The organism is Pseudomonas sp. FW215-R2, from assembly GCF_058789255.1.
On sequence record NZ_JBYTBO010000028.1, the window covers coordinates 1 to 57671 of the forward strand.

Sequence of the window (57671 nt, forward strand, 5' to 3'; positions counted from 1 at the left end):
GCTTCCTCCACCCCCACTGCCACCTTCCTTGGCCTGAACGCTGGACACCCCGGACAGGTTGTCCGGGATCAATACGGTAGACGCCGACAGGACTGCGCTGATGGCCATTGCGAGCATGAGCTTTTGAATGTGCATATCGTTCTCCGTCTTTGTTGTCTTGATTGGGAACCTGGATGTGCAGTGTTGCGCTTGAGTCGACCCGTTCCCGGGGTCAGTGAATGCTTGAAGCGAGTTCGAAGATCGGGATGTACATCAGGATCACGATCACCCCGATCAACAGGCCGATGAAGGTCATGAGCAGCGGTTCGAACAGCCGCACGAACCACTCGATCCAGCGGCTGATTTCCTCGTCATAGAAATCGGCGCTGCGTTCCATCATTTGCCCGAGGTTGCCGGACTGCTCGCCGGCGCGCAGCAGGCGCAGGGACACGGGCGTCACCAGCCGATTGAGCTCCAGCGCGGTGGACAATGACTGTCCTTCGCGCACTCGTTCGCAGGCCTGGTCGAGTCGCGCCCGCGAGGCTACGGTAAGCAGGCCGCGCACCATGCCCATGGCGGTCACCAGCGGAATCCCGCCTTGCAGCAGAATCCCCAGTGATCGGTAAAACCGCGCCAGCTCATACATGAAGATCCGCTGGTGCACGGCGGGGAGTTTTTCCACCAGCCGATCCAGCCCACGGCGAAACGCCGGTTGTTTCTGCAACACGGCGAGGGCGGTGATGATCGCCGCCAGAATCCCGAAAAACTCACCCTGATGTGCGTGCAAAAACATCCCGCTGCTCATCAGAATCTGCGACAGCCACGGCAGGTTCGAGCCCAGTCCTTCGAACACCAGACTGAAGCGCGGCACCACGTAGCCCATCAAAAACAGCACCACGCCACCGCCGACCACCAGCAACAGCAGCGGGTAGATCGAGGCGCTGACGATCTTCTGCCGCACCTCGTCCATGCGTTGGCGATAGCTGACATAACGACCCAGCGCATCGCCGACCGCGCCGGTCTTCTCGCTGGACTGCACCAGCGCCACGTACAGCGGCGGGAAAACCGCCGATAGCTGGGCCAACGCCTGGGAGAACGATTTGCCTTCGTACAGCAGCCGCACCAGCTCAGTCAGGGTTTTTCGGGCGGCGGGCGCGGTTTCTTTTTCCGCCAGGCTTTCCAGTGCATCGATCAGCGGCAGGCCGGCGTTGAGCAACGTGGTCAGCTCCTGGCTGAACAGCACCAGGTTGAAGGTTTCACGCTGGCTCAGGCGCAGCGAACGCCAGTGCCGTTCGGCGTGCAGGCTGACCACGCGCAAGCCCTGATCCTCGGCGATGCGCCGCGCTTCGCTGTGACCGGGCGCCTCGATGTTCAGCGACACCACGCCGGCCTTGCCCACTGCCTTCAGATGAAAACGCATGCCCTGTGCTCCGCTCATTGCCAGTTGGTGACTTCGGCGTTTTCGCCTTCGCCGCCGGGCTGGCCGTCCTTGCCCATTGACAGCAAGTCGTACTCGGCGTTTTCACCGGGGTAGCGGTAGGTGTAGTTACGGCCCCACGGGTCCTGCGGCAGTTTTTTCTGCAAGTACGGGCCGGTCCATTTCGCCTCGTCGCTCGGCGCGGTCACCAGCGCCTGCAAGCCCTGTTCGGTGGACGGGTAGTGGCCGACTTCCAGCCGATACAAGTCCAGTGCCTTGCCCAGGCCTTCGATCTGCGCCTTGGCGACTTTCACTTCGGAGCGCCCCAACTGGGCGAAATATTTGGGCGCGACGATCCCGGCCAGCAGGCCGAGCACTACCAGCACCACGAGCAATTCGAGCAGGGTGAAACCCTGTTGGGCGCGCGGACGAACATGCAGCTTCATGATGACCTCCGGTGAGTGGCAGCCGAGTCGCCTGAGGGCTTATGCAATTGCCATGCTCAGCCCCCGATAAATCCTGCGTGCGGGCTGAAGCCCTTGAAATACGGGCTTCTCGAGAGTCGGCACAGTGCTTGCGTACGGCTGATTCACGACAGGTCAGTGGGGCATTTCCCCCAATTTTTCGGGGCCTGTCAGGGGAGGCCCAATGCTCAATCCAATCTGCGCAGGACTGCTTGGCTGCATGCTGTTGACCGGCATCGCCGAGGCCGATGTGTTTGTCTCCGTGGACGCCAAGGGCAGCTACGTGCTGTCCAACGTCCACCGCCCCGGACGCACCTACGAACGGGTGATTCACGAGGCACAAATGCCCGTGGTCAGCCTTGACCGGCAACCGCAATTGATCGCCAACCAGCCCTACGCGGAACTGGTGTCGGCGGCGGCCACGGCCAATCACTTGCCCGAAGCCTTGCTGCACGCGGTGATCAACGCCGAGTCGAACTACAACCCCGGCGCCACCTCGCCCAAAGGCGCCGGCGGGCTGATGCAACTGATGCCCGACACCGCCCGGGAACTGGGGGTGACCGACGTCTACGACCCCAGGGCCAACATCCAGGGTGGGGCCCGGTATCTCAAGCGCCTGATGACCCTGTTCGACAACGATATCGCGCTCGCCGTGGCGGCCTACAACGCCGGCCCCGACGCGGTGCTCAGCCGTGGCCGGGTGATCCCGCCGTTTGCCGAAACCCAGCGTTATGTCCCCAGCGTCCTGCGCCAGTACCGGCGTTTGCAGGGGCTGGCGGCGGACGCGCCGTTGTAAAGCTTCAACCCGGTTTTCCCCACTTTCGGGGCAAATCCGCCGGGTCGGAAAAACGGGGAAACGGGTGGGGAATTTCCCCCGGATTCTCAAATGATTTCTGTAACTGATTGAACAGCAACACGATTTTTTGTGGCATGCGGATTGCTCTGAGGGCTTTGTCGAGAATCATTCCCTGTGAGCACCCACTACGAGGTTTCCGATCATGGTTGGCATTCACCACGCACCGTCCCTGTTGAACTGGCTGCTGTTGCTGGCCTCGATGCTCAGCGTCGAACTGGCCAGTGCCGCCGTGCGCTGCGAACGCAATCTGGTGGCCAACGTCGTGGCCTTCGATCAGCCGCTGATGTTCAACCGCCTCGGTGCGCAGAACGTCAACGGCATGATGTTCGCCTTGCGCCGCGACGTGGTCGATGACCACGACCGGTCACTGGCACAGGGCGGTTCGGCGGTGCCGGGCAAAGTGTCGCTGCGCCCGGACAAGCGTCCACGGCCGCTGGTGCTGCGCGTGGCGGCGGGGGACTGCCTGACGATCAACCTGCAAAATCTTCTGGCGTATCAGGCCAACCCGAACCATCACTCCGAGCCTGAGGGTGAAGAGGAAAACGCTAACGTCGGCGAAGCCTTCAAGGCCGACGAGCAAGTCGCCGACCGGCATGTCGGTTTCCAGGTCAACGGCCTGCAAGCGGTGAACAGCATCGATGACATCGCCTCGTTCACCGGGCGCAACGCCAACAGTCTGGTCGCCCCCGGTGCCAGCCGTTCCTATCTGTTGTACGCCGAGCGCGAAGGGGCGTTCGATGTCAGCAGCCGTGGCGCGACGTTCGGCGGGGAGGGCGCGGCCGGCAACAATGCCAATGGTCTGTTTGCCCAAGTGGTGGTCGTGCCCAAGGGCGGCCGCACTTACCGCAACACCCTCACTGAAGAAGACATGCGCCTGGCCAGCACTGGCCGCACCCCCGCCGGACATCCCATCGTCGATTACCAGGCCCGCTACCCGCAACGCGAGCCGTGGCTGCGCGAAGGCAAGGCCGGCACGCCGATCATCAGCATGGTCGACGGCAGCGAAATCATCTCCAGCGAAAGCGATGCCATCGTCATGGGCAGCAACCCCGACGGCAGCTTTCCGCCGATCACCTATCCACTGGAATCGGTGGGCAAACGCAACCCGGCGCTGCCCAACCGGCTGGAGCCGTTCCGCGATTTCGCCGCGCAGTTCCAGGACGAAACCGCCGTCACCCAGGCGTTCCCGGCGTACTTTGCCGACCCGGTGATGGGCCATGTGCTGGAGCCGACCCGCGACTCGTTCATGATCAACTACGGTGCCGGCGGCATGGGCGCCGAAGTGATCGCCAACCGTTTGGGCGTGGGGCCGATGCACGATTGCCTGTCCTGCGCCTACGAAGAATTCTTCCTCAGCTCGCACACCGTCGGCGACGTGGCGATGCTGGTGGACGTGCCGGCCAACACCGGGCTTGAGAACATCGCCCCCGGCCAGACGCCACGTGCCGATCAGGTCGGCGTGAAAGCGACCATGGCCCTGTATCCGTCTGAACCATCGAACGTCGCCCACAGCTACATCGGTGACTTCGTCAAATTCCGCAACACCCATAACGGTTACGAGCACCACATCTTCCACTTGCACGGTCACCAGTGGCTGTTCAATCCCAACGATGACAACTCCGATTACGTCGACGCTCAGGGCATCGGACCGGGGGCTGGCTACACCTATGAAATCGCCAATGGCGGCTCGGGCAATCGCAACCGGGTGGCGGGCGATGCGATTTACCATTGCCACTTCTATCCGCACTTTGCCCAAGGCATGTGGGCCATGTGGCGGGTGCACGATGTGTTTGAAGAGGGCACCCGACTGGAGGTTTCCCAGCAGGGTGCCGATGGTTTCCACAGCGAACCCTATGCGCTGCGCAGTGGTAAACCCGCCGCCGGTGCCCGCGCCTTGCCGGACGGCGAAATCATTGCCGGCACGCCAATCCCCGCCATCGTGCCGCTGCCGGGCAAAGCCATGGCGCCGATGCCGGGCAAGGTTGTGGTGGTGCCGAAAATCGGCGAAACGATGGTTGCCGCCAGCGATGACGACGATGAGGAAGAAGAGGGCGACGATGATCACCACGGCGGCAACGCTGGCGCTCAGGCTGTTGGTTCTCTGGCCCTGGTGGATCGCAGCGAAGCCAACCGCAACGCCGACGGCAGCCTGAAAAATCCCGGCTATCCGTTCTGGATCGGCGGCATGGAAAGTTCGGTCGGGCAACGTCCGCCGACCCCACCGCTGGACATGCTCGACGCCGCCACCGCGCAATCGCTCAAAGCCAGCGGCAAGGCGCTGTGGGCCAACCTCGACCCGACGCAATCCGGCGGTTGGGACGGTGGTTTGCCGCGTCATGCACTGGACGGAAAGTCTGCTGGTGGCGAAGCGCTCACCGTGACCACGTCGCTGGATTTCTCCAAGGAAGTCACCCGCGCCAAACCGATTTATCTGCCCGAAGAGGGCACCGAAGTCGAACAGGCGGCGATGGCTTTCCACGCGAAAAAGGATCACCCAAGCTTCGCCTTGCTGCCAGGCAATCAAGTGGTGGCCAAGGCCTTCCGCACCAATGGTGCCTTGCCGATTGCTGGTGCGCCTTACTACGAACCGTGCATGGATGACCGTCAGAAACGTTTGACCAGCAGCGCCGGTACAGGCGAATTCAACAGCGGCGAGCGTCTCGATGGCATGTCCTTCGTCGGCGCCTCGACCTTCACCGCCGACCGGCCACGGGTCTACAAAGCCGCCAACATCCAGTTCGACGCGGTGTACAACAAGGTCGGTTATCACTTCCCGCAGGCGCGCATCCTGGCGCTGTGGGAAGACGCCTGGCCGGTGATCACCAAGCAGCGTCCGCCAGAGCCGCTGGTGATGCGCATGAACACCTTCGACTGCGTGCAATACCAGCAAACCAACCTGGTGCCGGCCGTCTACGAGATGGACGATTATCAGGTGCGCACCCCGACCGACGTGATCGGCCAGCACATTCACCTGCCGAAGTGGGACCTGACGGCGGCGGACGGTTCCTCCAACGGCTGGAACTACGAGGACGGCGTGCTTTCCCCCGGCGCCGTACAGGAACGTGTGCATGCGATCCGCGAGTTCAACCAGTGCGCCGGCACCGACCCGCGCGACGGCACTCCCGCGTGCCCGAAAGCCAAGGCGCACCCATTCTTCGGTCAGTACGGACGCAGCGACTGGATGGGCGCACGCACGGCGATGCAGCGCTGGTTCGTCGACCCGGTGATCAACAGCAAAGGCGTGGATCGCGGCCTGGGCACCATCTTCACCCACGACCACCTCGGCCCATCGACGCACCAACAAATCGGCCTCTACGCCACCGTATTGGCTGAACCGGCCGGTTCCACCTGGTTCCACGCCGAAACCGGCGAGCCTTTGTACAGCGGCGCCCGGCAGGACGGCGGGCCGACGTCGTGGCAAGCGGTGATCAACACCGGCGACCTCGACGGCGACGGTTTGAACGACAGCTTCCGCGAGTTTTTCCTGGAGTACAGCGACTTCCAGCACGCCTATGAGGCCGGGGTGTATGTGGGCGCCGGGCCGAACGGCATCCCGAATGCGCAGGCGTTCCCGGCCACGGCCGACAGCTTCCGCTTTGCGATCAACCCGCCGGTGCGCAACAACGCCGGCAACCTGCTCGAAGCGGTGGTCGAGGCGCGCGGCGGGATCAAACCGGGTTGCCCGAGCCGGCCATGCCCACAGGCGATTTCCGTGGATGACCCCGGCATGTTCGTCGTCAACTACCGTAACGAACCGCTGGGCCTGCGGGTGTTCGACCCGAACAAGGTCGGCCCGGACGGCAAGCGCGGCATGCAGGCCGACGGCCTCGGCGGTGACCTGGCGTACGCCATGCAGAGCCGCACCGATCGGGCGATCCCGGCGCTGAACCTGGCACCGAACCAGATCAGTTCGGCCACCGGGCCTACTGGCGGCACCACGCTGTTCCCACCGCACATCAACAAGGGTGGCGCCGAACCGGGTGACCCGTTCACGCCGATGCTGCGCACCTACACCGGCGATAACGTGCGGCTGCGGGTGCATGCCGGCGGCCACGAGGAAGAGCACAACGTCACCCTGCACGGCGTGAAATGGCTGCAGAGCGGCTCCGGGTTCGGCAACAGTTCCAACTCCGGGTGGCGCGCTTCGCAGATGGTCGGGATCTCCGAGCAGATGGGCTTCATTGCGCCGGTGTCGATGCTGTCGAGTTCGGCGGCGACCACCGGGGATTATCTGTACTCGATGGACGCCTCGATCGAAGGCTACTGGAACGGCATCTGGGGCGTGATGCGCAACTACACCGCGCAACGCAACGACCTGTTCGCGCTGCCGAACAACCCGAAACCCACCGGCATGCGCAACACCGTGGCATTCGAAGGCACCTGCCCACGGATCAGCGCCAACCCCAACGGCATCGGCACCCGACCCACCGTGCAGCGCAATTATGAAGTGGTCGCGGCGCTGGCCAACGACATCCTGCGCAACCCGCTGGGGCTGACCATCGGCGACTCGGCCGGGCTCGGCCAGCACGTCGGCGGGCCGTTGAATCCGGCCGGCGGCACGCTGGTGTTCAACTCGCGGCCAGTGAGCATTCCGCAGGTGACGGTGACCGATCCAGAGGATGGCGAAACCATCACCATCGGTGGTCAGAGCGGGCCGATCCATGACCCGACCGCCATTCTGTACGTGCGCAAGGCGGATCTCGATCCAGCCACCGGCAAGCTCAAACCCGGCATTCCGGTGGAGCCGCTGGTGCTGCGCGCCGCTGCCGGGGACTGCATCAACATCACCCTGGAAAACCGCCTGCCAAGCGTCATGCCGGACCTGGCGCAGACCGCGATCCTGCAAGGCCTGGTCAAGCGTGATCGCAACGGTGGCGACGGTTCGACCACCTTCAACAACAACCTGCTGCGGCCGTCCAGCCACGTCGGACTGCACGCGCAACTACTGGCCTACGACATCACCAAATCCGACGGTGTGAACGTCGGCGCCAACCCGATCCAGACCGTGCCACCGCGTGTCGGTAGCACCGGTGCGTACCCGACCCGTACCTATCAGTACTACGCCGGGCACCTGGAGCGCGAAGGCAAACCGATCACCCAATTGGGGCGCAGCGTCGACAACATCAACGCCACAGCCGTGGAGTTCGGCGGCCTCAACTTCACCCCGGCGGACGTGATCAAACAACCGCAAAAAGGCCTCGGCGGGGCGATGAGCATCCTGCCGGCGGGCGCCACCTGGGTCGACGATGCACGCAAGGTCAGCGCCACGGTGACGGCGGCGGGGCAAACGGCTTATCGCGATTTTGCGATGGTCTGGCAGCGCGCCCTGAACCTGCGCTGGGCCAATGGCCGGCCGGTGGAGGGCATTGCCTCCGAAGGTATGGGCGTGCCGAACGATCCGAAGGACAACGCCGGCATGGCCATCAACTACAAGGCCGAACCGATGTGGTACCGCTTCGGCCTGGCGCCGGATGCACCGTTCGGCCGTGCCGACGGCCACGGTTACGGCGACGTGCCAAACGCACACATGGCGTACAGCAACGCTCTGGTCGGCGGCGATCCACAGACCCCGGTGTTCTACGCCAGACCGGGGCAGCCGTTCCGCACCCACATCCTGATGCCGACCGGTGGCAGCCGTGGCTCGACCTTCCAGCTCGACGGGCACCTGTGGTCGGTCAATCCGTTCCAGTCGGAAAAGAGCGATGTCGGCGGCTACCCGATGAACACCCCCGGCGTGGGCTCGGTGAAGTTCGGCTACAACCCGATGTCGATGTACATCGGCGCCCGCGAGAGCGTGCTGCCGGCGGCGCACTTCAGCTTCATGTTGCCGAGCGCCGGCGGCGCCAATGCGATAGCGGGGGACTACCTGTTCCGCGACAACGCCTCGTTTGGCAATACGGCGGGGTTGTGGGGGTTGTTGCGGGTGACGAACGAGCCTGAGCCGACACCTCAGGGCCAATAGCGGGAATGCAGTCGGGGATGTCTTGGCAGGGGAGTGCGACATGAACAGGATCATCAACATCATCGGTGTCTGCCTGCTGGCGATGGCCGGGGCGTTGCTCACGCTGAGCGAGATTGCCCTGGCGCAAACCGGGCCCGGGCAGGTGCTGACCCGCGACGGCGTGTCGATTGCATTCAACCTGCAACCGCTGGCTCGCGACGGCAAATTGCGTGAAGGCGAGTTCGCCGACGTGCAGTTTCGCGTCACCGATGGCGCCTCCGGCCAGCCGCTGTCCGGTGTGGCGCCGGGGGCGTGGATCGATCCCGAAACCGTTGCCGCCGACCAGGTCCAGGGCCGCGACAAGAGCTGCAAATCCCGGGTCGGGACGTTCCTCAAATCCAACATCGGCGCGCGGCCGCTACTCGATCTCAACAGCTACTTCCTGCTGGTGATGAACCGCGATGCCAGCGTTTCGGTGATTGATCCGTCGGTGTCGGTCGGCGGCATCACCAGCACGCTTGCGCGGATCGAACTCAAGCAACCGCCGATGGATTGGGTCACGCCCAGGGACAACAAACGGGTGTTCGTGTCGATGCCGACAGCAGGGGAGGTGGCGGTGATCGACAGCGAGCAATTCAAAGTCCTCGACTCGGTGGCCGCCGGCAGCCAACCGGTGCGGGTTGCGCTGCAACCGGACGAACGTCTGCTGTGGGTCGGCAACAACGCGGCGAAGGCCGAAGAGTCCGGCATCACCGTGATTGACGCCCAAAGCCTGAAACCACTTATGCATCTGGCAACCGGTCGCGGGCACCACGAAATCACCTTCAGCAAGGACAGCCGCTTTGCCTTCGTCAGCAACCGCGACGACGGCACGTTGAGCGTCATCGACATCGCCAGCCTGAGTCTGCTGCAACAGGTCAAAACCGGCTCCAGCCCGTTGTCGGTAGCGTATTCGCCGCTGTCCGGCGCGGTGTACGTGGCCGACGGCAAGGACGGCACTGTCACGGTGATCGACAGCAACAGCCGCACCGTGCGGCGGGTGATCAAGCTGCAACAGGGCCTCGGCCCGATGGGGTTCAGCGCCGATGGCCGCTTTGGCGTGGTGCTCAATACGCTGGAAAACCGCGCCACGGTGATCGATGCCGCCAACGACGCGGCGATCCATGATCTGGACGTGTCCGCCGAACCCTATCAAGTGGTGTTCACCAAAGCCTACGCTTACGTGCGCGGCCTGGCCTCGCCGAAAGTCACCATGATCAACCTCGCCTCACTGGGCGAAGGGCGCCAGCCGATCAGCCAGGGTTTCGAGGCCGGGCCGCAGCCGCCACGGCTGGCCGGGGATTTGCCGCTGGCGTCGAGCCTTGCCGTGTCGCGGGATGACAACGCGGTGTTCGTGGTCAACCCGGTGGACAACACCACCTATTTCTACGCCGAAGGCATGAACGCGCCGATGTCCGGTTACCCCAATCGTGGGCAGGTTGCGCGTGCGGCGATGGTTGTCGACCGCAGTCTGCGCGAGGTGTCGCCGGGGCTGTACAGCGCCCGGGTGAAACTGCCGACGGCGGGGCGTTTCGACGTGGCGTTCCTGCTCAATCAACCGAACATCATTCATTGCTTCAGCGCGCAGGTGGAGCCCGACGGCGCGGCTGAAAAACACGTCGGCCCGCCGAAAGTCGAGTTCCTGCCGGGCAAGACCGCCGTGGCGCTGAACGACCCGTACGTGGTGCGGTTCCGCATCGTCGAGGGCAAGCAAAAGGTGCAGCGCAGCGGCGTGAAAGACGTGCAGTTGCGCTACTTCCTCGCGCCGACATCGCGACCCCGAGAGGTGGCGGCGCTGGAAGTCGCCGATGGTGTGTACGAAGCCCCGGTGACCCTCGACCGCAGCGGCGCCTGGTACCTGCATGTGCGCGCGGCATCGCTGGGCGCGGGTTTCGACGACAAGACATTTGCCAGTGTCCGGGTGCTGCCCGGTCAGACTCAGTGACGAGGACAACGCCATGAACCGATTCGCATCATCCGGCCTGCTGACCTTGTGCCTGTTGGCCGCCGGCATCCATCAGGCCCGAGCCCATTCGGCGGACGAACACGCGGGGCACAAGGCACCGGCCGCCAGCACCCAGGAACACACCCAGGTCAAATTCGTCGACGTGCCGCTGCTCGACCAGAACGGCAAGACCGTGCGCCTGGAACAGGATCTGGTGCACAACAAAATCGTCGTCATGAGTTTCATCTACACCAGCTGCACCACGGTTTGCCCGGTGGTCTCGTCGATCATGGGCAAGGTGCAGAAACAGCTGGGTTCGCGGGTCGGCGGCGAAGTGCAACTGGTGTCGATCAGCATCGACCCGCAGCGCGACGACCCGAAACGCCTGCTGGATTACGCCCGCTCTTTCCAGCGTGGGCCGGGCTGGAGCTGGCTGACCGGTTCGCCGCAGTCGATCAACGCCACGCTCAAGGGCCTCGGTAGTTTCAGCGGTGACTTCAAGAACCACCAGCCGCTGATCCTCGTCGGTGACGGCAACAGCCGCCACTGGATGCGCTACTACGGTTTCACCGACCCGGCGTTGCTGGCCAAGGAAGTGGAAAAACTCAGCGGCCTGCGCACCCACGCCAAACACACCGCGATTGCCATGGAGCAACAGCCATGAGAATGCTCGACTGGATCAGCCTGACTGTGTGCTTCTGGATTCTCGGCAACGTGGCCTTTGCCCACGAAGGCCACGCGCCCGAGGCCCCGGCGACGGTGGCCGCCGCGCCGGCCAAAGGTACTCATGACGCGAAAACCTGGTTCACCGACACGCCGTTGCTGGATCAACACGGCGTCACCCAGCGTTTCTACAGTGACGCGCTGCAAAACCGCGTGGTGCTGCTCAACGTGATCTTCACCAGTTGCAACGACGCCTGTCCGCTGATCACCCGCAAGCTCAAGGAAGTCCGCGAGCTGCTGGGCGACAAGGCCGACGGCATCACTTTCATTTCCCTTACCAGTGATCCGCTGCGCGACACGCCGGCGGTGCTCAAGGCTTACACCTTGAAGCAGGGTGCCGATGACCCTCACTGGCTTTTCCTTACCGGCGACAAGGCGCAGATGGATCTGGTGCTCGGTCGCATCGGCCAGATCGTGCCGACGCCGGAGCAGCACTCGACCCAGTTGATCGTCGGCGATGTCGCCAACAAACGCTGGAGCAAGATCCGTCCCGACGCCCCGGCCGCCGCCATTGCCCAGCGCTTGCAACTGCTGACAATGCCCGTGGCCGGCCGCTGAGTCCGCGCCATGAACCTGCGCCGCGTTCTCGCCTTGATCCTGCTCGCTGGCGCCAGCCTCGGCGCGGCCGCGTTGCCGCTGACCGCTGAAGAAAGCGCCGGCAAGCGCCTGTACCGCGAAGGCCTGTCGGCCAGCGGCGAGGCGATCATGGCGCGGGTCGGTGCGGCGGACGTGTTGCTGCCGGCCACTAGCCTGCCGTGCGCCAACTGCCACGGTGCCGATGGTCTCGGCCGACCCGAAGGCGGCGTGCGTCCACCGGAGCTGAACTGGTCGCGGCTGACCAGCCTCCACGGTCAGCAACAGATCAATGGCCGCAACTACCCGGCCTACACCGACAGCAGTCTGGCGCGGGTGATTCAGGAGGGGCGTGACCCCGGCAACAATCGGCTCGATCCGAGCATGCCGCGCTTTCTGCTGTCGATGAAGGATCAGCGCAACCTCACTGCCTATCTCAAACGCCTGGCCGATGATCGCGATCCGGGTCTCGATGACCAGACTTTGCACCTGGGCACTTTGCTGCCGAGCCAGGGGCCGCTGGCCGAGGAGGGCGCCACGGTGGCGGCGGTGCTCAACGGCAGCGTGGCGCGGATCAATCAGGCGGGCGGTATTCATGGCCGGCAACTGCGCCTGACCGTGGTCGATCCCGGTCCGGACCGCGCGAGCGCCGAGCAGGCTCTGCAACGGCTGATCGATGAGGAAAAGGTCTTTGCACTGATCGCCCCGCTGGCCCCGGCGCTGGACAACGAACTGGCGCCACGTCTGGAACACGCCGGTCTGCCCCTGATCGGGCCGCTGTCCTTGATGGGCTCGGTGCAGGCCAGTGCGCAGATTTTCGAACCGCTGCCGGGATTGCGCGAGCAGTTGATCGCCCTGGCCGACTACGCCACCGCCAGCCTGAAAGTGCTGCAAGGGCCGACGCTGATCGCCTATCCCGACGACCCGATCCAGGTGCAGGCTGCGCAGGCGCTGGGGCAATACTTGCAGGATCACGGCTGGAAAAATGTCCGAATGCAGGCCTACGACCCGGCAGCGGATGCCTTGCCGCTGGGCTCACGCTCGGTGTTCTACCTGGGCAGCGGCAGTGGTTTCAGTCGGTTGGCGGCGGGGCTGCAACATGCCGGGCAAGTGCCGTACCTGTTCGCGACGTCGGGCCAGGTGGCGGGCGACCTGCTGCAAGTGCCCGAGGGCTTTTCCCGGCGCGTATTCCTGGCCTATCCCTTTGTGCCCAGCGACTGGACCCAGGCCGGGCGCATGGCCCTGACCCTGCTGCGTGAACATCAGGGCCTCGGCGCGCAGCATGCGGTGCTGCAAGTCGGCGCCTATGCCTCGATGCTGCTGTTCAGCGAAGCCATGAAGCAGGCCGGGCGCGACGCCAGCCGCGAAAAAATGGTGGCGGCCCTCGAAGGCCTGCACGACTTCGACACGGGCCTGACCCCGCGCCTCAGCTTTGGCCCCGGACGACGATCGGGCCTGAGCGGGGCGCATGTGGTCACCGTGGACTTGCCCGATCAGCGCTTCTATCTGGTCGCGCCCTACAAACCGATTCTCGCGAGCCCCTGAACGGAGGCCTTGATCATGAAGCTCAAAAGCGTGTTGTGGCTGCTGGCATGCTGGTTGCCGATCGCGTTCGCCAATACGGAACCGGTGGCGGCGCGGGTCAACGGCGAGGTGATTTCCGAGTATCGTCTGGAACGGTTTTTCGCCGAATACCTGGAAGACCGGGGCCGCGCCGTCGCGAGCATCCGCAGTCCAAAGGCCTATAAACAGCTGCGCCAGGCCGCGCTGGACACGCTGATCGACAAGGAACTGCTGTGGCAGGAGGCGCAAAAACGTGGCCTGAAGGTGGACGATCAAGCGGTGCAGCAACAGGTCGAACAGATTCGCGTCGCCATCGGCGGCAGAGACAACTTCCTGCGGCGCTTGCAAGATGCGGGGTTCGACGAAGCTTCGTTCACCGAGTACACCCGACGTGAACTGGCGGCGCAGCAGATGTTCGCCGCGTTGATCCGCGCCAACACCTTGCAGGCTCGGCATCTGCTGGTTCGGGTAGCACCGGACGCCGATGCCGCCACAGACGCGGCGGCGCGTCTACGCTTGATGCAGATGCGCGCCTCTGTGATTGAGGGAGCAACGTTCGCCAGCGATGCCGTTCGCTCGCCATTCGGCTGGCATTTGATCTATTTGCAGAACCACTTGGAGGCAGCCGATGTCCCACAGATGCAGGGGCTTGCAACAGTCCGGGTACAGCGTGCCCGACAGCAACAGGTCCAGGCTCGTCGCCAGGTGCTCGCGCAATTGCGGGCGCAGAACAGGATCGAACGAATTGACGACGATTGAAGGTTCCCCCCCAATAGTGGGGAATGGCTTCGATGCCCATTCAGGTGCTTCCCCGTTTCTGGGGAACGGGGTACCGGGACGAGCGGGCATTGTCATCAAATTCAAGGACATGAAGACATCAATTTACCGGCACTCGGCCTGGCATGAAGTGTGCGTTACCTCTTGTGAGGCGCACTCCAGCAGGATCGGGCAGTTGATTTGAAAAGGCCGGATCTGTCGCTGCAAGGAGTAGACCTTGGTTAACAAAGTACTGGTTGTCGAAGACGAACAGCTGCTTGCACAGAACCTTCAGGATTATCTGTCGGCGCAAGGGCTGGATGTCCGGATTGCACATGACGGCGCAGACGGAATCGGTCAGGCCGAGACCTTCGCTCCCGACGTGCTGGTGTTCGATTACCGCTTGCCCGATATGGAAGGGTTCGAGGTGCTCGACGCGGTCCGCCAGAACAGGACGTGTCATTTCGTGCTGATAACGGGTCACCCGACCGCTGAAGTCTGTGAGCGGGCGCGGCAACTGGGGGTCAGTCACATCCTGTTCAAACCGTTTCCACTGGCGGAACTGGCCCGAGCTGTCTGCGACCTTCTGGGGATCCAGCGCGAAGCGAAACCCGGTGCGAGCCCGTCCGAAGGGTTCGTCGAACGACGCCAGAGCAGGACCGAGAGCTTCCCGTTGCAGTTGTACGATGGCAGTTGGGTGCTGGCGGACCGCCGACGAAACCGGTCGGAGGCCATGGCACCGGACGACGATCAAATGCTCACCGGGGAGTAATGGCGCGATAGACGTTCCGGCACTCGCCGAACTCGCCTCCCGCGCCGTCAGGGCCTCAAGCCCCGGGTGTTGGAGAGCAAGCCATGGAACGTCTGTCCGTTGTCGTCGAAGCGTTGCAGCCTGCGTGTGCCCCGACACGCTTCTCCAGTGAACAACTGGCCCAGGCCCGGGCGCGGGCCAGCACCTCCGGGGAACGGGTGCTCGACGCACTCAACGTCCTTTGCGAACTGGCGCCGATGCCGTTCATTGCCAGCCTCGGCGCCACCCTGCATTACCCGGTGCTCGACACCGACACCCTGTTTATGGCGACCCCGGTGTTCGACCGGGTCACCCTCGCGCAATGCCTCAAACGTGAATTCATCCTGCTGCGGCACAACGATGAAGTCATCGGTGTGTTCGCTGACCCCTTCGACACTTCGCGCCTGGCCTGGATCGACGAATGCCTGCACGGCGCGCCGCTGTATCTGGTGCACGCCGACGACCTCAAGGCCTATCTGGCCCGCCACGAAGAAAGCTTCCATGCCGTCGAATCGCTCAACGCCCAGGCCGACGCCGGCAGCGAGGTCGACACCCTGCAAAGCCTGTCGCTGACCAGCATCAGCGAAGACTCGAGCGTGGTGGTGAAACTGGTCAACTCGACCCTCTACGACGCGCTGAAAATGCACGCCAGCGACATCCACCTCGGCACCACCGGCAACGGTCTGGTGATCAAGTACCGGATCGACGGCGTGCTCAACAACATCAGCAAGATCCAGGGCAGCGAATTCGCCGAACAGGTGATTTCCCGGGTCAAGGTCATGGCCGAACTGGACATCGGCGAAAAACGCGTGCCCCAGGACGGTCGCTTCAAGATCGGCATCAGCGGCCGGCAGATCGACTTCCGTGTCTCGATCATGCCGAGCATCTTCGGCGAAGACGCGGTGTTGCGGGTACTGGACAAACAGGACCTGGCCGACAAGGTCTGCGGCGTGCAGTTGCAGGCGCTGGGCTTTGAAGACGAAACCCTGCGCCAGCTGCGGCGTCTGGCCGCCGAACCCTACGGCATGGTGCTGGTGACTGGCCCCACCGGCAGCGGCAAGACCACCACGCTGTACGCGATGATCACCGAGATCAACCACGGTGTGGACAAGATCATCACCATCGAAGACCCGGTGGAATATCAGCTGCCCGGCGTGCTGCAAATTCCGGTCAACGAGAAAAAAGGCCTGACCTTTGCCCGTGGCCTGCGCTCGATCCTGCGCCACGACCCGGACAAGATCATGGTCGGCGAGATCCGCGACCCGGACACCGCACAGATCGCCGTGCAATCGGCACTCACCGGGCACCTGGTGTTCACCACCATCCACGCCAACAACGTGTTCGACGTGATCGGTCGTTTCACCCAAATGGAAATCGACCCCTACAGCCTGGTCTCGGCGCTCAACGCGATTCTCGCGCAACGCCTGATCCGTCTGGTGTGCAGCAGTTGCAGCGCACCGGCCACCCCGAGCGATGAAGAACTGCGCGCTTCAGGCCTCGACCCGCACAAGGTCGGCCATTACCACTTCGTCCACGGCAAGGGCTGCGGCCACTGCCGGGGCAGCGGTTATCGCGGGCGCACGGCGATTGCCGAACTGCTGCACCTGGACGACGAACTGCGGCAAATGATTGTCGAGCGCCAACCCATCACCCAGATCAAAGCCCTGGCCTGCGCCCGTGGTTTGCGCCTGTTGCGCGAATCGGCGCTGGAGCTGGTGGAGCACGGTCGGACCACGCTGGAGGAGATCAATCGTGTCACTTTTATCGCGTGATCAATTTATCGCCGTGCTCGGCGCCAGCGGTGTCGGCCTCGGCCAGCGCCGGGGCAGCGACACCCTGTGGCTGGGCAGCGTCGGCTACATCGACGAAGGCTTCCACAGCTACACGGTGGCGCTGGACACCCTCGACCGTCTGCTCGGCGAACATGCTCGCGCAGGTTCCGAGCTGAACGTGGTGATCTCCGGGCACTTCAGCCGTTTCTGCCTGGTGCCGTGGAGCGAGCAGATCAGCAGCCCTGAAGAACTGCGCGGCTTCGCCCAACTGTGTTTCGAAGACCTGTTTGGTGTACCGACGCAACCCTGGAGTCTGGTGCTGTCAGCCGAGCCGGCTGGTCACGACCGGATCGCCAGCGCCTTGCCGCAGGATCTGCTGGAACGCCTGCGCACCCTGGTCAGCGGTCGCAACCTGCGTCTGCGTTCGGTGCAGCCGTACCTGATGAGCGCCTTCAACCGCTTCGACAAAAGCCTCGACGCTGGCGACTTCCTGTTCGTGGTCGCCGAGCCGCAACGCAGCGTGTTGCTGCTGGCAAGGGAAGGGCGCTGGGCGTCGGTGCGCTCGGTGGGCGGCAGCGACAGTGACGTGGCATTGAGTGCCTTGATCGGTCGCGAACGGCAACTGCAAGCCTCCACCAGCGAACGCGCGTTCAACGTTTATCTGCACGCCCCGGCGCGCCTCGATGCGCAACCGGATGTGGCGGGGGTGCACTTGCGCACCCTCGAAGATGACTCGATGACCGTGCGTGACGCCTTGTACGTCATGTCCCGGGCGGTGGCCTGAGATGCGCGCCCTGAACCTCGACTTCCAGCCCCGTCCGCGTTCCGGCCCGTTGGGCTGGAGCCTGCTCGGCGGTGGCGTGATCCTCGCGCTGGTGTGCTTCGGCGTGCAGCAGCACCTCGGCGATCAGGCCGAACAGCAGCAAGGTCACTTGCAGCACACCCAGCGTCAGCTCACTGGGGACAGCGGTGCCAAGACCAGCCTGAGCCCGGCCGAGACCCGCGAGCAGGCGCAGAACCTTGCCGAAATGCGCAAGGTCTCGCAGCAACTGCGTCGCCCCTGGGAACGCCTGTTCGCCATGCTCGAAGCCATGCCGCGCGACGACATCGCGTTGCTGACCCTGACCCCGGATGCGCGCAAGGGGCAGGTACGGATCAGCGCCGAGGCGCGGGATCTGCAAGCGATGCTGGATTTCCACAAACGGCTGGAGGCCAGTGACGAGCTGTCCGACGTGTCGCTGCTGAGCCATGAAATCGTCGTCAAATCGCCGGAGCAACCGGTGCAGTTCAACCTGTCGGCAACCTGGGAGATGGGCGATGCGAATCCCTAGACTGATCGTCCACGAATACCTGCAAGGCCTCGGCGTTCCGGGTCTGGCCGGGCTGGCGCTGCTGCTTGTCACACTTGCCTGGGCACTCGGCGGTTTGCTGCCGGGCTGGCAATCGCTGCAACAGCTCAGCCAGCAAACCCAGGAGGCCACCGAATACCTGGCCAAGGTCGAGGACGGCAGCATTGCGCCGCCGGTGGTGCCGCAGCGTCAGCTCGATGATTTTCGCAACAAGCTGCCGGCCCAGCCGCAAGCCACCGTCGCCATCGACCGCATCTACGCCTTGGCCGCGCAGGAGCACATCACCCTGGCGCGCGGCGAATACGCCCTCGGCGTCGATCCCAAGACCCATCTGGCGCGCTACCAGATCCTGTTGCCGGTGCGTGGCAGCTATCCGCAACTGCGCCGCTTCCTGCATGCCTTGCTCGGCCAGTTGCCGGCGGTGGTGGTGGAAGATGTCGAGTTTCAACGCAAGAAAATCGCCGACACCGACCTCAGCGGCCGGATCCGTATGACCCTTTACCTGTCGAGGTCGTGATGAACACCAAGCGCGTAACAGGGTGGGTGGCGTTCTTCGGCGTGGCGGCGGCGCTGGCCTGGTTGCCCGAATATTTTTCGCCGAGCGACGACGCGGACGCCACTGACGTCGCCGTCTCGACCCCGGCCAAAGCCACCGCCCGTGGCGCTTTACCGGCCAGCAGCGCCAAGGCTGGCGCAGCCCCGATCAAGGACTTGAGCCCGGCCGGCGACCTGTTCGCCGCCAAATCCTGGAAGGCCGCGCCGACTCTGGCCACCGTCACCGAACAACCCGTCAACCTGACCCCGGTGGTGCCAGCCCCGAGCCTGCCACCGGTGCCGTTCCAGTTCGTCGGACGCCTGCATGACCGCAGCGACCTGCAGGTGTTTTTGCAGGACGGCGAAAAAATCTACGTCGTGCGCAACGGGGATGTGATCGACGACACCTGGAAGATCACCGGCATTTCCGATCTGGAATTGAGCCTGGTCTACCTGCCTCTGCATTTGTCGCAGACCTTGTCTGTGGGGAGTACGCAATGAACAGATCCCGTTTGCTGATGAGCCTTGGCCTGTGCGCCGGGCTGGCTGCGTGCAGCACCGCGCAGGTTGCCAATAAGGAAGCCGCTGACCTGATCGAGCAGGGCCAGTACGAGGCGGGCCTGGCCCGGATCCAGGAAGGCTTGCGGGAAAACCCTCGCGACACCGAACTGCACCTGCTGCTCAACAGCAGCCGGGCCAAGGCGATCACCGCGCTGCTGACTTCGGGCGACACCGATCGTGCTCGCCGCGACTTCGCCAACGCACGCCTGGCCTACAGCCGGGTGCTGACCATCGAACCGAACAACCGCCGCGCTCAGGATGCTCTGCGCCAACTCGACTACCTGCGCAGCATGGACGAGAAACTCGAGCTGGCCCGTGGCGACCTGCGTCGGGGCGATATTTACGGCGCCGACCGGCAGGTCAAACAGATCCTCGAACTCGACCCGAAAAACGACGGAGCACTGGAGCTGCAAGGCAACATCCGTCTGGTGCAGAGCCGTAACGTCATCCAGTACCCGCAACTGCGCACCCGGCTCGACCGCCCGGTGACCCTGGAATTTCGCGACGCCAACCTCAAGACCATTTTCGAAGTGCTGTCCCAGGTCGCCGGGCTGAATTTCATTTTCGACAAGGACCTGCGCCCGGACATGAAAGCCACGATCTTCGTGCGTGATGTGCGTATCGAAGACGCGGTGGCCTTGTTGCTGCAACAGAACCAGCTGCACCAGAAAGTGGTGAATGAAAACACCTTGCTGATCTACCCGGACTCGCCGCAGAAGCTCAAGGACTATCAAGAGCTGGTGATGCGCACCTTCTACCTGACCAGCATCGACGCCAACACTGCGCTGAACATGATCAAGACCATGCTCAAGACCCGCGACGTTTTCGTCGATGAACGCCTCAACACCCTGACCATGCGCGACACCGAAGACGCGATCCGCATGGCCGAGAAACTCCTGCAATCCCAGGATCAGTCCAACCCCGAAGTGGTGCTGGAAGTGGAAGTGATGGAGGTCGCCACCCAGCGCATTCTCGATCTGGGCCTGCAATGGCCGAGCACCTTCGGCGTGCTCAACAGTGACGGTTCGCCCGTCACGCTGCTGGGCCAGCTCAAGGGCATCAACTCCGACCGCATCTCGATCGGGCCATCGCCGCAGGCCAAGATCAACGCACAGGACAACGACATCAACACCCTCGCCAGCCCGGTGATCCGCGTCAGTAACCGTGAGCAGGCGCGTATTCACATCGGTCAGCGCGTGCCGATCATCAGCGCCACGTCGGTGCCGTCCACGCAAGGGCCGGTGATCACCGAAAGCGTCACTTATCTGGATGTCGGTCTGAAGCTTGAAGTGACTCCAACGGTGCACCTGAACAACGAAGTGGCGATCAAGATCGCCCTGGAAGTGAGTAACGCCACGCCGCTGGAACCGACCCGCCAGGGCACGATCCCGGTGCAGGTCGATACCCGCAACGCCCAGACCTCACTGCGCCTGCACGACGGCGAAACGCAGATCCTTGCCGGGCTGGTGCGCAACGATCATGGCGCCACCGGCAACAAGATTCCTGGGCTTGGCGACATTCCTGGACTGGGCCGGTTGTTCGGCAGCAACAAGGACACCATCGGCAAATCGGAACTGGTGCTGTCGATCACCCCACGGATCGTGCGCAACCTGCCGTACCAGAGCCCATCGGACATGGAATTCCCGACCGGCACCGAAACCAGCATGCACATCCAGGCACCGGATCGCTCGCAGAACTTCGTGATGCCAACGCCTGCCGCGCAGCCTCGGGCCATCGGTGATGCCGCCGTGGCAACCACTCGTGTCACTGTCGAGAAGCCTTGATCATGAACGCCTCCCAGCGCGGTTTTACCTTGATCGAAGTCGTGGTGACGCTGGCCCTGATCGGCCTGCTGGCCGGCATGGCCGCGCCGCTGACCGAGACCCTGGTTCGGCGTGGCAAGGAGCAGGAACTGCGCACCGCGCTGTATCAGATTCGCGATGGCATTGACGCCTACAAGCGTGCCTTCGATGCCGGCTACATCGAGAAGTCGCTGAACAGCAGCGGTTACCCGCCGAACCTCAAGGTGCTGGTCGAAGGCGTGCGCGATGTGCGCAGTGCCAAGGGTGCCAAGTTCTACTTTCTGCGCCGGATACCCCGCGATCCGCTGGTGCCGGCCAAACGTGACGACAACGGCGGTTGGGGCTTGCGGGCCTACGACAGTTCAGCCCAGAACCCGCGCGATGGTGAAGACGTGTTCGACGTCTACTCCCACGCCAAGGGCCGTGGCCTCAACGGCATCGCTTACCGCGAGTGGTGACTCTCATGCGCCGGGAAAAGGGTTTTACCTTGCTCGAACTGATGGTGGTGATGGCGATCATCGCGACCCTGATGACCATCGCCTTGCCGCGCTACTTCAACAGCCTCGAGGCCTCGAAAGAGACCACGTTGCACCAGAGCCTGTCGGCCATGCGCGAGGCGCTGGATCACTACTACGGCGACACCGGGCGTTATCCCGATTCCATCGAGCAACTGGTCGAACAGCGTTACCTGCGCAACGCGCCACTGGACCCGATCACTGAACGCAATGACCAGTGGGTGCTCGTCGCACCGCCGGAAGGTGTGGCGGGCGGCGTGGCGGATATCAAGAGCGGTGCTACCGGGAGGGCGCGTGATGGCAGCCAGTATTCCGAGTGGTAAGCGCGCGGAGCAGGGTGGGTTCACCTACCTGGGCGTGCTGTTCCTGATCGTGATCATGGGCATGGGCCTGGCCAGTGCCGGCGAGCTGTGGTCGACGGTTTCGCGGCGCGATCGCGAGAAGCAACTGCTGTGGGTCGGCACTCAATACGCCCAGGCGCTGCGCAGCTACTACCGCAGTTCACCGGGGCTGGCGCAGTACCCGAAAGATCTGGCCGACCTGCTACAGGACGAACGTTTTCCTGAGCCACGGCATCACCTGCGCCAGCTCTACCCGGACCCGATTGGCGGCGGTGAATGGGCGCTGCAACGGGGCTTCGACGGGCGCATCACCGGGATCAACAGTCCGTCTACCGAGGTGCCGTTGAAACAGGCGGACTTCCCGTCGCAGTGGTCGGATTTTGAAGGCATGCAGCGTTATTCGGACTGGCAGTTCGTGGCCGAGAAAGCCTTTCTCGATGGCACCGGCCCTGGCAACGGATCCCCGGTCAAAGGCCAGTCGGCCCTGCCGCAGGCATTGCAGCCATGAGCCGTCCGTGGTGGTGCGCGTTGATCCTCGCTGCTGTGGCGTGCTGCGCCAGCGCCGCCGAGGAAGACGAAATGATGGGCTTCATCGTCGACGACACGATCTCGCACATCGGCCACGACTTTTACTACTCGTTCAGCGAACGCCTGCGCGACACCAGCCCGATGGATTTCAACCTGGTGGTGCGCGAGCGCCCCGACGCGCGCTGGGGCAGCCTTGTGACCGTGGAATATCAGCAACGCCTGGTGTATCGGCGCTTCCTGCCGCCGAACACCGTAGAACTGAAGGACGAGGCCTACGAGGCCGCCGACTCGGTTCGACTGGAGGTCGTCCGGCGCAAGCTGGAAGCCTTGTTGCAGGACACCACCGACCTTGAGAAGGACGAACTATGAACACGACAACGTTCTCACGGCGCCGCGGATTCTGGATCTCGGGGTTGTTGATCGGGCTTGCCAGCGCCGCCGCCGTCCAGGCCACCGAGCTGGTCTACACACCGGTCAACCCGTCGTTCGGCGGCAACCCGCTCAACGGCACCTGGCTGCTCAACAACGCCCAGGCGCAAAACGATTACGACGATCCGGACCTCAAGAAACGTACGACGGTGGCCGGCACTTCGGCGCTCGAACGTTTCACCAGTCAATTGCAGTCACGGTTGCTGGGGCAACTGCTGGACAACATCTCCACCGGCAACACGGGGAGCCTGTCCACCGACGCTTTTATCGTCAACGTCGTCGACGACTCCGGGGCACTCACGATTGAAGTGACCGACCGAGCGAGCGGCGAGGTTTCCGAAATTCAGGTAAACGGCCTCAACCCATGACGGGATGACGGTTCCGGGGAGTGATGGACATGAAAAAAATAATAGCGCTAGGGCTGATGTTGGCGGCATTACAAGGGTGTGGTCTGCGTGAGCCGATGTCGGCCGAGCAGGACACCGACACTCCGACCCTGACCCCCAGGGCCTCGACCTACTACGACTTGCTGAAAATGCCGCGACCCAAGGGCCGCTTGATGGCGGTGGTGTACGGCTTCCGTGACCAGACCGGACAGTACAAGCCGACCCCGGCCAGTTCGTTTTCCACCAGCGTCACCCAGGGTGCGGCGTCGATGTTGATGGATGCCTTGCAGGCCAGTGGCTGGTTTGTGGTGCTTGAGCGTGAAGGGCTGCAGAACCTGCTGACCGAACGCAAGATCATTCGTGCGTCGCAGAAAAAGCCCAATACGCCGGTGAACATCCAGGCTGAACTGCCGCCGTTGCAGGCGGCGAACATGATGCTTGAGGGCGGGATCATCGCTTACGACACCAATGTGCGCAGTGGCGGAGAAGGGGCGCGGTATCTGGGGATTGATCTGTCCCGTGAGTACCGGGTGGATCAGGTGACTGTGAATTTGCGCGCGGTGGATGTGCGCAGCGGGCAGGTGTTGGCGAATGTGATGACCAGCAAGACGATTTATTCGGTGGCACGCAGTGCCGGGGTGTTCAAGTTTATCGAGTTCAAGAAGTTGCTTGAGGCTGAGGCGGGGTATACGACGAATGAGCCGGCTCAGTTGTGTGTGTTGTCGGCGATTGAGGCGGCGGTGGGGCATTTGCTGGCGCAGGGGATTGAGCGGCGGTTGTGGCAGGTGGCGGGGGATAATTCTTCGCCTGCGGGGGATGAGACTTTGAATCGGTATTTGACTCAGAACAAGGTGGATCCTGAGTCGGAGTGAACGTGGCGGCCTTTGGGCCGACCAGGTTCTCTGGGTGGTTTGGGTGAATATCCGTTTTTTTGGGTGTTGCCGCTGGCGGTTTCGCCCTTACGGCGAGTCCCTTTGGCAAACGCCCCAAAGGAACCAAAGGTCTGGGCCCCGGCGTTCGGCCCCTCGCTGGGGCTCGGGGTTCCTTCGCTCCGGGATTCATCCGGGGGCATCGCCTCCGGTTTGCTTCGCTGCACCTCCTCTCGATGTGTTCGACTTCGTCGAACGGTCGCTGCGCTCCCACCCCCGGATAAATCCCTCCACTCAGCCTGCCGATGGGGCCGGCACGTCAAAAGCTTTACTCGAGCTAACGCTCATCGTGTTGAGTGGTGAGAGGCGAAAAGCAGAAAGCAGAAAGCAGAAAGCAGAAAGCAGAAAGCAGAAAGCGGACTGCTTTTGCTTTGATCGTTCCCGCGCTCCGCGTGGGAATGCAGCCCGGGACGCTCCGCGTCCCATTCTCGAATGTTTAAAAGTTGTGTCTGTTTTAACGATCCTTCCCACAAGGTTTTCAGGTTGTCCGTCGGACGCGCGGGCTCTAGCCTGTTTCGGTCGCTGCCAATTCAGCGATCGGGTCTGGAAACCCGGATGTGCGAGAAAGCGAAATCGCTTTTCATAACGTATGCTTGCGCACCTTCATTGTGTGCACGCTGTTATGGCGGCTGTGCGCGGGAGACATTTATGTCTGCCGGGTCGCGTTCTCCCCGGATTTCCAGCCCGCGTACTGCTGCCACCCATTCTTCCTGGAAGTCGATTGGGCCGGCTGCAACCATCAATGAGGACGAAATGACCATGAAGAAACCAACACCCAACCCACCCGAAAACCAGGCCAGTCTCGAAACCGACCCAACCTCCCCATACACCTCCATCAACTCGAAAAAACTCCACGAAGCCGCCGAACGCGCACTCGACCATTACCTCTGCCCCGGCGCCCACATCATGGGCAGCGTCAACGAACCCGCCCCTATGTACCTCGCCAACCCGGCCTACAACACCGAATCCCTGCTCGCCAACGCCTGCGAGTCCCTGGGCTCCGCCAGCGAAATGCTCAACAACTTCGCCGCCACCCTCGACCCCGCCCACCGCAAGACCGCGCTGGGAATCGCACAGATCCTCATGTTGAGTGAGCTGGCCGTAAATCAGGCCTTGGATCACGTCGAGCTGAAGGACTGATCCAGCACATTTCCAATAAAAAACGCGGCCCAGCAATGGGTCGCGTTTTTCACATTCAAACTGGAGTCACCATGGATCCCCTGATCTCCCCAATCGTTTCAGACTTTGAAAGCGAAGAGCAGGCCGCCAGTTACGACCGCTGGTTGATTGCCAAAGTACAGGCTTCAATCGATGACCCACGACCCAGCATTCCGAATGCGCAGGTGATGGCTGAAATGTCGGCCCTGATGGAGGACAAACGAAGAAAGCATGAGGCGGGGTGAGTGCTTTGCGTTGGCAATGTGAAAAGTAGAAAAGCGCAATGCCGATTTTGGCTACTCTACTGCTTCCTGACGACTAACTATTTTTGAGGAGCGCATGGACCTTTCACCACTACTGGAAATCGACAGCGCTACCTATGCAGAATTCTTGGGCCTGTGGGAAATGGGTTCCTTTGATAATCAGCGATTGGGACAAGCCTTCTACAACCATTTCCGCCTCCATCGGTTAACCGATCAGGCTTTGTTGCATGGGCTTTACGAGGCAGACGGCAAGAAGGCTCGAGCCGCTATAAGTCGCATATTTAATCTCAATTAGCATCAGCCCTTTTGCGCATTGATTCCATTAAGGCATGTATCTCGGCCATCACCTGGTCATGCGGGATGTTCGGACGCGGATCATCGAGAGAGGCCTGTACTTCGGCCCTAAACCAACGATCATAACTAGCAGACTGTTCCTCAGGATCAATATCCGAAACAACCGGGCACAGTGGGTCGATCATGGAACCTCCGGGTATCGCTGTCGTCGCTGTCTGGATGAATTGCATGTTGGCCAAGCTCCATGGGGATCAAGTTGTCGCGGCAAATCCTAGAGCCTGCACTTCCGACGGCCAACCGCCAGAATTCGTCAGAAAAGTCCCCGATTTTCTGAAAACGCTCCGTTTTCCGTAGGACGCAACTCAAGCTTCAGCGCAAAAAAAACCGCGACCCTCAACAGATCGCGGTTTTCCAACACTCAACCCTTACTGCTGCAAAACCGTCGCCTGGTTAGCCGACCCGAACTGCTGAATATTCGCCGTCTGTGTCATCCCGCTCTGATCCACATTGGCAATGTTCCCGGTCCCGCCCTGGGTCACGTACGCCACGTTCATGGTGTCAGCCTGTTTCACGGTGATCATGTTGTCGCTGCCATACAGCTGCGCGGTGTACGCCTGGTTGCCGGTGCCGGACTGGTCGAACTCGGTGCTGTTGCCCGTGCCGTTCGAGGTGCCTTGGGCCAGGTTGGTGGTGCCGCGTTGATCGGAGATCAGGATGTTGTCGCTGCCGTTCTGATCGAAGTACAGCTCGTTGTAGGAATCAGCCTGACTGACAGTCGTCTTGTTGCCGGTACCAGTCTGATTGGTGGTCATGATGTGGCCGACGCCGTCCTGGGTGAAGCTGGCGATGTTGCCGTTACCCGCCTGATTGACCGTCGCACGCTGGTTGCTGCCGAACTGGCCGCCGTGTTGCGGGCCTTTCCAGTTGCTGGCGTAGACCTTGTTGTCGTTGCCCACTGAGGTGGCGTTGAGCGTGTGACCATCGCCGCTCTGGTAGGTGTAGTGCACGTTGCCGTTGCCGGCTTGATAGAGCGACAGCGTCGAGTTGACCGACTCGAACTGGTCGGCGTAGATGGCGTTGGTGTTGCCGACCTGGGTGACGGCAGCGGTGTTGTTTTCGCCGAAGCTCTGGTCGACCACGGTTTCGTTGCTGTCGCCGTATTGGTTGACGGTGGCCTGGCTGGCCAGTTGCGAGTCTTGCCAGATTTCACTGCCGTTGAGGTTGCCGAACTGGTTGATGGTGATGTTGCCGCCGGTGCCGTTGCGTTGGTCGGCGTAGCCGTAGTTGTTTTCGCCGGCCTGGTTGATGCCGATCTGCCCGCCGTTGTGGGTGACCTGTTCGGCGGTGCCGTAGTTGGCGGTGCCGTATTGGGTGATCACCGAGCTGTTGCCGCTGCCTTCATAGAGTTGCTCGATGTTGGCTTCGTTGCTGTCACCGAACTGGAAGGTCTTGCCTTCGCTGCCGTTCTGCGAGTCCTGGTAGACGAACGAGAAGTTGCCGGTGCCTTGCTGCTGTTGCAGGGCGGTGTTGGGTGAGCCGAAGCCCAGCGACTGGCTGGCGTGGGTGGTGTTGAAGGCGCCGACCTGTTGTTGGGTGATGGTGCCATTGTCTTCGTAAAGTTGTTCGGCATAGGCGGCGTTGTAGTCGCCGACCGCGTCCTGGGTGATGACGCTGCTGGCGGTGTCTTGCACGGCGGCGGCGTCGTTGCCCTGGCCGAGTTGGGTCTGGGTGGCGCTGCTGAACGGGGCCTGGGTCTGCTTCACATTGGCGATGTTGGCAGTACCGACCTGGCTCTGGGTGGACAGGCTGTCGTCGGCCATGGCCTGGGCACTGATCATGACCAGGATGGCGGCGGTGAGGGGCGTCAGTTTGAACATGATGAACTCTCCGATGATTGCAGTGCTTAGCGATATTGCTTGACCGAAACGCTCATGCCGTTGCCCGACTGGGTCACGGCGCTTTGCAGCCCCGTGCCGGCCTGCTCGATGCTGGCGTCGTTGTTGTTGCCGTTTTGCGAAATCTGCGCGCGGTTGTGGCTGCCGTTTTGTGTGATCGATGCGGCGTTGCCGGAACCGTTTTGCGTGATCAACGCCATCAGGTCGCTGCCTTGCTGAAGGATGTACGCCTCTTGATTGCTGCCCGACTGCACGATCTTTCCAAGCAGCGACTGACCGTTCTGCGAGAGCAGCGCGAGGTTGGCCTGGCCGTTCTGGTCGATCAGGGCTTGCTGGCCCACCGGGGGCGGCAGTTCACCGAGGTCGGCGGAGGGCGCCAGGTCGTCGTTTTCCATCAGGTCGTCGGCGCGCACGCCCGCACCGCCGCACAGGGCGAGCAGGCAAAGCAGGGCGGCGGTCGGCGTGTTCATGGCGTTGTCCTGTGGTGTGTCGTGTTGCGCAATCCTGAAATCGTGGCTGAGACCGGCCCCACCCACTCCGCGCCAGGCGGTGTGGGGTGGGTGGGGCGTGGGCTCAGAGGGTGGTCACCGAGATGGTGCGTACGGTGCCCTGGGACGAACGGATGGTGGCGGTCGGGTTGGCCGATGGCACCACCGTCGTGTTGTTCAACGTCAGCCGCCAGCGTCCGGTGACCGGTACCGTCGTCGTGCCCAGGGTGACCAGTCCGGTCGGGGTGGTGACCTGCACGGTGATGGTGTTGCCGGTGGTCACCGATGAGGTGCCGGCGAAGTCCCAGTTGAAGCGGTTGCCGGAACGGGCCTGCACGGTCGAGGTGGTGATCGTGAAGGTTTCCGCCGCTGGCCGTGGCGACACTTGCACAGTGACCGTGGCCGGCGTCGACTGGGCGCCGAAGCTGTCCCGGGCGATGTAGGTGAAGGTCGTGGTGAAAGCGGTGGTCACGGTGGCCGGTGGGGTGTAGGTGATCACCGTGCCGTCAGTGCTGACGGTGCCGCGTCCTGCCGGCGGTTGGGTCAGGCTGGCGACGCCCAGCGGCGTGTTGCCTTCCGGATCGGTGTCGTTGGCCAGGACGTTGATCGGGATCGCCACGCCCAATGTGGCGACACTGTCGGCGACGGCGGTCGGTGGCCGGTTCGGCGCGACGCTGATGGTCACCGTGGCCGGGTTCACCGAGGCCAGGCCTTTGCTGTCCTGGGCCTTGTAGGTGAAGGTCGTGGTCAGCGGTGCGTTGACCACGGCTGGCGGGGTGTAAACCACCGAGGTGGTGCCGTTCAGGGCAACGGTGCCCTGGCCGGCCGCCGGTTGGGTCAGCGCGGTGATGGTCAGCGGTACGTTGCCGTCCGGGTCGTTGTCGTTGGTCAGCACGTTGAGGGTGATCGGTACGCCGAAGCTGGTGCTGCCGGTGTCGGCGACGGACAGCGGCGCCTGGTTTTCACCGGTGTCCGGCGCGTTGCCAACCACTACGACCGGCTCGGTGTCGCTGCCGCCGGCGGCGGATTTGACCGTGACGGTGGCCGGCGGCTGGGTCAGGTCGGCGACGGTGATTTTTTGCAGGGTGCCGGTTTTCGACAGGCGTCCGTAACCTTGGGCAACCATGTCCGGCACGGCGACTTCATCAGTCGACGTGGCTTCGATCAGCAGGCTGTGGTTGGCCCAGCTGTAGCGGGCGGTCTGGATTTTCACCACGTCGGTGAGCTTGGCCGATACCGAAGTCGGGCGCGTTGTCCCGGCCGGGTTGGTTGCAGTCACGACAATCACCGATGGCAGGGTCCCGTTGCCCAGACGCTGGCCGAAGAACAGACCGTTGTTGTCACCCAACAGACTGGTCTGGCACGGCGTTTTCGGTGGACCGGGCAGCAGCGCCAGGGTTTCGCGGAAACACAGGGTCGAGCTGCTGTCAGCCTTGGCGAACACTTCGGTACGCACACCGGCCGACGTCCGGCGATAGGTGGCGCGATCGAGGGCGACGTGGGTCTGTTGACGGTTGTCGAGGACCTTGCCGGCGACGGTGAACAGGGTGGTCTGAATCGAGCCGGCGCCCGAGGGACCGTCGATCCGCACGAAGTTGGTGTTGAACGGGCTGCCGGTCACCGCTTCGGTGAGGTTCGGGTCACCGACGAAGGTTTCGATGCTGCCGGTGTCCGGATTCACTTCGGTGTACGGGCCGTTGATGCTGCGCAGGAACGGTCCGATGGCGCCGTTGAGCGCACCGCTGAAGTTGCCCGGAGCGCCGATGCCGACGTCCTTGGTGATGTTGATCGCCCGCCGGCCTGGCGTGGTGACGGTGACCGTTTCCACACCGTACGGGTGGGTGATGGTGTAGGTGCCGGCAACAGGCACGTTCACCCGGATGCGGATTCGCGCGAAGCTTTGCTGATCACCGTCCACCGGGTTTCCCGAGGCGAACGCTGCTTCGATCCCGGCGACATAGGCGTCCATACCAAAACCGGCGCCATTGTTGGGGATATTGGTTTCCGCCAGGAACCAGAACGCTTCCGGCGGCCAGTTGTCGGGGAAGACCATCGGCAGCGTGTCGTCGAAAATCCCCGGTTCCGGCAGCAGGGTGCACATGTACGCCGGCGGGGTGGCGGCCGGCACTCGCGAGCTGGCGGCGCGGGACTGGCAGAGCTCCATCGACAGCAGGTTGTTGTCCTGGTACCACATCGGGAATTTCCCGGTGGCGAAGGTGTAGGGGCCGGGATCGACGGCGGCCAGTTGCGCGAACGCACTGCCGGTCAGCGAGATTGTCAGCCCGAGCGCGTTGAGCGCGAAGCGTGGCCACTTGTTCATGATGCCTCCTGATGCGGATCTGGGCATGTGAGCGTTCATTGCACGATGACCACTTCTTCGGTATCGCTGCCGCCGTTGGACGACGTCACCCGAACCTTGGCCGGTGGGATCGGGGTGATCCCGGTGGTCAGGGTTTTCACTGCGCCGTCACCGCCCAGCGCACCGATGGCGGCGCCGCTGCCGGAGGTGGCGGTGAGTACCGGCGGCGAGGTTTCGTCACTGGTCGAGGCCACCAGCGTCAGTTGCCCGGAGCTCAGGCTGTACTCGGCGCGCTGGATCACCACCAGGTCGGTCAGGGTCATGGGCAGGGTGGTCGGCGAGCTGGTCGCGATGGCCAGGTGGTTGTCGGCGGTCACTTGCAGCGTGGTCGGCAAGGTCGGGTTGACCTGCGATTGCGCGTACCAGCTGCCGGTGCTGTCGGCCTCTTTGAGGTTGAGCACCGGCGTGCTGCTGGTGACGGCGACGGTGGCCGGAGCAGGCGGGGCTTTGACGAATACGTCTTGTTGGGCGACCGGGGCGCTGTCGCCGGGTTTGCGCGAGTAGGTGCTGCGTTCGGTGATCAGCGGTGTTGGCCGAACCACCGTCGACAACTTGCCGGAGACGGCAAACACCGTGGTGCGCAGATCGATGCCGCCGGGGCCTTCAATGCGGATGAAGTTGGTGTTGAAAGGACTTCCGGTCACCGCTTCTTCAAGGTTCGGATCGCCGATGAATTGTTCGGCACCGCCCGCCGGATTGGTCTCGGTGTACGGCCCGTTGACGCTGCGCAGGAACGGCCCGACGTCACCCTTGAGCGCGCCGTCGTAGGTTTTCGGACTGCCGATGCCGATGTCGCGGGTCATGTTGATCGCGCGGCGACCGGGGGTATCGACGGTGAACACTTCGACGCCGTACGGGTGAGTGATCACGTAGGTTCCGGCGGTGGGTACATCGACCCGGATGCGGATGCGGGCGAAGCTGATCTGGTCGCCTTCCACCGGATCACCGCCGCTGAACGCCGCTTCGATGGCCGAGCCGTAGGACAGGTTGATGCCCCGGGCCGCATCGACCACGGTGCCGTCGGCGGTGAACCAGAACGCTTCGTCGGGAAAGTTGCTCGGGAAGACGATCGGCTGGGCGTCGTCGAACACACCGGGGGTCGGAATCAGCGAGCACATGTACGAAGGGGCGCCGGGCGTGCTTGGCACGCGTGAGCTGAGCGCTTTGGACAGGCACAGGTCCAGCGTACGACCGTGGGTGTCCTGATACCAACTGGCAAATCCGCCGGTCGCCGGGGCATAGGGTCCGGGATCGACGGCGAACAGAGCGGCCTGGGCAATGCCCTGGGCCAAGGCGCTCACGACCAGGACGGTCGCGGTTTTGGACAGTAAAGGGTGCATGAGTTAATCCCTCTATCGAAGTGCCTGCCCCTTGGGGGTGGGTCAGTTGCAGAGGGGCTTTACAACTTCCATACCAACGACCCCGTAACGGTCGGGAGAAGCCCGTGGCGCAAGGGTTGGCAAGTGAGGGTGGGGATTTTTTGCAGCGCGGGCATCGGGCGACAGTCCCCAGGATTGGGGATTGTGGGGCTCAGTCGGCAGAGCGGATTTGCAGATCGATGATCGTGGGGCCGTTCACCCCCCGCATCCGGGCAATCACCCAACGGTGGGCTATAACCCTATAGGGACGTATCGGGAAGTCGCCGCCATGAACATGCAGTCAAAATCGCTACCGGTCGAGGAGAGCAGCCTGCGGCTGGGCTCGCGCAAGCAGCCGTTCAATCTGCTGCGCTGGTTTTCATTGATCAGCATGGCGGTGATCGGCACGGTGGCCGTGGCGCTCGGGACGGTGTCTACGCGATTCGTGATCGAGGAAAGCGTACAGCGCGATGCCTTGCTGACCGCGCAGTTCATTCAGGCCATCGCGTCGGCGGAAGTGCGTCACGTCTCGATCCCCAATATCCGCACCATGGGCGAGTTGCTCGACCCACGCCAGGACAACGATTTTCCCGACGTAGACCCAGCGGCCCGGGCCAATGCCCGAGGCGAGTTTCTCGATCACATTGCCCACTTGCCGGACGTGATTCTCGCCAACATTTATGCGCCGGATCGTCTGGTGATCTGGTCGACCAACCCGGCGCTGACCGGTACGCGGATTCACGCCGATGAAGACCTCGACCGGGCGTTCAATGAAAAGATTCCGGTCTCGGCCAGTTACCACGACGTCGACAAGGGCCGTGAAGAGCAGAAGTTCGTGGTGCCGCCGGAATACATCTTCATCGAGAACTACATTCCTTTGTTCGACGCCGATGGCAAGAACGTCACGGCGATGGTCGAGATCTACAAGGAACCCAAAGACCTGATCGCCCGCATGGAGCGCGGTCTGACCCTGATCTGGCTGGCCACGGCGCTGGGCGGCGGGCTGATTTATCTGGGGCTGTACTGGATCGTGCGTCGGGCGGCGATCCTGTTGGCGGTCCAACAAAAGCAACTGATCGCCAACGAAACCTTTGTTGCGCTGGGCGAGATGTCCTCGGCGGTGGCGCACAGTTTGCGCAACCCGTTGGCGACCATCCGCTCCAGCGCCGAACTGGCCCTGGAATTCGACGCGGGGCCGGCACAGAAGAACATCAAGGACATCATTGGCCAGGTCGATCGCATGTCGAAGTGGGTGCGCGAACTGCTGCAGTCGCTGCGACCGCTCAACGACGAACCGGAACCGGTGAACCTGGTGGCGGCGCTGCATGAAAGCCTGGTCGCGTTCGAACAGCAGATCGCCAAAAACGCGGTAAACGTGGTGTTTCATCCGCAACAAACGCCGATGGTGCTGAGCCAACCGGTGCAACTCACGCAAATCCTCAACAGCCTGTTGGCTAACGCACTGGAGGCGATGGACAAGGGCGGCACGCTGACCATTACGCTTGAGCCAACGGACAGCCGAGGTGTCAGCGTCATGCTCAGTGACACCGGCAAAGGCATGAACGAGGAACAGCGCAGCATGGCGTTCCGGCCGTTTTTCACCACCAAGCAGGGTGGGCTCGGCGTAGGGCTGGTGCTGGTCAAACGGATCATGGAGCGCTTCGGCGGCGGCGTGACCCTGGACAGTCGCGAAGGCGAGGGCACCACCGTTCGTCTGGCGTTTCAGCTCATCCAGTAAATTGGGGTGAACTTCCCCCAGGAGCGGGTGTCAGGCCCCGGTCACCGGGGAGTGGGGAATCCAACAGCGTCTGTAACGGCTTGTTTCAACGGGGATTAATACTTTGGCGAGGTAATTGCAAAACACCATCACCCCTTCCTTAGATGAGGCGGCTGGTGATGGACAGAGCAACGCGTTACCCCAACAAGTTATTCCTGCTGACGCCGTTAAGCGTCTTTCTGGCATTGACCCTCGGCACCATGGCGGGGGTTCGAGCGAGCCCGATCGATGACGAGAACCAGCCGGAAGCCTCCGACCCGTCGGCGTACTACGACGAGCCGGCCGATGAGCCGGCGGCACTCAACGCCATCCTGACCATGCCCGAGGCCAACGAAGATTCCTTCGATCTGCCTGACGGGGTGAAAGGCACGCGCAACACCACGCGTTCGGAAAACATCCTGCCGCCCACCGTGCAGACCAGTTTCAATTACCCCACGAATGGCAAGCCGAGCCCGTTGTACGGCGCCCAGCCGTTCACTCAGCAAATCGTATTGTTCGAAGAATTCGGCCCGGAAAAACTCGACCCGACCACCCCGGCCGCGCCGTTGGGCTTTCCGCCCGCTGCCATCGGCCCGGCGCCGGCCCAGGACCCGAACAGCGTTGCCCGCAGTGCGCCACCCGGCATGGCGCTGGATGCGTTTTTGCGTCAACCGGGGCTGACACCGTTCCCGAGCCAGTTCTCCAACGTGGTCGACCGTAACCCGTGGCAGTCGCAGATCGAGTTGTTCCTCAACCGTCACATCGGCTCGTCCGCCGAAGGCCGGCCACCGGGAAAAGGCTGGGCTCACCAGCGCTGGAACGAGTTCTACCCACAAGTCGCCTACAAGACCGTGCAGACCGGCGCGCGCCTGAATGGCGGTCTGCGTGACAGTCGGCAGATGCACGGTTATGCCGTCGGCGAATTCGGCCCCGGTGGTCTGTACCACAACGTCGCCGGCGTGCCGGCGACTGACGGCACGGCCAAGGGCGTCGATGCACGTTTCCACCCGGCGATGCCAGTGCAGAACCACAATTCGGTGTGGACCTTCGACGGCACGCTGCCACCGAAACTGCTGATGGTGCGCTACGGCCAACCGGTGATGATGCGCCACTACAACGGCTTGCCGATCGATCCGTCAGCCAACCGCGGTTTCGGCCTGCACACCATCACCACCCACGAGCACAACGGCCACGCACCGGCGGAAAGCGACGGCTATGCCAATGCATTTTTCTTCCCCGGCCAGTATTACGACTATCGCTGGCCGATCCAGCTCGCCGGTTACGACAGCATCAACACCAAGGCTGAAGATCCACGTGCGGCGTTCCCGTGTGCACCGGGGGAAACCCTGTGGGTCAACGACCTTGCACCTGCGAAGAAGACCTGCGACCACGGCACTATCAAGATCCGTGGCGATTGGCGCGAAACCATGAGCACCCACTGGTTCCACGACCACATGCTCGATTTCACCGCGCAGAACGTCTACAAGGGCAACGCGGCGATGATGAACTACTACAGCGCCCTGGATCGCGGCAACGAATCGGTGAACGACGGGGTCAACCTGCGTTTCCCAAGCGGCAGCGCCTTGCCGTGGGGCAACCGCGACTACGACGTCAACCTGGTGTTCGCCGACAAGGCCTGGGATCAGGAAGGCCAGTTGTGGTTCAACCCGTTCAACACCGATGGCTTCATCGGCGATCAGGTGCTGGTCAACTGGCAGTGGAAACCGACCCTCGACGTGCGTGCCCGCAGTTATCGGTTCCGCATCCTCAACGGTTCGGTCTCGCGCTACTTCAAACTCGCGCTGGTACGGGAAATCAAAGGCACCAGCGGTGAATTCCAGGGGCCGAAGAACTCTGGCGTTTCCTACAGCCGGGTGCCGTTCCACATGATCGCCAACGACGGCAACATCATGGAGCACAGCGTGCCGTTCGACGGCTCGATGGATCTGGATGCCGATGGCGACAAACAGAACCACAACGCGATCCTGCCGACCCAGGGCATCGCCGAACGGTTCGACATCATCGTCAACTTCTCGAAAAACGGCATCAAACCGGGCGACAAGCTGTTCTTCGTCAACCTCCAGGCCCAGGACGACGGCAAAGGCCCGAAAGAGACGATCTCGCTGTCCGATGTGCTCTCCGAGAAGTACCTGGCGGTGATCAAGCAGACCAGCAAAGGCCCGCAATGGGACAGGGGGGATCCGGCAGTGGGCAAGGTCTTGCAGCTCAACGTCAAGCCTTTCACCGGGCAGGACCTGGCCATGGACCCGGCAGCCTACGAACCGGCCAAACCGGGCAAGGCTGAAGGCATGGTGATGATCCCGCTGAAGATCCACCGCGACAACGCCGCCGACAAGGCGCTGCTGGCCAACGCCCGTCACCGGACCTTCACCTTCGGCCGTAGCGACGGCACCGATGAAGCACCGTGGACAGTCAAGACCGATGGCGGCTTCGGCTTCCACATGGACCCACGCCGGTTGAACGCCTCGACCAGATTGGCCAGCGGCCCGACCGATGCCGGCACCGCAGGGTTCGGCACCCTGGAAGTGTGGAACATCAAGCTTGGCGGCAAGGGTTGGAGCCATCCGGTGCACGTGCACTTCGAGGAAGGGATCATCCTCAGCCGTGGCGGCAAGGCCCCGCCCGAGTGGGAAAAATGGGCGCGCAAGGACGTCTACCGCATCGGCTCGGAAGCCGACGGGCTGGACAGCGTGGAAATGGCGATCAACTTCCGCGAGTTTGCCGGGACCTACATGGAGCACTGTCACAACACCCAGCATGAGGACAATTCGATGCTGCTGCGTTGGGACCTTGAGAAGCCTGGCCAACTGCAATTGATGCCGACACCGTTGCCGAGCTGGGATGGCGTGCGCTACGTCAACTCCGCCGCGCTGCCAACCTTCCGCACTGGCGATGGCTTCGGCCCGCAAGTGACTGTGAAGAAATGAGAAGGGAGGGAGCCGACATGACCCAGCCAACGCCGCGCTCCCGCGCCCTCGGCATGCACTTGATCCTGGTGCTGGTCACCTGCCTGTTCGGCAGTCAGGTACTCATCGCCCATCAAGCGCTGCCCGAAGGCGCCAGCGAATCCGCCACCCCGTGGGGTGGCGACTATTTCCCCAACACCCTGCTGACCGATCAGGATGGCAAGCAGGTGCGCTTTTTCGATGACCTGATCAAAGACAAAGTGGTGGTGATCAACTTCATCTTCACTTCATGCAGCGACTCCTGCCCACTGGAAACCGCACGCCTGCGCCAGGTGCAGAAACTGCTGGGGGATCGGGTCGGCCAGGACATTTTTTTCTACTCGATCAGCATCGACCCGCTCAGCGACACGCCCGAAGTGCTCAAGGCCTATTCGCAACGGTTCAAGGTCGGCCCTGGCTGGAAATTCCTCACCGGCGAATTCGAAGACGTCACCGACCTGCGCAAGAAACTCGGGCTGTTCATTGAGGGCGTCGACAACGGCCGCACCAAGGATCACAACCTGAGCCTGATCGTCGGCAACCAGAGCACCGGGCGCTGGATGAAGGCCTCGCCGTTCGAGAACCCGTGGATCCTCGCCGATCAACTGGCCAACACCTTGCAGAACTGGAAGCAGCCAAGCATCGAGGAAAGCTACGCCAATGCGCCGGAGATTCGCCCGCCCAGCAACGGCGAAGAACTGTTCCGCACTCGCTGCGCTTCATGTCACAGCCTCGGCCCGCAGGACGGCGAAGGCATCGGCATGCGCAACATCGGCCCGGACCTGATCGGCGTGACCCGCCAACGCGATCCGGCCTGGCTCAACCGCTGGATCCGTGAGCCGGATCGAGTACTGGCGGAAAAGGACCCGATCGCACTGCAACTGTTCGAACAATACGAGCGGATTCCGATGCCCAACCTGCGCCTGGACGAGCTGTCGGCGCAGTCGATCATCGACTTTCTGCGCGATGAAACCGAGCGTCAGCACCCCACCACGCAGCCCTTGGCTGACGGGGCGTTGACGCCAATAAGCCCGGCCGCCAGCAGCGAAACGGTGAGTCGCATGCGCTAGCGGCTAAATAGCATCATTGAGACCTGTATCACGGTCATTGCCACCTACACTCAGTCGTGAGGTGGCTGTAACCGGTTCGATATACAACGCCAGGGCACCCCCATGCAACGACTGGAAGAACAAAAAACACCTGCGCCGAATGTCGCGGCAGCAGCCATCAAGAGTTGGGGCGGACAGTTCAACCTGCTGCGCTGGTTCTCGCTGGCCAGTTTTTTCATCATCGCCGCCGTGGCGCTGGGGCTGGGCTATATCTCCACGCGTTTTGTGGTCACCGAGAGCGTGGAACGCGATGCGTTGCTGACGGCGCAATTCGTCCAGGCCATCGGCGATGCGGAAATGCGCCATGCCGGCATCACACCCCTGCGCACCATGGGCGAAATGCTTGATCCGCGTCAGGACGAAAATTTCCCCGACGTCGATCCGGTGGCCCATGGCGCGGCCCGGGCTGAATTTCTCGATCATGTCGAACACTTGCCGGACATCCTGCTGGCGACGGTCTACGCCCTGGATCGCTCGGTGATCTGGTCGACCAACCCGGAGCTGATCGGCGTGAAATTCGAGGACGATGACGAGCTGGACGAATCGTTCGAAATGAAAGTGCCGGTCTCTTCCAGTTATCACAAGATCGACGACGAGAAACCCGAGCAGAAGCTGTCCCGCGAACCCAAATACCTGTTCATCGAGAACTACATCCCGATGTTCAACGCCGACAAAAGCAAAGTCATCGCCATGGTCGAGATCTACAAGGAACCGGCGGATCTGGTGGACCGCATCGATCGTGGTTTTGCTTCGATCTGGGCGGCGACGATCCTCGGTGGCGCGGCGATTTATCTGGGGCTGTTCTGGATCGTGCGCCGTGCCTCGACCTTGCTGCAGAGCCAGCAACAGCAACTGATCAGCAACGAAACCTTTGTTGCGTTGGGCGAGATGTCCTCGGCGGTGGCTCACAGCTTGCGCAACCCGTTGGCGACCATCCGTTCCAGCGCCGAACTGGCCCAGGAAGTGGCCAGCCAGAGTGCCCAGCGCAATATCGGCGACATCATCAGTCAGGTCGACCGCATGTCGCGCTGGGTGCGCGAGTTGCTGGTGTCGTTGCGGCCGATGAACGATGACGGTGAAGCGGTGGACCTGCTGGCGGCGGTCGAAGACACCCTGGGCGCGTTTGATGCGCTGATTCGGCGTAGCGGGGTCGACGTGCGATTCAACCCGCAGGACTGCCCGCCGGTCGTCAGTCAAAGGGTGCTGCTGACGCAGATTCTCAATAGCCTGTTTGCCAACGCCCTGGAAGCGATGCCCAAGGGCGGCGTGCTGAGTGTCGACATTGAGACACCCCATGCCGGCCAGGTGTGCATGACCCTGGGCGACACCGGCAAAGGCATGAGCGCGCAGCAGCAACAGCTGGTGTTCAAACCGTTTTTCACCACCAAGCAGGGCGGCCTCGGGGTTGGCCTGGCACTGGTCAAAAGAATCATGGAGCGTTTTCAGGGCTCGGTCGTGCTGACCAGCCGCGAGCAGGAAGGAACCCGCGTCAGTCTCAACTTTAAAGTGGCATCGGGAGGGGAATATGGAACACAGCATTCTGCTGGTCGAGGATGACGAACTGTTGGCCGACAATATTCAGACCTACCTGGAGCGCAAAGACTTCGAGGTGACGGTTTGCCATTCGGCTGAAGACGCGCTGGGGCAACTGGAAAGCTTCATGCCGGACATCGTGCTGACCGACAACTCGCTGCCGGGCATGAGCGGTCACGATCTGATCCAGAAGCTGCGCATCAGCGCGCCGGATCTGAAAGTGATCATGATGACCGGTTACGGCAATGTCGAAGATGCGGTGGTCGCGATGAAGGAGGGCGCCTTTCATTACGTCACCAAACCGGTCGCGTTGCCGGAGCTCAAGTTGCTGCTGGACAAGGCTCTGGCCACCGAGCGGATGGAGCGCACGCTGTCGTTCTATCAGGAGCGCGAGGCGCAGAAATCCGGGGTGCAGGCGCTGATCGGTGAATCGGCGCCGATGCAGCATTTGAAAAACACCATCGGCCAGTTGCTCGAAGCCGAACGCCGCATGACCAACGGCGATCTGCCGCCGGTGCTGGTGGAAGGCGAGACCGGGACCGGCAAGGAACTGGTGGCGCGTGCGCTGCATTTCGACGGCGCGCGCAGCAAAGGCCCGTTCATTGAATTCAACTGCGCGTCGATCCCCGCCAACCTGGTGGAATCGGAGCTGTTCGGTCACGAGAAGGGCGCGTTCACCGATGCCAAGGATCGTCGCGTCGGGCTGGTGGAAGCGGCTGACGGCGGCACGCTGTTTCTCGACGAAATCGGCGAAATGGATCTGGTGCTGCAGGCCAAACTGCTGAAGTTGCTGGAAGATCGCACCATCCGCCGGGTCGGCTCGGTGAAGGAGCGCAAGGTCAACCTGCGGGTGATCAGCGCCACCAACTGCAACCTTGAACAGATGGTGCAGCAGGGCAAGTTCCGCCGTGACCTGTTCTTCCGCCTGCGGATCATCTCGATCAAGGTGCCGCGCCTGTATGCCCGGGGCGACGACGCGTTGCTGTTGGCCCGACATTTTCTCGCCAGCCACGGCAAGCGCTATGGCAAACCGAATCTGCACTTCAGCCAGCAGGCCGAAGAGCTGCTGCTCAATTACACCTGGCCGGGCAACGTGCGCGAACTGCGCAACATGCTCGAACAGACCGTGCTGCTGGCGCCGAACGACATCATCGCCGCGCACCAGTTGAACGTGTGCATGAGCCTGGTCGACGAGCCGCCGCTGCATCAGCATCACGAGGTGCCGCACTTCGAACCGCGCCCGGCGAGCAACACCGAGTCGATGAACCTGCCGGAGGTCGAGCGCGACATGGTGCGCAAGATGCTCGACAAGACCGACTGGAACGTCACCAAGTCCGCCCGCTTGCTGGGCCTGAGCCGCGACATGCTGCGTTACCGCATCGAGAAGCTCGGCCTGGCACGCCCGGACAAACGTCAGTGGTAGACCGCGTTACTCCGAGGGTTCGGCGGGCTCAGGCACTCCAGCAGGCACGTCGGGTCCAGCACCTCGTCATTGACGTAGATGCCGCGCTCGGCATCGTACGTGCGGATAAACACCCGCACCGTCGCATCGGCCACGGTCGGCAGTTGTGAGTCGTGGAAGTCGTGGCGATCGGGGATCACCACGAAATCCTGCGGCGTGGTGTCATCGAACGGCCGTGGCGGCTGGGCATTCAGCGACGGCGGCGCCGGGTGGGCGAAGGGCTGGTTCGGCCCGTAGTAATTGAAATTGCTGTCGAGGGCTTGCGCCTGTGCGGCGGCGAGCAGACAGGCGGATAACAGCAGCCGGTTGAACGTTTGCATGGCGGCACCTGTGGAAGCGGTTTTCCCCAAGGCTATTAACTATAGCCGCCCGTTGGCTTACAAGTTCGCAACAACCTGGATCGGCAGGCTCAACTAGACTCGGGCCGCTCAATCAAGAGCATCGTCCGGAGTGCGCCATGGAAGTGCCAAACAACAAGAACGCCATCGAAAGCAATCGTCAGGCGTGGAACGATTCAGCCCGTCATCATCAGGAATCGCCCGAGTGGCAGGCCTTGTTGACCGAGGTCGCCCAGGCTGATTTCTCCTGCCTCGACGACACCCTGCGCGGATTGCTAGAGCAGGTCGGGGTCGATGGCAAAGACGTCGTGCAACTGGGTTGCAACAATGGCCGCGAGAGCCTCTCGCTGTTCGCGCTGGGTGCGCGAAGTGTCGTCGGGGTCGATCAGTCGGCGGCGTTTCTCGAACAGGCCCGGGAGCTCAACAGCCGCTCGCCGCACAAGGCCGAATTCGTCGAAACCGATATTCATCACCTGCCCGAATCACTGCGCGGTCGCTTCGACGTGGCGCTGATCACCATCGGCGTCCTCAACTGGATGCCCGACATCGGCGAGTTTTTCCGCCATGTCGCCTCGACCCTCAAACCGGGCGGGCAACTGGTGATCTACGAAACCCACCCGTTCCTGGAAATGGTCGATCCTGACGCCGAGGATCCGTTCCGCCTCGCGACCTCGTATTTCCGCGAAGAACCGTTCGTGCAAGAGGAACCGATTGTCTACGTCGGCAAGGTCGAACAACAGGCCGCGCCGTCGTACTGGTTCGTGCACAACCTCGGCGCCATCTTCACCGCCGCCCTCGAAGCGGGGCTGAACATCGCGCATTTCAAGGAATACCCGCATTCGAACCGGGAAGAGGCGTATGACCAGTACCTGAACCGCGAGGCGCAGATGCCGATGTGTTTTACGTTGGTGACTGTGAAGGGCGAGTAGCGTAACTCTCAGGAAGTTGAATGATTCAGCACATGCCCTGGTTGAGCACAGAGATCGATGCCAAGTGCATGAATAACTCTGAGCACAGTGTCAAAGCGGGGTTTGGCTCCCGGCGCGAAAGCTTTGTACAAGCTTTCGCGACCCATTCCCGAGTCCTTGGCTATTTGAGTCATGCCGCGTGCCTTGACCACATAGCCGATTGCACGAAGAAACTCCTCGTTGTCACCGTCGGCCAGCACTTGGGAAAGGTATTCGCTGATGGCTTCATCGCTGTCCAGCAATGCTGCCATATCAAAAGTTGTCAAAGTCTGGCTCATGGTTAAACCTCCTTTGCCATTTTTTTTGCACGTCTGATGTCCGCACTTTGTGATGATTTGTCCCCACCAGCCAGCAGGACAATGACAACACCACTACGCATCGTAAAGTAGACCCGATACCCGGCACCGACATCAACGCGCATTTCCGATACACCGTCACCTACCGGTTTGATGTCGCCTAGATTACCTGCTGACGCACGATCAATGCGACGGGCAATAGCAACCTTGGCTCGCACATCACGAATCGAGGTGTGCCATGCCATGAAAACTGCTGTTTGTTGTATGAAATAGTTCATGGCTCGACTGTATCCAATTGGATACGGTCGAGCAGTCAGTCAGTTCGTTTATCAGACTTGGATGTGTCGTCAGTGTCTGTAGGCAAGCAGGAACTGGTTTTGTAGGAGCTTACGCTGGCGTAGCTCCTACAGATCGCAGGAAAAAGCTGTCAAGCCTGCGCAGCCGCCGTCACCACTGGCCGTCCCGGTTTGCGCAGCGGTTCCAGCCGTGAACCTTCGTACCGCGTCTCGCGGAAGAACCGCCATTTTCCAAACAGGCCGTAGACGTGGGTGACGCGGCCCTGTTCGTGATAGCCCATGCGGATGTGCAGCTTCAGCGCCGGGATGTTGTGGGTTTCGCAGACGTCCACCACCTTGTGGCAACCCTGGGCGGCCATGGCTTGCCAGAGGGTGACTTGCACGTCCACCGACAGGCTGCTGCCGAAGTAGGCGCGGGTCATTTCGCCGCCGAATTCGAAGAACTCGCCGGGTTTGACCGGGAATTCGCAGCCGTAGTAATGGCGGTCGTGGTAGTTGCGGATACTGCCCCAGATGAAGCCCACTGCGTGGTCGTCTGCGTCGAGGTACATGTGCCCGGTGTGACCTTCGGCTGCGAGTTCGGCCATGGTCTGCACGCGGTCACCGAAGTGTTTGGCGAAGGCACCGGTGTTGTGCGGCGTGATGTCGACTTTGCGCAGGCCTTCGTAAGGGCGCAGCTTGTGCGGCGGCACCGGGCTGATCAGGTCGCGCTCCATCCACAGCAGTTCCCAATGGAAGAACACGTAGCGTTTCCACAAGGTGCCGAAGGTGCGGCCCAGGCCTTTTTGCTTGATGCGTTCGCGCAGCTTTTCAATGACGCTCATATGCCCTCCGTGGCCGCAGCCCGGGTGTTTTTGGATGTCGCTCTGGTGGGTATAGATCAAGCCTGCAAGTTCATTTCGAAGTGCCATCTTCGAAAGTATTGCAAGTTGTGTAACTCAATCGAGTGCCGCGGCACCGTGCAGAAAATCCTTGTTCAGGTCGGCATAGGAGGCCCGTGGAACGCCCGCCAGCCGCTGCTCTAACACGCGGCTCAGGGACTCTCCAGGTTGCAGATAGGCATCACCGAAATCAGCCCCGAGCTGATTCGGATGCGCGACGATTTCCAGCACACCGTCGGTCGGCGCGGGCTCGTTGCGCAGGTCGATCGGGGTGCAGACGTAGTCCGCCGTCGCACCGGCCAGCCCTTGCAAACGACGGTTGAGCAAGCCTTTGAATAGGCGTTTGGGCAGGCTGAGGTTTTGCCCCAGGTTACGTGCCAGTCGCACCGGTACGCCCTGGTGGGCGGCGAAGCGCGCGACGATCTCGCCGATCGGCCAGATGTTGTGCACGTGCTGATGGGAATCGATGTGGCTCGGGCGCACGCCATGATCGACACAACGTTGCCACTGCGCCTGCAATTCCTCCTGCACCGCTTCGCGATCCGCTCGACCGAGCCACAGGCTGTACCGCGTCAGGTTGAGGTCGAACACACCCTGGCTGTCGCAGAAGGTGGGGCGAGCGAGAATCGCCTGGCTCAGCGGCCGGCCATACGTCAGGTTGAAATGCAGGCCGATCCGCCCCTCCAGCAAGTGATGGCGGGCCATCGCGCAGGCGGCTTCGAACGCCGGCATGTTGGCCATGGCCGTGGCGGAACTGATGACCCCGGCCTGGAAGGCGCTGAAGATCACCGCGTTTTCGTTCGGGGTCAGGCCGAAATCGTCAGCGTTGACTATGACTTGGCGAGGCATGTTCGCCCTCCGTGGTGATGGCGGCGGGTTTGCCGACGGGTTGGGCGATCGCCGTTTGCCGACGTGCTCGCCACTGCTGCAGTTTCGGTTTGAGCCGCTGCCAGACACGCAGCCCAAGCCCCAGCAACAGACCGCTCGGGCGCCAGGAGTAGAAGCTCCAGCGCCAGTGTTCCAGTTGCCCGGTCATGCGTTCGTGCAGTTGGTGACTGGAGTTTTCCAGGCTGACCCGCGAGGCATCGATCCAGCGCCAGTGATCGTCCAGGCCCCAGCGAATCCATTCCTCCAGCAACACCCGACCGCTGCCCAGATCGGCGTACTGCGGCAGGAAGGCGAGGTTGTAATCGTAGAGCCGGCCCTGTTCGAGCAAACCGAGTCGGTAGCTGATGCAGCGCCCGTCCAGCTCCAGCGTGACCACCCGCACCAAACCCTGTGCGGCGAGGGCGGTGAAGGCGCTTTCGATGCAGCGGCGGCTGCGTTCGCTGGCGAAGATGCCGACGCCTTCGTCGCCTTTCCAGCTCACCGCTTCGACTTCGCTGATGGCCTGCAACAGCGGGCCCATGGTCACGGCATCGGGAATGATTCGCCGCACGACAGCACCGCACGCAGCAATCCGTTTGCGCGCACGGCGCAGTTTGTAGCGCGGATCACCGGAGACTTCCTGAAGATCGGCGTCGCTGATCAGGTGCACCGGCACCCGACAGCTCAAGCGCCGCTCGCCAGTCGAACTGCGTGCCATCCATTCGGTGAGGACGCTTTCTTCACCCGCCGGCTCAGACAGTTCGTTGAGCTGCAGCAACGCGTGGGGGATGCGCTGGCGAATGAGCAACAACGCCTGACGCAGGCTGTCGGCCTCAAGCACGGACAGCAGCGCCAGGCGATCCGCCAGCGGATAACCGAGGTGATGCACCACGCCAAACGGTATCCCGGCAAAGCGTTCACGACTCGCCACCAACGGCAGGCACAGGCGCAATTTGTCCGCCTCCCAGCCCAGCAGAATGTGCAGATGCTCACTCGCGTCGAGTGTCTGCTCTGCCGCGATCAACCAGCCGAGGCTGTTGAACGGCGTGTGATCCGTCACCCGCAGGCGCAGCGCTTCATAGGCTGCTGCCGGGAAGTCAGGTGCGCACAACGAAGTGCGCCATTCGAATCGCGCCATAGGCTCAGGTCGCCGTTGCTGTGACGGAGGGACGGGAAGGTTTGCGCAGCGCATCCAGACGCGAGCCGCTGTAGCGGGTTTCGCGGTAGAAACGCCAGCGGGCGAACAGGGTGTACACGTTCATGATCCGGCCCTGTTCGGTGTAGCCCATGCGCAGGTGCAGCTTGAGCGCCGGGATGTTGTGGAACTCGCAGACGTCCACCACTTTGTCGCAGCCCTGGGCGGCCATGGCTTTCCACAGTTCCAGTTGCAGGTCCACCGACAGTTCGGTGCCCCAATAGGAACGGGTCAGTTCGCCGCCGAATTCGAAGAACTCACCGGGTTTCACCGGGAACAGGCAGCCGTAGTAATGGCGGTCGAAATAGTCCCGGGCGCTGCCCCAGATGAAGGCCACCGCATCGCCGTGATCGTCGAGGTGCATGTGCCCGGTGTGACCTTCGTTGGCCAGCTCCGCCATGGTCCCGACGCGGTCGCCGAAGTAACGGGCGAAGGCACCGGCGTTGTCCGGCGTGATCTTCACCACCCGCAGCGGCGGGTAAGGCTTGAGGCTGTGGGGCGGCACCGGGCTGACCAGGTCGCGCTCCATCCACAACAGTTCCTGATGGGAAAAGAAATAGTGCTTCCACACCTTGGCCAACGTGGCACGCAGGCCTTTCTGTTTAATTTGCTCGCTGATTTTTTGCAGAATGCTCATGGTCGTTGCTCCTGATGACGAGTCATCGCGCGGCACAGGCCTGCGCGGCGGAACATCAACGGACGGTTCATCAAGCGTTCCAGCTCAGAGAAAACAGGGTTTGCCCCGGCAGCTCGAAACGCACACGACCGTCCTGGCAGCGGAAGGGCGCGTCGCGGCTGCGGTTGTCGGCGCCGAAGTAGCGCAAGGCGCCGTTGTTCAACGGGCACTTGGCCCCCGCCAGATCGACACGCTGCAACCGCGTGCCTTTGTTGACGCCTAGCAACCCGCGCTGATCATCGCCGGCCATCGCCAGCACATCGACTTCGAATGCATCGTTTTCCAGCCACAACACGTTGTGCAGCCAGTGCTGCTGGATGAACTGCTGGGCCAGGCCCACCGGTTTCAGTTCGAAGTGTTGTTCATCCGCCGAGACGCGCAACATGCCTTTTGGGTATTCCGGTTCATCGGCGGCCTGGAACCAGTTGAGCATCGTCAGCAAGCCGTCCTGGGAAGCGTTGATCACCACCGAGGCCCACCACAGCGAGGTGTAATGGGTTTCCTGATCGTAGGGGCTCAGGCTTGAGCCGCTGGAGAGATTGGTCTGATCCAGCAGCAAGGCCTTGCGTGGCTGACCCTTGGCATCGAGGCCGACCAGATCGGCGGCCCGGCGCACACTGTCGCGGTAGACGCGGGTGGCGAGCAGGTCGCGGATCATCCATTCGTGCCAGGCCAGCGCATCGACCTGATCAGCGGATTCGCCCAGCAGGCGTCGGGCCCAGTCGATACCGCGTTTGCTCGCCGCGTTGTCGGCGAACGGGCCGTTGACCAGTCGCGAACTGGCCGGCATCGCGATGCGCACACCGGCCCTGGCATTGGCCGGATCGCTGCGCACCTGGCGGGCCATGCTGGTGAAGATCGAACGGTACTGCTCGTAGCTTGAATAGTTGAGATTGGGCTCGTCGGCAAAGCCGATGTAGTGCGTGCCTTTGCCGCCAAGCAGTCGCGTGCTCGCGAGCCAGGCGTCGAGGCCGTTGTTGCTTTGCACGTCGGCGCGCAGATCAGCCTGGCGCTGGCTGCCGGCGAGCAGGGTGATGTCCTGGCGGATGCCGAAACGGTCCTGATAGACCTGACGAAACGCATCTTCGAACTGCGGCTTTTTCGCCGTCACATCGACGAAGCTGTAGTAACTGGCGGCCGTCGGTTTCAACGCATCGAGCGCCGCATGACTGGCGGGCGGCGGCATCACGTAGGGCAGGGCGATGCCCAGGTCCGGCGTGCGACCGAGGACTTTGTCGTGCAGGGTCAGGCGGGTCTGGCCATCGTCTTCACGCAGCGGTTTGAGCTGTTGCGGATTTTGCGCGAACAGATTGGCCGTACCATCGAGCCAGAACGCCGCTTTGCCGCTGCCTTGCAGACGCAGGCGCCAGACTTGTTCGCGATCGCTGACCGGCAGCGCGAGCTGATCGAATTGCCAATAGGCGCGATACGGTTTGAGCGCCAGCGACAGTTGTTGGCCGTCGCCGACCCGCTGTGCTTGCAGGGCGCTGACGCCACCGTGGAACTTGCCCGCGAGCACCGCGTGTTCACCCGGTGCAATCCTGAAATACAGCTCATCGCCGTCGCGGGTCTCAGCGCTGAAATGCACCTTGGCCGGGGAGAACAGCGCCACGGTGTTTTCGTCGTGCTCGACCCGGTAATTGCGGAAACTGTAGCCGGGGATTTCCAGTTGATAACTCGCCGCGCCCGGCGCCAACGGCCAGCTCTGGCTGCCACGGGTTTCGCTGGCCTTGATGAAGCGGTCGCCCTGCAATTGGCCCTGGCCGTCGAGCAGGTACAGGTGCTCTTCGTTGGCGTCCGCCTGCCACGCCGGCGCCCAGCGCACGGTCACGGTGTCGGGGCGATCCGCTTGCAGGTACAGGCTGCCGTCGCGAATGTCGCCCCAGCGCATCGACGCCGCGAAGGCGTCCAGCGACAGACCGAGTCCGAGCAGCAGGGCCAGGCGTTTCATGCCGCCTTCCGACGCTGCAACATCAGCCACATCGGCGTGATGTCAGCGGGCAGGATGATCAAGGTTTGCCAGAACGGCACGCCGCTCAACCGGCAGTACAACACCAGCATCGCCACGGTCACCGCCAGGTAGGCAATCGACGATGCCGCTGCCGCGCCGACGATACCGTAGGCCGGGATCATCACCAGGTTCAGGGCCAGGTTGAGCAGGGCACCGAGGCCCATCAGCAACGACACGGTGCCGGGACGATTCTTGCCCAGCAGGTCGAGCCGCAGAATGCTCGCGTAGCACAGGCCCAACAGGCCCGGCAGCAACGCCAGCAGCGCCGGATACGCCGGTTGGTAGGCGACGCCGAACAACGTGACGATCAGCCATTCGCCGATCACCGCCATGGTCAGGCAGGCGCCGAGCATCACCGTCGCCGTCAGGCGCAGCGCCAGCGGGGTGACTTTGTCCATGCCTTCGTCCTGTTGCAGCAGGCGTTTCATCAGCGGGGTAGTCACCGCTTCCGGGACGATCAGCAGCAGTTCGGCGGCGGCGCTGGCCATCGCGTAATGACCGAGTGCGGTACTGCCGAGCAGGGCGCCGATGAACAGGTAATCGGAACGCAGGATCACTTGCTGGAACAACAGGTCCGGATGGCTGCGGGCGCTGTAGCGCAGCAGTTCGTTCTGGCTGGCGCGATCCCATTGCAGCTGCAACGGCTGTGCGCGCTTGAGCCAGACCCAACCGGCCAGCACCACCAGGCTGATCCCGGCCAGCCAACTGATCAGCGCGGCTTCCAGTGCCGCTTCCTTCCACATCCAGAACAGCGCGAGAAACAGCAACAGCGGCGCCAGGGATTCCACCAGACGCAAGGCATTGAACGCGACCACGCCGCCGGACGCATTGTGCAACGTCAGCAGGCCGCTCTTGAGCACGGTCAACGGCACGGCCAGCAGCAACAGCCAGGCCAGCAGGCCGAGTTGCACGGTCACGTCCAGTTCACTGCCGAACTCGCGCACCAGCGCCACCACCAGCAAGGTCAACAGACCCGCCAGCAAGCAGCCAAACACCAGTACTTGCGCGAGCAACAAACCCATCGGCCGCTGCTTGGCGGCCTGATAGCCGACCGCAGAATTCAAGCCGCCACTGGTGGCCGCGCTGATCAGGTCGGGCAGGGTACTGAGCAGCGCGAACAGCCCGCGCTCACTGGGGCCGAGGATCCGCGCCAGCAACACATTCCTCAGCAGGCGCAGGGCAATCATCGCCAGCTTGGTGCCCATGCTCAGCGCCAGGTGCTTGAGGTAATTGCTTCGACTCATGGTCGCGCCCCGCGAAAGATCCGCCACGACAGCAGTTCCGGGTTGCGTGCGGTGCGCTGGCTGACCCCGAAGCGCGGCAGATTCAGCGGATCACCCGCGCCGCGATAGATCCCGGTGCCGGTGCCGAGGGCGAACGGATAATCGTGGTTGGCAATCTGTTCGCGCACCCGTGCGTCGTTGTCGCCGTTGGGGTAGCAGTACACCGGCAGTGGCCGGTTGCAGCCATTGTGCAGGGCATCGCGGCTGCGACTGATTTCTTCGCTCAGGCGCACGTCGTCGAGTTGGGTCAGGATCGTGTGACTGGCGCCGTGAGGACCGAAACGCACCAGCCCCGAAGCTTCCATCGCCCGCACCTGATGCCAGTCCAGCGCCTGGGGCTGCGACTCTGGCGGGCATTCGTCGGTCAGGCGTTCGAGCATCAAAGGGTCAGAGTTTTTCAAACCTTGCAGATAGTGCAACAACGTCAGGCTGCGACGATCCACATCGATGTCGTCCATCAGCACCGGCAGCGGGTGGTGAATCGCCTGTAAGCAGTCGATCAGGTGCATGCGCGGTTTTTCACCGTGGCTGCCCCACAGGGTTTCTCCGATGCTTTCCCACCAGAAGCGCTGGCGGCTGCCGATGAAGTCGGTGGAGAGGAAAATGCTCGCCGGCACCTGATGTTTCTGCAGCAGCGGGAAGGCGTTGGCGGCGTTGTCGCGCCAGCCGTCATCGAAGGTCAGCGCCACTTGCGGGCGTTCGCTGCGCAGGGCGTTGGGCTGGAGGATTTCCATCAGCGGCACGCAATCGAAATGCTTGCGCAGCCACACCAGCAGATGCTCGAAGGCTTTCGGCCCGACGCACAGTTCGTTGCGATGCGGCAGGTCGGCGGCGCGGTCGTTGGACAACACCCGGTGCAACATCAGGATCACCCCGGCGCCGTGCAACTGGTTTCGCCCCACGGACGAGTTGAGATAGAGCCAGCCACTGGTGCGTTTTATCAGTTGTTTGATCGCCATGGCTTGAGCCCTCTCAACGGTTTTGGTCAGGGTTCCACTGGGCGTAACGCTGGCCGCGCAGGAACTGCCACAGGCCGATGCTCATGCCGGCCAGTGTCACCAGCAGGAATGCCGCAAGGCGGAACGGTTTGGGTAAGCGGTGTTGCGAATCCAGCAGGCCGGCAATCGCGATGCCGTACCCAAGCAGTTGCATGATCAGGCTCAGGCGATAGAAACCGTGGTCGTCCCACAGCCAGAAATTGCTCAGCAGCAACGGCAGCAAAAGAATCGGTGCCAGACGCCGGATCAGTTTGTGGCTGATCAATGCAATCGAATACAGCCCGTGCTTGAACGGATTGAGCAGTTCGCTGCGCTGGGCCAGGCTTTGCAGGCCGCCGACGGTGACCCGCTGACGCCGACGGAACTGTTTGTCCGCTTCATCGACGCCGTGGTCGATCACTTGCGCTTCAGGCACGTAGACGATGCGTTTGAACTTCACCGGGGCGCAGGTGCTGATGAAGAAGTCGTCGTTGACCTCCGCCGGCACGTCCTCGAACAGTTCCCGGCGCAGGGCGAGCAACGCGCCATCGGCGGAGACCATGCAACCGGTGCGGTTCTCGACCCGGCGCAGCCAGCCTTCGTAATGTCGGTACAGGCTGTCGCCGACACTCAAGCCGCCGCCGGTGACCGGGATCACCATGTGCCCGGCGCAGGCGCCGACCTGCGGATCGCTGAGGGGCGCGAGCAGGTAGCCGAGGGTTTCCCGCGACCATTGGTTATCGGCGTCGGTGAACACCAGAATGTCCCCCGTGGCCAGCGCCGCGCCGGCATTGAGCGTCGCGGCTTTGCCCTGACGCGGCAGGTCGAGCACGGTGATTCGCGGGTCGACGACCTTGTGCGCGCACGCCACGGTGTCGTCGGTGGAGCCGTCGCTGGCCAGAATGATTTGCAGGGTAGCCGGCTGATAATCCTGGGACAGCAGCGAACGCAGCTTGTGTTCGATATGCCGCGCCTCGTTGTGCGCGGCGATCACGATGCTGATGTTCAGCGGCGGTGCCGGGCTGTGACGCCACGCCGGGAACAGCGGCGCCAGCAGCGTCAGCAGCAACGGGTAGCCGACATAGGCGTACACCGGCAGCAGCAGGCACATCCAGAAAATGAACTCAGCCACGGGCAGGCCTCCTGGCATTCCAATGACACAGACTGAGAATGAACGCCGCACCCGCCAGGTGCAGGCGTACCCAATGCAGCCCCCACAGTTGCAGGGTCAGGCCGAGGTCATGCTGTTGGCGACTCTGACGGATGCTGAGTACCAGCGCCGGTATCGTGGTCAGTGTCACCATGACGGCGGCGTGATGGGGGAAACCGTTGAGCAGCGCGGAAATCGCCAGCAGATCCAGCAGCCACGCGGCCAGCGACAGCAATGGAAAACGCAGCAACCGCAGGCTGAACCCGTGAGTGCGCAGCAGTTGCAGGTGACTGCCCTGGCGCCACATTTCCTTGCCCATCCATTCGCGCCAGTTCATTTCGTAGCCCCAGTGCAGCGCCACGCTTTCGTTGACCGACAGCAGCCGCGCGCCCTGTTCGCGCTGGCGCAGGGTGAACTCTTTGTCTTCGCCGGTGCGCAGGGTTTCGTTGAACCCGCCGACCTTGTCGAACCAGCGCCGACGCATCAGCAGGTTGGCACTGGGCAGCCAGTCCACGGCATGGGCGGCGTGGGAGATCGGCCGTTGGGTACGGCGTTGCCAGGCCACGGCGTACCACGGCGCGGCGGCGGGGGTGTGCAGGTCCAGCCCGAACACGTCGGCGTGGTTTTCGGCTTCGAGGGCGAACAGCCCGGTCAGCCAGTCTTCGGGCATTTCGATGTCGGCGTCGATGAACGCCAGCCATTCGCCGGTGGCGATGGCGGTACCGCGATTGCGCAAGGCGCCGATCAACACGCCTGGCACGACCAGCACTTGCGCACCGAACTGGCGAGCGATCTGAGGGCCGTCATCGCTGGAACCGTTATCGACCACGATCAGTTCACACTCGACATTGGCCGCGTGCGCGGCTTTTTGCGCGGCCAGCAGGGTACGGCCGATGTGACGGCCCTCGTTGTACATCGGGATGACAACACTGATCCGGCTCATGCCCGGGCCTCCGTCAACGGTGCTTGCTCGGCTTTCAGGCGCAGGACACTGGTCAGCGCGAGCATGATCCACACGTACTTCTGATTCGGTGCACTGAGAAACATCAGGAACAGCGTCAGCGACAGGAAGCTCACGCCGAGGTGAGTCATCAAGTCCGCTTGATTCCAGTCCCGTCGCTGCATCCAGGCGCGACGGGCGCGGATCAGGTTGTACAGGCCCAGGCCGAGCATGCCGACAAACAGCAGGCCGGCGGGAACTCCCAGTTCGCTGAAGACTTCCAGGTAAGTGTTGTGGGCGCGGCGGTACAGGTCGCCGATCTTGCGGTTGGCGGAGAATGCCTTGGCGTAACCGGTGGTTGCGTAATGCAGCGGGAAGGTGCCAGGGCCGGAACCGAGCAGCGGATTCTCGCGGATCATCTGGCTGCCGACCACGATGTACGAGGCACGGCGACCGAGGGATTCGTCATCGTGGCCACGGGCACCGGCGCTCAGTACGCTCAACGACTGGATGCGCGCGATGTAGCCGGCGGGCATCGCATAGATTGCCAGTGGAATCACGATCGCCAGGCCGAGCATCGCGAAGCCGAGGTGACGCGGACGAATCCGCGACAGTTGCGCACGGTAGTGCCAGCAACCGATCACCAGACTCAACGCCAGCACCACCAGCCCGGAACGGGATTCGGTCTTGGTCATGCCGCCGAGCAACAGCAGGCAGCACGCGCCCCAGAACAGCCGGTGCAGCAGGTTCGGGCCGCGAATCACCAGCAACAGACCCAGCGGCACGGCGAACGCGATCAGCAGGGCGAAGGCGTTCGGGTCTTCGAGCAGGCCGGCGGCGCGGCCCTGATCCTGGAATTTGGTCGAGAACATCGCCATGGCGCAGGTGGCGCTGACGCTCAAAGTTACCAGCCGGGCGAACAGGTCGAGGTTCAGTTCACGACCAATCAGCAAGGTGATGACAAACAGAATCAGGCCAACGCTGAGTTCGCGCAGATGACCCAGCGACATGCCCAGGTCATCGGTGTTCAGCAAGCTCAGGAAGTACAGGACCATGAACCAGATCAGGTAACGCCAGATGTTGCTGCGCAGGCGTTCCGAAGGAATCTGGTGCATCGCCAGTTGCAGCATCAGGATCACCGCCAGCGACGCGCCGATGAGCTTGCTGCCCGACAGCGAACTGTCCTTGAAGAAACCCTCGAACGGCACCAGTGCAGCGATGCCGAGCAGCCCCCAGGTCGGTTTGCGGTACAACACCGCGAACCCCACCAGACCGAGCACCGCGCCCGGCGCCAGATAGGGCCATGGGCTGGCCAGCAAAGCGATGCAGACCAGACCCAGCAGACTGACGATCGAGAGCGGGAAAATCATGCGCGTGCCTCCCGTGCCGTGCGGATGTACAACTGCGACCAGCGCTCGGCCAGGGCCTTGAGGTCGTAGCGGTCCTGTTGCGTGCGTTTGGCGTTGTCGCGCAGTTTGCGCGCCAGCGCGGGTTGGCTCAGCAGCGTGTCGAGCTGGCGGGCGAGGGCGCTGCTGTCGGCCGGCGCGGCCAGCAGGCCGTTGTGCCGGTCTTCCAGCACATCGGGAATTCCGCCGACCGCGAACGCCACCACCGGCACCCCGGTCTGCATGGCCTCCAGCAGAATCATCGGTGTGCCCTCGGTGCGCGAGCTAATCACCAGTGCGTCGAGTTGCTGCCACCAGTGGCGCATGTCGGTCTGATAACCCGGCAGACGAATGCGCTGTTGCAGCCCGGCGGCGTCGATCCGCGCCTGAAGTGCCTCGCGCTCCGGGCCGTCACCGAGCATCACCGCGTCGAGTTGCGGATGTTGATGACACAGTGGGATCAGTGCATCGAGAAACAGGTCCGGACCTTTTTCGCTGCTCAGTCGTCCGACGTACCCGGCGAGCCAGCGCTGATGATCGACCTCCGGCATCCGTTCAGCGACCGCCGCCGGCAGACCGTTGGGGATCACTTGCAGCTTTTCCGCACGGACACTGGCCTGGCGGTGCAGCACCGCGATGCTTTCGGCCACGCACACCACTCGATCCACCGACGCGGTGCGGCACAGTTGCAGGCTCAGCCAGGTGTAGAACTTCTGCTTGCGGCTGCGCGGGGTGAAGCCGTGTTGGGTGATCACCAGCGGCAGGCGCAACAGCGAGGCGCCAACCCAGCCGAACAGCAGGCCTTTGAAATTGTGGGTGTTGATCAACGGACGTTCCGCCCGGCGCTGACGCAGATGCCCGAGCAATGCGCCGAGCCCGGCGCAACCTTGGGCATCGACGCCCGCCGCGCGAAAGCGCTCGATCAGTTCCGGCGGCGCATCGAGAAACAGCACCTGATGCTGCCCCGGTGTCGCCAGGCAATGATCCAGCAACATCCGCTCGGCCCCATAGAAGCCGCCACTGCTGAGCAAATGAATGATCGGCAGGGCGGCGTTCGGGGAGGACGGGGTGCTCAATTGCGCACCCAGTGCACGAAGCTTGGCACGGTCCAGTTCTTGTGCGGATTACCCGGCTGAGTGCTCTGGTCGTTGATCACCAGCAGCACCGGCAGGCCCAACTCGTGGCTGATTTGCGCCGGGTGTTTGAAGCGGTGATCGAAGAACTCACGCACGTAGACCAAGGCAATCGCCAGCAACAGACCGGTGAACAGGCCGAACGGAATGATCAGCAGCGGTTTGGGGAACGCCGCTTCGGTCGGTTCGAACGGCGGGCTCAGGACCCGGGCGTTGGACAGGTCGTCGTTCAGCGAGCGAGTGGTGCTGCTTTCGGCAAAACGCTGGGCGTAGGTCGAGAACGCGGCGTGCAGGGCGTCAATTTCGGTGTCCATCTGCCGCAGCTTGCTCTGGGTCTGCTGCAACTCGTGGATCCGTGCCTTGAACTCGGCGATGCGCGCGGTTTTCTGATCGATCACCTGCTGAACCACGGCCAGGTCGTTGGTGCGCTCCTGAATGCGGTTGCTCACCACTTTGAGGAACTGCTGACGGGTGCGGGCGATCTGCTCCCGGGTCAACAACATCGGCTCGCTGCCAGGCTGGAACACCGCCAGATCGTTCATGTAGCGACTGACCTGGGTGGTCAGTTGTTCGCCCAACTGTTTGATCTCCCGGTCCTCGAACGCCACGTTGTCGACGGTGGTGGTGAAGGTGTAGGGGAAGGTGTAGTCGTTGAGCTTGTTGTTGCTGGCGGCAGCCAGGCTGGTTTTCAGGTACTCCAGCCAGCGTTGGCTTTGCAGCAGGCGATCCTGATACAGGTTCAGCGCCTGCTCTTCAGTGTTGATCGCGTTCAGGCGGAAGGTGATTTCTTCCTTCGGATCGGACGCGCCGACACTTTCAAGCAAGGCTTGCCGGTTGCCTTCCAGACCATCGAGACGCACCTGGTACAGGTGTTTTTTCGATTCGTAGAACGACTGCGGCAGGTCGATCGATTGCAGCGCCTGACGGCTCACCAGATAGTTTTGCAGCAGGGCTGAAACGAACGTCGTGCCTTGGTGCGGATCCGGGAAGCTGTAGACGATCGAGATCACGTTGGAGCCGGGCAGGGTCTCGATCTTCAGGCTGTCGATGGCCTGTTGCGTCAGCGCATCGAGGGCGGTGTCGCGCACCGGATCGGTTTCAAGGCCCAGCACGTTGCGCAGCGGGTTGATCAGGTACTGACGCAGCGGCGAGGTGATGTAGCGCTTGAACGGTTCGCCAATCAGCCGGGCGAAGACGCCGGGCGACGGGGTGTACTCACCCTTGTCCCGCAGTTCGCTGATGGTCTGACGGATCAGCGCCGGCGAGCGCAGAATATTGCTCTCGGTTTCCATGTCCGCCAGCGACGGCGGGATGAACGTCGCGTTGTCCACGGTCAGCGACGTGGTGGCGTCGCCCTGGGAGAGTTTTTTCGACTGCACGATCACCTGGGCGGTGATATCGAAGCTCTGTTTGAGCACCAGCGGCAGCACCAGCGCGATCACTGCAAAGATCAGGAAGACACGCTTCACCAGTTGCTTGTTGGCGAAGAAGATCCTGAAGAACTCATGCAGGTAGTTTTCCTTTGGATTCATGTCAGGTCACCCGAGAGTCAGTTGTTGTTGCTGCCTTTGTTGTCGACGCGATAGCCGAAGCTGAAACCCACGCCCTGGAACAGCACCACATCAGCCAGTTGTCTTGCGAGTTCGCCGGCGCTGGCCAGTTTGGTTTTCGGCACGTAGAGCATGTCGTCCGGTTGCAGGTAGGCGATCTGCGAGGCATCGCCGGACAGGGCTTTTTCGACGTCGTAACGCACGGCCTGCACCTGATTGCCATTGCGGCGCATGATCACCACGGAATCCAGGCGCGCCTTGACGTTGGTGCCACGGGCCAGGGTCAGCGCTTCAAGCACCGAGACCGGCCGACGGATCGGGTAGGAGCCGGGCTGGCCGACTTCACCCAGCACATAGATCTCGTTGCCGGCGGTGGACTTGAGCAGCACGTCCACGGTCATCCGTCCCGGCAGTTGCGCGTAGCGTTTGTTGAGGAAGGTTTCCAGTTGATTGACGGTCATGCCTTGCAGCGGCACGGCGCCGATTTCCGGGAAGCTCGCATAGCCGTCGGTGCCCACGGTGATCTCGCGGCTCATGCCGGTGGCCGGGTGGTTGAGGGCGCTCTTGAGGTTCTGCTCATTGGTCAGCGGGCTGATGATCTGCACGGTCAGCTGATTGCGATTGGGCTGGAACAGCTGCTTGCGTTGGTAGGCACGCTGGATTTCCTGGCGCGCTTCGTCGCTGGTCAGCCCGGCGATTTTCACCGAGGTGTTGGCGCCCGGCAGTTCGATGGTGCCGTCCGGCAACACCAACTGGTTGCCGTTGAGCTGGCTGGCGGCGGTGAAGTTCAGGCCGATCTGATCACCCGACTGCACGCGGTAGGCGTCCGAGCCGCTGGTGCTGATGTGGAAGATCACATCCAGCACATCCTGCGGGCGCAAGGTCTGTTCGA

The 57671-nt window shown here is 62.6% G+C and carries 52 protein-coding genes (1 of these 52 running past the window's edge); 29 read left to right on the forward strand and 23 right to left on the reverse strand.

Features of this window, described 5'->3' with window-relative positions; translation table 11 throughout:
• Positions 1-211: 211 nt before the first annotated feature.
• Together AC3WRD_RS27075 and gspG are read right to left on the reverse strand one after the other, a co-directional pair.
• On the reverse strand, positions 212-1399 hold the full coding sequence (locus tag AC3WRD_RS27075; RefSeq protein WP_096821308.1) for a type II secretion system F family protein: 1188 nt from the start codon (positions 1397-1399) through the stop codon (positions 212-214).
• Between the two features lie 14 nt (positions 1400-1413).
• A complete protein-coding gene (gene gspG / locus AC3WRD_RS27080) occupies positions 1414-1842 on the reverse strand; it encodes a type II secretion system major pseudopilin GspG (protein ID WP_102622369.1) in 429 nt (142 codons plus the stop codon).
• A 202-nt stretch (positions 1843-2044) separates the two neighbouring features.
• Between gspG and AC3WRD_RS27085 the strand changes: the two genes are divergently transcribed.
• The 23 genes from AC3WRD_RS27085 to AC3WRD_RS27195 all read left to right on the forward strand — a co-directional run bounded on the left by AC3WRD_RS27085 (position 2045) and on the right by AC3WRD_RS27195 (position 25908).
• Complete coding sequence (locus AC3WRD_RS27085; RefSeq protein ID WP_102622370.1) at positions 2045-2656, forward strand: lytic transglycosylase domain-containing protein; 612 nt, start codon at positions 2045-2047, stop codon at positions 2654-2656.
• A 202-nt stretch (positions 2657-2858) separates the two neighbouring features.
• Positions 2859-8678, forward strand: coding sequence for a manganese-oxidizing multicopper oxidase MnxG (mnxG, locus tag AC3WRD_RS27090; protein WP_102622371.1), 5820 nt, complete (start codon positions 2859-2861; stop codon positions 8676-8678).
• A gap of 40 nt (positions 8679-8718) precedes the next feature.
• On the forward strand, positions 8719-10641 hold the full coding sequence (locus AC3WRD_RS27095) for a YncE family protein (RefSeq protein WP_102622372.1): 1923 nt from the start codon (positions 8719-8721) through the stop codon (positions 10639-10641).
• Positions 10642-10654: 13 nt separating this feature from the next.
• Positions 10655-11305 carry an SCO family protein gene (locus tag AC3WRD_RS27100; protein ID WP_102622373.1) on the forward strand — a complete coding sequence of 217 codons (651 nt, stop codon included), beginning with the start codon at positions 10655-10657 and terminating at the stop codon, positions 11303-11305.
• Positions 11302-11922, forward strand: coding sequence for an SCO family protein (locus tag AC3WRD_RS27105; protein WP_102622374.1), 621 nt, complete (start codon positions 11302-11304; stop codon positions 11920-11922). Before AC3WRD_RS27100 ends, AC3WRD_RS27105 begins: the two co-directional genes overlap by 4 nt.
• Before the next feature lie 9 nt (positions 11923-11931).
• Positions 11932-13482, forward strand: a complete 1551-nt coding sequence (locus AC3WRD_RS27110) for an ABC transporter substrate-binding protein (protein ID WP_102622375.1) — start codon at positions 11932-11934, stop codon at positions 13480-13482.
• A gap of 15 nt (positions 13483-13497) precedes the next feature.
• Positions 13498-14259, forward strand: coding sequence for a SurA N-terminal domain-containing protein (locus AC3WRD_RS27115; RefSeq protein WP_102622376.1), 762 nt, complete (start codon positions 13498-13500; stop codon positions 14257-14259).
• A gap of 235 nt (positions 14260-14494) precedes the next feature.
• Positions 14495-15028 carry a response regulator gene (locus AC3WRD_RS27120; RefSeq protein ID WP_102622377.1) on the forward strand — a complete coding sequence of 178 codons (534 nt, stop codon included), beginning with the start codon at positions 14495-14497 and terminating at the stop codon, positions 15026-15028.
• 83 nt (positions 15029-15111) lie between these two features.
• Positions 15112-16818, forward strand: a complete 1707-nt coding sequence (locus AC3WRD_RS27125) for a GspE/PulE family protein (protein WP_102622378.1) — start codon at positions 15112-15114, stop codon at positions 16816-16818.
• Complete coding sequence (locus tag AC3WRD_RS27130; RefSeq protein ID WP_102622379.1) at positions 16799-17602, forward strand: hypothetical protein; 804 nt, start codon at positions 16799-16801, stop codon at positions 17600-17602. Before AC3WRD_RS27125 ends, AC3WRD_RS27130 begins: the two co-directional genes overlap by 20 nt.
• Position 17603: 1 nt before the next feature.
• Entirely contained in the window at positions 17604-18149 is a 546-nt protein-coding gene (locus tag AC3WRD_RS27135; RefSeq protein WP_102622380.1) for a PilN domain-containing protein, read from the forward strand.
• Entirely contained in the window at positions 18136-18684 is a 549-nt protein-coding gene (locus AC3WRD_RS27140) for a GspMb/PilO family protein (protein ID WP_011333432.1), read from the forward strand. The genes AC3WRD_RS27135 and AC3WRD_RS27140 overlap by 14 nt, the downstream gene beginning before the upstream one ends.
• A complete protein-coding gene (locus AC3WRD_RS27145; RefSeq protein ID WP_102622381.1) occupies positions 18684-19202 on the forward strand; it encodes a hypothetical protein in 519 nt (172 codons plus the stop codon). The genes AC3WRD_RS27140 and AC3WRD_RS27145 overlap by 1 nt, the downstream gene beginning before the upstream one ends.
• On the forward strand, positions 19199-21046 hold the full coding sequence (locus AC3WRD_RS27150) for a secretin GspD/PilQ domain-containing protein (RefSeq protein WP_102622382.1): 1848 nt from the start codon (positions 19199-19201) through the stop codon (positions 21044-21046). Before AC3WRD_RS27145 ends, AC3WRD_RS27150 begins: the two co-directional genes overlap by 4 nt.
• 2 nt (positions 21047-21048) lie before the next feature.
• The gene (locus AC3WRD_RS27155) at positions 21049-21522 is read left to right on the forward strand and encodes a type II secretion system protein (protein WP_085733232.1); all 474 of its coding nucleotides are present in this window, start codon (positions 21049-21051) and stop codon (positions 21520-21522) included.
• Between the two features lie 5 nt (positions 21523-21527).
• The gene (locus AC3WRD_RS27160) at positions 21528-21902 is read left to right on the forward strand and encodes a type II secretion system protein (protein ID WP_096821322.1); all 375 of its coding nucleotides are present in this window, start codon (positions 21528-21530) and stop codon (positions 21900-21902) included.
• Positions 21877-22428 (forward strand): type II secretion system protein, encoded by a 552-nt coding sequence (locus tag AC3WRD_RS27165; protein ID WP_096821323.1) that lies wholly within the window; start codon positions 21877-21879, stop codon positions 22426-22428. Before AC3WRD_RS27160 ends, AC3WRD_RS27165 begins: the two co-directional genes overlap by 26 nt.
• A complete protein-coding gene (gene csgE / locus AC3WRD_RS27170) occupies positions 22425-22817 on the forward strand; it encodes a curli production assembly/transport protein CsgE (protein ID WP_096821324.1) in 393 nt (130 codons plus the stop codon). The genes AC3WRD_RS27165 and csgE overlap by 4 nt, the downstream gene beginning before the upstream one ends.
• A complete protein-coding gene (locus tag AC3WRD_RS27175) occupies positions 22814-23245 on the forward strand; it encodes a curli assembly protein CsgF (RefSeq protein ID WP_102622383.1) in 432 nt (143 codons plus the stop codon). The genes csgE and AC3WRD_RS27175 overlap by 4 nt, the downstream gene beginning before the upstream one ends.
• Before the next feature lie 29 nt (positions 23246-23274).
• Positions 23275-24135 (forward strand): CsgG/HfaB family protein, encoded by an 861-nt coding sequence (locus AC3WRD_RS27180; protein WP_096821326.1) that lies wholly within the window; start codon positions 23275-23277, stop codon positions 24133-24135.
• An 816-nt stretch (positions 24136-24951) separates the two neighbouring features.
• Positions 24952-25332, forward strand: coding sequence for a DUF6124 family protein (locus tag AC3WRD_RS27185; protein ID WP_102622410.1), 381 nt, complete (start codon positions 24952-24954; stop codon positions 25330-25332).
• Between the two features lie 71 nt (positions 25333-25403).
• On the forward strand, positions 25404-25595 hold the full coding sequence (gene relB, locus AC3WRD_RS27190) for a type II toxin-antitoxin system RelB family antitoxin (protein ID WP_102622384.1): 192 nt from the start codon (positions 25404-25406) through the stop codon (positions 25593-25595).
• A 94-nt stretch (positions 25596-25689) separates the two neighbouring features.
• Entirely contained in the window at positions 25690-25908 is a 219-nt protein-coding gene (locus tag AC3WRD_RS27195) for a hypothetical protein (RefSeq protein ID WP_102622385.1), read from the forward strand.
• On the opposite strand, the gene relB (AC3WRD_RS27200) is transcribed toward AC3WRD_RS27195, so the two are convergent.
• The 5 genes from relB (AC3WRD_RS27200) to AC3WRD_RS27220 form a co-directional block, all read right to left on the reverse strand.
• Entirely contained in the window at positions 25901-26092 is a 192-nt protein-coding gene (gene relB / locus AC3WRD_RS27200) for a type II toxin-antitoxin system RelB family antitoxin (protein ID WP_102622411.1), read from the reverse strand. The two genes, AC3WRD_RS27195 and relB (AC3WRD_RS27200), sit on opposite strands and share 8 nt — an antisense overlap.
• A gap of 240 nt (positions 26093-26332) precedes the next feature.
• Entirely contained in the window at positions 26333-27784 is a 1452-nt protein-coding gene (locus tag AC3WRD_RS27205) for a curlin (RefSeq protein ID WP_102622386.1), read from the reverse strand.
• 26 nt (positions 27785-27810) lie between these two features.
• Positions 27811-28272, reverse strand: a complete 462-nt coding sequence (locus AC3WRD_RS27210) for a curlin (protein ID WP_102622387.1) — start codon at positions 28270-28272, stop codon at positions 27811-27813.
• Between the two features lie 103 nt (positions 28273-28375).
• Positions 28376-30610, reverse strand: a complete 2235-nt coding sequence (locus tag AC3WRD_RS27215) for an Ig-like domain-containing protein (RefSeq protein ID WP_096821331.1) — start codon at positions 30608-30610, stop codon at positions 28376-28378.
• 35 nt (positions 30611-30645) lie between these two features.
• Positions 30646-31989 carry a hypothetical protein gene (locus AC3WRD_RS27220; RefSeq protein ID WP_102622388.1) on the reverse strand — a complete coding sequence of 448 codons (1344 nt, stop codon included), beginning with the start codon at positions 31987-31989 and terminating at the stop codon, positions 30646-30648.
• Between the two features lie 307 nt (positions 31990-32296).
• Here AC3WRD_RS27220 and AC3WRD_RS27225 point away from each other — a divergent pair, with 307 nt between their 5' ends.
• From AC3WRD_RS27225 to AC3WRD_RS27245, 5 genes are all read left to right on the forward strand, one after another.
• Complete coding sequence (locus AC3WRD_RS27225) at positions 32297-33745, forward strand: sensor histidine kinase (protein ID WP_096821333.1); 1449 nt, start codon at positions 32297-32299, stop codon at positions 33743-33745.
• A gap of 158 nt (positions 33746-33903) precedes the next feature.
• On the forward strand, positions 33904-36711 hold the full coding sequence (locus tag AC3WRD_RS27230; RefSeq protein ID WP_102622389.1) for a multicopper oxidase domain-containing protein: 2808 nt from the start codon (positions 33904-33906) through the stop codon (positions 36709-36711).
• Between the two features lie 17 nt (positions 36712-36728).
• The gene (locus AC3WRD_RS27235) at positions 36729-37799 is read left to right on the forward strand and encodes an SCO family protein (protein WP_102622390.1); all 1071 of its coding nucleotides are present in this window, start codon (positions 36729-36731) and stop codon (positions 37797-37799) included.
• 102 nt (positions 37800-37901) lie between these two features.
• The gene (locus AC3WRD_RS27240) at positions 37902-39395 is read left to right on the forward strand and encodes a sensor histidine kinase (protein WP_102622391.1); all 1494 of its coding nucleotides are present in this window, start codon (positions 37902-37904) and stop codon (positions 39393-39395) included.
• A complete protein-coding gene (locus tag AC3WRD_RS27245; protein WP_096821337.1) occupies positions 39364-40794 on the forward strand; it encodes a sigma-54-dependent transcriptional regulator in 1431 nt (476 codons plus the stop codon). Before AC3WRD_RS27240 ends, AC3WRD_RS27245 begins: the two co-directional genes overlap by 32 nt.
• On the opposite strand, the gene AC3WRD_RS27250 is transcribed toward AC3WRD_RS27245, so the two are convergent.
• Positions 40785-41153 (reverse strand): hypothetical protein, encoded by a 369-nt coding sequence (locus AC3WRD_RS27250; protein ID WP_102622392.1) that lies wholly within the window; start codon positions 41151-41153, stop codon positions 40785-40787. The genes AC3WRD_RS27245 and AC3WRD_RS27250 overlap by 10 nt on opposite strands.
• Before the next feature lie 137 nt (positions 41154-41290).
• Between AC3WRD_RS27250 and AC3WRD_RS27255 the strand changes: the two genes are divergently transcribed.
• A complete protein-coding gene (locus AC3WRD_RS27255; RefSeq protein ID WP_102622393.1) occupies positions 41291-42100 on the forward strand; it encodes a class I SAM-dependent methyltransferase in 810 nt (269 codons plus the stop codon).
• Positions 42101-42108: 8 nt separating this feature from the next.
• On the opposite strand, the gene AC3WRD_RS27260 is transcribed toward AC3WRD_RS27255, so the two are convergent.
• From AC3WRD_RS27260 to AC3WRD_RS27330, 15 genes are all read right to left on the reverse strand, one after another.
• On the reverse strand, positions 42109-42417 hold the full coding sequence (locus AC3WRD_RS27260) for an addiction module antidote protein (protein WP_102622394.1): 309 nt from the start codon (positions 42415-42417) through the stop codon (positions 42109-42111).
• Positions 42418-42419: 2 nt separating this feature from the next.
• Positions 42420-42713, reverse strand: a complete 294-nt coding sequence (locus AC3WRD_RS27265) for a type II toxin-antitoxin system RelE/ParE family toxin (RefSeq protein WP_102622395.1) — start codon at positions 42711-42713, stop codon at positions 42420-42422.
• Positions 42714-42862: 149 nt separating this feature from the next.
• Complete coding sequence (locus tag AC3WRD_RS27270; protein WP_096821340.1) at positions 42863-43555, reverse strand: GNAT family N-acetyltransferase; 693 nt, start codon at positions 43553-43555, stop codon at positions 42863-42865.
• 114 nt (positions 43556-43669) lie between these two features.
• Positions 43670-44461 (reverse strand): ChbG/HpnK family deacetylase, encoded by a 792-nt coding sequence (locus tag AC3WRD_RS27275; protein ID WP_102622396.1) that lies wholly within the window; start codon positions 44459-44461, stop codon positions 43670-43672.
• Positions 44433-45617, reverse strand: a complete 1185-nt coding sequence (locus AC3WRD_RS27280; RefSeq protein WP_102622397.1) for a GNAT family N-acetyltransferase — start codon at positions 45615-45617, stop codon at positions 44433-44435. The genes AC3WRD_RS27275 and AC3WRD_RS27280 overlap by 29 nt, the downstream gene beginning before the upstream one ends.
• 4 nt (positions 45618-45621) lie before the next feature.
• Positions 45622-46311 carry a GNAT family N-acetyltransferase gene (locus AC3WRD_RS27285; RefSeq protein ID WP_102622398.1) on the reverse strand — a complete coding sequence of 230 codons (690 nt, stop codon included), beginning with the start codon at positions 46309-46311 and terminating at the stop codon, positions 45622-45624.
• 70 nt (positions 46312-46381) lie between these two features.
• Complete coding sequence (locus tag AC3WRD_RS27290) at positions 46382-48301, reverse strand: hypothetical protein (protein WP_102622399.1); 1920 nt, start codon at positions 48299-48301, stop codon at positions 46382-46384.
• On the reverse strand, positions 48298-49605 hold the full coding sequence (locus AC3WRD_RS27295) for a lipopolysaccharide biosynthesis protein (RefSeq protein WP_102622412.1): 1308 nt from the start codon (positions 49603-49605) through the stop codon (positions 48298-48300). Before AC3WRD_RS27295 ends, AC3WRD_RS27290 begins: the two co-directional genes overlap by 4 nt.
• Positions 49602-50603, reverse strand: coding sequence for a polysaccharide deacetylase family protein (locus AC3WRD_RS27300; RefSeq protein ID WP_102622400.1), 1002 nt, complete (start codon positions 50601-50603; stop codon positions 49602-49604). The genes AC3WRD_RS27295 and AC3WRD_RS27300 overlap by 4 nt, the downstream gene beginning before the upstream one ends.
• 13 nt (positions 50604-50616) lie before the next feature.
• Positions 50617-51753, reverse strand: coding sequence for a glycosyltransferase (locus AC3WRD_RS27305; RefSeq protein WP_102622401.1), 1137 nt, complete (start codon positions 51751-51753; stop codon positions 50617-50619).
• Positions 51746-52714: a glycosyltransferase gene (locus AC3WRD_RS27310; protein WP_096821347.1), complete on the reverse strand. Its 969-nt coding sequence runs from the start codon at positions 52712-52714 to the stop codon at positions 51746-51748. Before AC3WRD_RS27310 ends, AC3WRD_RS27305 begins: the two co-directional genes overlap by 8 nt.
• Positions 52711-54081 carry an O-antigen ligase family protein gene (locus AC3WRD_RS27315; RefSeq protein WP_102622402.1) on the reverse strand — a complete coding sequence of 457 codons (1371 nt, stop codon included), beginning with the start codon at positions 54079-54081 and terminating at the stop codon, positions 52711-52713. Before AC3WRD_RS27315 ends, AC3WRD_RS27310 begins: the two co-directional genes overlap by 4 nt.
• Positions 54078-55172 (reverse strand): glycosyltransferase family 4 protein, encoded by a 1095-nt coding sequence (locus tag AC3WRD_RS27320; RefSeq protein ID WP_102622403.1) that lies wholly within the window; start codon positions 55170-55172, stop codon positions 54078-54080. Before AC3WRD_RS27320 ends, AC3WRD_RS27315 begins: the two co-directional genes overlap by 4 nt.
• A complete protein-coding gene (locus tag AC3WRD_RS27325; protein ID WP_096821350.1) occupies positions 55169-56761 on the reverse strand; it encodes a GumC family protein in 1593 nt (530 codons plus the stop codon). Before AC3WRD_RS27325 ends, AC3WRD_RS27320 begins: the two co-directional genes overlap by 4 nt.
• Positions 56762-56778: 17 nt before the next feature.
• Positions 56779-57671: the 3' portion of a polysaccharide biosynthesis/export family protein gene (locus AC3WRD_RS27330; protein WP_096821351.1), read on the reverse strand. The gene runs 133 nt beyond the window's last position; only the last 893 of its 1026 coding nucleotides appear in the window; the start codon falls outside the window, past its right edge; the stop codon is at positions 56779-56781.

Coding starts and splice junctions, on each gene's coding strand:
- AC3WRD_RS27270 (WP_096821340.1), bottom strand. CDS start 43,555: ATGAGCGTCATTGAAAAGCTGCGCGAACGCATCAAGCAAAAAGGCCTG.
- AC3WRD_RS27315 (WP_102622402.1), bottom strand. CDS start 54,081: ATGATTTTCCCGCTCTCGATCGTCAGTCTGCTGGGTCTGGTCTGCATC.
- AC3WRD_RS27275 (WP_102622396.1), bottom strand. CDS start 44,461: ATGCCTCGCCAAGTCATAGTCAACGCTGACGATTTCGGCCTGACCCCG.
- relB (WP_102622384.1), top strand. CDS start 25,404: ATGGATCCCCTGATCTCCCCAATCGTTTCAGACTTTGAAAGCGAAGAG.
- AC3WRD_RS27250 (WP_102622392.1), bottom strand. CDS start 41,153: ATGCAAACGTTCAACCGGCTGCTGTTATCCGCCTGTCTGCTCGCCGCC.
- AC3WRD_RS27220 (WP_102622388.1), bottom strand. CDS start 31,989: ATGCACCCTTTACTGTCCAAAACCGCGACCGTCCTGGTCGTGAGCGCC.
- AC3WRD_RS27105 (WP_102622374.1), top strand. CDS start 11,302: ATGAGAATGCTCGACTGGATCAGCCTGACTGTGTGCTTCTGGATTCTC.
- AC3WRD_RS27140 (WP_011333432.1), top strand. CDS start 18,136: ATGCGAATCCCTAGACTGATCGTCCACGAATACCTGCAAGGCCTCGGC.
- AC3WRD_RS27285 (WP_102622398.1), bottom strand. CDS start 46,311: ATGAGCATTCTGCAAAAAATCAGCGAGCAAATTAAACAGAAAGGCCTG.
- AC3WRD_RS27230 (WP_102622389.1), top strand. CDS start 33,904: ATGGACAGAGCAACGCGTTACCCCAACAAGTTATTCCTGCTGACGCCG.
- AC3WRD_RS27235 (WP_102622390.1), top strand. CDS start 36,729: ATGACCCAGCCAACGCCGCGCTCCCGCGCCCTCGGCATGCACTTGATC.
- AC3WRD_RS27185 (WP_102622410.1), top strand. CDS start 24,952: ATGAAGAAACCAACACCCAACCCACCCGAAAACCAGGCCAGTCTCGAA.
- AC3WRD_RS27240 (WP_102622391.1), top strand. CDS start 37,902: ATGCAACGACTGGAAGAACAAAAAACACCTGCGCCGAATGTCGCGGCA.
- AC3WRD_RS27115 (WP_102622376.1), top strand. CDS start 13,498: ATGAAGCTCAAAAGCGTGTTGTGGCTGCTGGCATGCTGGTTGCCGATC.
- AC3WRD_RS27095 (WP_102622372.1), top strand. CDS start 8,719: ATGAACAGGATCATCAACATCATCGGTGTCTGCCTGCTGGCGATGGCC.
- csgE (WP_096821324.1), top strand. CDS start 22,425: ATGAGCCGTCCGTGGTGGTGCGCGTTGATCCTCGCTGCTGTGGCGTGC.
- AC3WRD_RS27150 (WP_102622382.1), top strand. CDS start 19,199: ATGAACAGATCCCGTTTGCTGATGAGCCTTGGCCTGTGCGCCGGGCTG.
- AC3WRD_RS27295 (WP_102622412.1), bottom strand. CDS start 49,605: ATGAGTCGAAGCAATTACCTCAAGCACCTGGCGCTGAGCATGGGCACC.
- relB (WP_102622411.1), bottom strand. CDS start 26,092: ATGATCGACCCACTGTGCCCGGTTGTTTCGGATATTGATCCTGAGGAA.
- AC3WRD_RS27210 (WP_102622387.1), bottom strand. CDS start 28,272: ATGAACACGCCGACCGCCGCCCTGCTTTGCCTGCTCGCCCTGTGCGGC.
- AC3WRD_RS27245 (WP_096821337.1), top strand. CDS start 39,364: ATGGAACACAGCATTCTGCTGGTCGAGGATGACGAACTGTTGGCCGAC.
- AC3WRD_RS27280 (WP_102622397.1), bottom strand. CDS start 45,617: ATGGCGCGATTCGAATGGCGCACTTCGTTGTGCGCACCTGACTTCCCG.
- AC3WRD_RS27310 (WP_096821347.1), bottom strand. CDS start 52,714: ATGAGCCGGATCAGTGTTGTCATCCCGATGTACAACGAGGGCCGTCAC.
- AC3WRD_RS27265 (WP_102622395.1), bottom strand. CDS start 42,713: ATGAACTATTTCATACAACAAACAGCAGTTTTCATGGCATGGCACACC.
- AC3WRD_RS27075 (WP_096821308.1), bottom strand. CDS start 1,399: ATGCGTTTTCATCTGAAGGCAGTGGGCAAGGCCGGCGTGGTGTCGCTG.
- AC3WRD_RS27260 (WP_102622394.1), bottom strand. CDS start 42,417: ATGAGCCAGACTTTGACAACTTTTGATATGGCAGCATTGCTGGACAGC.
- AC3WRD_RS27215 (WP_096821331.1), bottom strand. CDS start 30,610: ATGAACAAGTGGCCACGCTTCGCGCTCAACGCGCTCGGGCTGACAATC.
- AC3WRD_RS27110 (WP_102622375.1), top strand. CDS start 11,932: ATGAACCTGCGCCGCGTTCTCGCCTTGATCCTGCTCGCTGGCGCCAGC.
- AC3WRD_RS27325 (WP_096821350.1), bottom strand. CDS start 56,761: ATGAATCCAAAGGAAAACTACCTGCATGAGTTCTTCAGGATCTTCTTC.
- gspG (WP_102622369.1), bottom strand. CDS start 1,842: ATGAAGCTGCATGTTCGTCCGCGCGCCCAACAGGGTTTCACCCTGCTC.
- mnxG (WP_102622371.1), top strand. CDS start 2,859: ATGGTTGGCATTCACCACGCACCGTCCCTGTTGAACTGGCTGCTGTTG.
- AC3WRD_RS27175 (WP_102622383.1), top strand. CDS start 22,814: ATGAACACGACAACGTTCTCACGGCGCCGCGGATTCTGGATCTCGGGG.
- AC3WRD_RS27195 (WP_102622385.1), top strand. CDS start 25,690: ATGGACCTTTCACCACTACTGGAAATCGACAGCGCTACCTATGCAGAA.
- AC3WRD_RS27135 (WP_102622380.1), top strand. CDS start 17,604: ATGCGCGCCCTGAACCTCGACTTCCAGCCCCGTCCGCGTTCCGGCCCG.
- AC3WRD_RS27225 (WP_096821333.1), top strand. CDS start 32,297: ATGAACATGCAGTCAAAATCGCTACCGGTCGAGGAGAGCAGCCTGCGG.
- AC3WRD_RS27125 (WP_102622378.1), top strand. CDS start 15,112: ATGGAACGTCTGTCCGTTGTCGTCGAAGCGTTGCAGCCTGCGTGTGCC.
- AC3WRD_RS27160 (WP_096821322.1), top strand. CDS start 21,528: ATGCGCCGGGAAAAGGGTTTTACCTTGCTCGAACTGATGGTGGTGATG.
- AC3WRD_RS27085 (WP_102622370.1), top strand. CDS start 2,045: ATGCTCAATCCAATCTGCGCAGGACTGCTTGGCTGCATGCTGTTGACC.
- AC3WRD_RS27165 (WP_096821323.1), top strand. CDS start 21,877: ATGGCAGCCAGTATTCCGAGTGGTAAGCGCGCGGAGCAGGGTGGGTTC.
- AC3WRD_RS27290 (WP_102622399.1), bottom strand. CDS start 48,301: ATGAAACGCCTGGCCCTGCTGCTCGGACTCGGTCTGTCGCTGGACGCC.
- AC3WRD_RS27100 (WP_102622373.1), top strand. CDS start 10,655: ATGAACCGATTCGCATCATCCGGCCTGCTGACCTTGTGCCTGTTGGCC.
- AC3WRD_RS27255 (WP_102622393.1), top strand. CDS start 41,291: ATGGAAGTGCCAAACAACAAGAACGCCATCGAAAGCAATCGTCAGGCG.
- AC3WRD_RS27155 (WP_085733232.1), top strand. CDS start 21,049: ATGAACGCCTCCCAGCGCGGTTTTACCTTGATCGAAGTCGTGGTGACG.
- AC3WRD_RS27205 (WP_102622386.1), bottom strand. CDS start 27,784: ATGTTCAAACTGACGCCCCTCACCGCCGCCATCCTGGTCATGATCAGT.
- AC3WRD_RS27180 (WP_096821326.1), top strand. CDS start 23,275: ATGAAAAAAATAATAGCGCTAGGGCTGATGTTGGCGGCATTACAAGGG.
- AC3WRD_RS27300 (WP_102622400.1), bottom strand. CDS start 50,603: ATGGCGATCAAACAACTGATAAAACGCACCAGTGGCTGGCTCTATCTC.
- AC3WRD_RS27145 (WP_102622381.1), top strand. CDS start 18,684: ATGAACACCAAGCGCGTAACAGGGTGGGTGGCGTTCTTCGGCGTGGCG.